Genomic DNA, 57671 nt, shown 5'->3' with positions numbered 1-57671 from the left:
AGTCCGATCCGGCGCGCCATCATGCTGGAGTTCGGCAACCGACCGGTGCGAAGCGCCACATCGGTTCGATCACGATAGAGATCGATAATCTCGTCGCCGAGTGACAGGTCCACCACTATATTGGGATAGGCGGCAAGAAATTCCGGCAGTATCGGTTCCAGTCCCAGCGTGCCCAGCGCGACCGATGTGTTGACGCGCACCGTGCCGCCCGTGCTGGCCGAGCCTTGCGACAGTTCGCGCTCGATCTCGTCGAAGTCGTGCAGCAGCCCCTGGCTGCGCTCATAATAGATGCGCCCCTCGGCGGTCAGCGACAGGCGGCGCGACGACCGTTCCAGAAGCCGCACGCCCAGCCGCGTCTCGATGCGGGAAATCAGCTTGCTGATCGTGGACGGGTTCATGCGCAGCAATCGTGCCGCCTCCGAGAAGCTGCCCGCCTCCACGACCCGCAGAAAAACCTGCATCTCACCGGCGCGATTATCCATTCATGACCTCATCTGTGAAATCGTTTCATAGATAATGTGGAACGCCAGCGCATTTTCAAGTGAGAATGTTGGGCCTATTTCTTGGGACATCACAGGTTTCTAATAGATTCTTGACTGGAAGCGTCTGCCTCCCAAGCTTCGTGCGCCTCCGCGCGAAACGCGTCCAGCCAGTCAACAGGAGTTACCATGAAGTTCGTCAACGCACATGGCGCGGGCATTCCCGCGCTTGGTTTCGGCGTTTTCCGCATGTCGGATGCCGAAGTGGAAGCCATCATTCCAGCCGCACTGGAAGCAGGTTTCCGCCATTTCGACACCGCCCAGATTTATCAGAACGAAGCCTCTCTTGGCCAAGCCTTGCAAAAGGCAGGCGCGCGTCGTGACGATCTGTTCCTGACCACCAAGGTCTGGGTCGATAATTATAGCGAAGAGAAATTCGCCTCTTCCGTAACCGAAAGCCTGGACAAGCTGCAAGTCGATCAGGTCGATCTGCTGCTTCTGCACTGGCCAGCCCATAAAGTATCGATTGCCGAACAGGTTGACCTGCTGAGTGCGGTTCAGGCTTCCGGCAAGACGCGCTTTATCGGCGTCAGCAACCAGAATATCGCGCAGATGAAAGAAGCGATTGAACGCGCCAAAGCGCCGATCGTGACCAACCAGATCGAGGTTCATCCTTATCTCGACCAGAACGCGATTGCCACAGCCGCCAAGGAAGCAGGCGTTGCCATCACCGCCTATTTCGGCATGGCCGATGGCGCGGTTCCGCATGATCCGGCTTTACAAGCCATTGGCGCGAAATACGGCAAGACCGCCGCACAGGTTGCGCTGCGCTGGCTCATCGAACGCGGTTTCATCACGCTTTCGAAGACCGCCAAACCGGAACGTGTCGCGGAAAACTTCGACCTCTTCGACTTTGAACTCAATTCTGAAGACATGGCAGCGATTGCAAAGCTCGCCCGTCCCGATGGACGTCTGGTCAGCCCTCCCGAGCTGGCGCCTGTCTGGGACAAGTAATACGGAGATTTCGCTATGAGTGCTTCAACCGCTCAGACAAGCGCAACCAGCGCGGCCGGTTTCAACTGGCCGCTGCTTGCGCTTGCAATCGGTGCCTTCGGCATCGGTACCACCGAATTCGCGCCGATGGGCCTGCTGCCTGTCATCGCCGATGGTGTGAACGTATCGATCCCGACCGCTGGTCTTCTGGTCAGCGCCTATGCCATTGGCGTGATGATCGGCGCGCCGATCATGACTTTGGCCTTTGGTCGCTTCGGCAAGCGCACCGCGCTGATGCTGCTGATGGCGATCTTCACCATCGGCAACATTCTCTCGGCAATGGCGCCCGATTACTGGACGCTTCTCGCCGCACGTCTGGTGACAAGTCTTAACCACGGCGCGTTCTTCGGTCTCGGCGCAGTTGTTGCGGCCAGCGTCGTGCCGCCGGAAAAGCGGGCCAGCGCCGTTGCGACCATGTTCATGGGTCTCACCATTGCCAATATCGGCGGCGTCCCGGCAGCCACCTGGATCGGACAGCAGATCGGCTGGCGCATGTCGTTTGCGGGAACTGCGGTTCTCGGCCTCGTCGCCATTGTCGCGCTCTGGCTTTCGCTGCCGCGCGGTGAAGCGGGCAAGATGCCCAATATCCGTCAGGAACTGGGCGTTCTGATGCGGCCAACCGTGTTGAAGTCGCTGGCGACAACCGTGATGGGCGCAGGCGCGATGTTCACGCTCTACACCTATGTTGCCGCCGTTCTGGCTGATCGCACCGGCGCTTCGGACGGTTTCGTGACGCTGGCGCTCGTCATCATCGGCGTGGGCTTTACCATCGGCAATGCGCTGGGTGGCCGTCTGGCCGACTGGTCGCTCAATGGCGCAACGCGGATCTTCCTCGCCATGCTCGCAGCCGTCAGCTTCGTGCTGCCGTTCGCGCTCAACAGCCATGTCGGCGCGCTCATCAGTCTGCTGGCCTGGGGTGCTGCGGCATTCGCCATCGTGCCGCCGGTTCAGATGCGCGTTATGCAGGCCGCAGCCGAAGCACCGGGGCTCGCTTCGTCGATCAATATCGGCGCATTCAACCTTGGCAATGCAGTGGGCGCTGCTCTGGGTGGCGCGGTGCTGAGCGCTGGCTACGGTTATGCCGCTATCCCGGTGGCCGGTGGCCTTCTGGCCGGGGCTGGCCTGCTCTTCACGTTGTCACGCCGCCCGAAAGTGGAGCTAGCGGCTTCGGCTTGCTGATAAAACCTGGCTCCGGCGCGCGTCTCGTTAATCGAGCGTGCGCCGGAAGCGCAACAGCGCCATCGTGGCAAAGAGAATAACGAACAGGATCAGCGCATTCACCTCGCCGGCAATATCGGCAAGGGTTGCGCCTTTCAGCATGACGGCGCGCACGATGCGCAGGAAATGCGTGAGCGGGAAAATCTCGCCCAGAGTCTGCGCCCAATCCGGCATACCTCGGAACGGGAACATGAAGCCCGACAGCATCAGCGATGGCAAGAAAAAGAAGAAGGTCAGCTGCATGGCCTGCATTTGCGTGCGCGAAGCGGTCGAAATCGTATAGCCGAGCAATACCAGCGACAAAACGAAGATCAGCACGCAAGCCAGAAGCAGCGCCAGCGATCCGACGAACGGCACGCCGAACAGAAGCTTTGCCGCAACCAGCACGACCACCACCTGCACCGCGCCGACAGCCAGAAACGGCAGCACCTTGCCCAGCATGATCTCGGCAGGCGTGGCGGGCATGGCAAGCAGGTTTTCCATGGTGCCGCGCTCGGTTTCACGGGTCAGCGCCATGGCCGTCATCATCACCATCGTCATTTGCAGGATGACCCCGAGCAGACCGGGCACGATATTATATTGCGACACGCCTTCCGGGTTGTAACGGCGATGCACGATCACCTGCAGCTGACTGCTGGCGGCATCCGTCGCTTCGGCCTGTTTGCCCTGCTCGCGCAGCAGCGCCTGACTGGCCACGGTGCCGAGCGTCGAAATCGCCCCGCTTGCCACCGATGGATCGGTAGCATCGGCTTCGATCAGGATTTGCGGCGCATCGCCAGCATCCACCCGCCGCGCGAAGTCGGAAGGAATGGTGACCACGAAAGAGACTGTGCCGTTGGCGAGCAGCGCTTCGGCTTCGGCAGCGTTTTGAACCACATGATCAAAGCGGTAATAACCGGTCGTTTCCAGCGCCGAAATCATCGCCCGGGTGTAATGATCCTGACTTGTCACGACGACCGCGCTTGGCAAGCTTTTCGGGTCGTTGTTGATGGCAAAGCCGAACAGCAGAAGCTGCATCAGCGGCACCACCAGCATCATGGCGAAGGTGATGCGGTCGCGCCGCATCTGGATGAATTCCTTCATCAACATCGCGCCAAGACGCTCGAATGAAAACCAGCTGCCGGTCATCCTTTGCTGCTCCCGGCCTTGCTACTCCCGTCGCTTCCCGCTTTCGACATATTGTCCTGCGCATTGGCCATGAACTGGATGAAAACATCCTCAAGGCTGGTTTCGCCCGCCTCGACCGCGATGTCCTTCCGGTGTCTGATCTTGTCGAGCGCCGTTTCAAGTTTGGCCCGGTCGGAGCCTACAACATGCAGCGTCGCGCCGAATGGCGCCACCTGCTCGACACCCGGCTCGTTCTCCAGTTCGCGCGCGACATCGCTGAGCCGTTGGCCGCTGACGATGAAAGTCGTCAGCCCCGCCTCGGCGATCACATCCTTGACCGTTCCCGTCGCCAGAAGCTTGCCATAGGAAATATAGCTGATGCGGTGGCAGCGTTCGGCCTCATCCATATAGTGGGTCGAAACCAGCACCGTCAGGCCGCCATCGGCAAGGCGGTGGATCTCGTCCCAGAAATCGCGCCGCGCCTTGGGATCGACACCGGCGGTCGGCTCGTCCAGCAGCAAGAGCTTCGGCTTGTGCATGATACAGGCGGCAAGCGCCAGCCGCTGTTTCCAGCCGCCGGAAAGCGTTCCGGCCAGCTGGCTGCCACGCGATGTCAGGCCAAGTTCTTCCAGCGTGCGCGCGACGTGCTCCCGCACCGGCTTCAGCCGATAAAGCCGCGCCACGAATTCCAGATTTTCGGCGATGGTCAGGTCTTCATAGAAGGAAAAGCGCTGCGTCATGTAACCGACCTCGCGCTTGATCTTCAGCCCTTCCGTGCGCAGGTCAAAACCGAGCACCTGCCCCTCACCTTCGTCGGGGGTCAGCAGGCCGCACATCATGCGGATGGTCGTGGTCTTGCCGGAACCGTTCGGCCCCAGAAAGCCGACAATCTCGCCCTCCGCCACCGACATGCTCACATGATCGACGACGGTTGCATCGCCGAACCGCTTCACCAGGCCTTTGACATCGATGGCGTTCGGCATGATCGCCTCCGTTTACCGGTTCGCCAGATCGACATCGACGATCTGGCCCGGCTGGAGCGGCGAAGCCTGATCGACCGGATGCGCCTCGACGAGATAGACAAGTTTCTGGCGCGTTTCGAGCGAATAGATCACCGGCGGCGTAAATTCAGGGTCCGGCGACACATAGCTCACCTTCGCCTTGAGGTCTGCCGCGCAGCCATCGCAACGGACCGACAGCAAGTCGCCCACCCGAACGGAGGAGAATTTTGCTTCCGGGATATAGACTTTCAGCTTCACAGCGCCGTCCGGCAACATGGTCAGCACCGGCGCGGTTGGCCCGGCAATATCGCCCGGATTGCGGATGACATCGGTGATCCGCCCGGCAGCGGGCGCGACGATGGTGCGCTTGGTCAGGTGCCAGCGCGCGGAATCGAGTTGCGCGGCAGCGCTCTTGACCGCGTTTTCAGCCGCCTTGATTTCTTCCGGGCGGGCGGGCAAGCGCCCTACGGCCAGATTGGCCATGCTCTGATTGATGGCCGCTTCGGCGACCTCCACACTGGTTTTGGCATCGTCCAGCTGGGCCTGCGTCATCACCCCGCGCTTGGTGAGGTCCTGCGTACGCAACAATGTGCGCCGCGCATCATCGGCCTGCGCATTGGCGGTGCGCACCGACGCTTCCAGAACCGCAATTTCATCCGGGCGTTTGCCCACCTGCAAATCCGCAAGCTTCGCCTCGGCCTGCGCCCGTGCGGCTGCGGCCTGCGCAACCGCAATCTTCGCATCCGTATCTTCGGTAAGCGCAATCGGCTTGTCCGGTTCCACGCGGTCACCGCGCTTCACCATGACGGATTGCACCTGCGCAACTTCGAGCGGTGCGAGCTGCACGAACTCGCCTTCGACATAGCCGACGGCCAGCGGCTGGCTGCTGCATGCCGCAAACAGATAGGACGCGAAAGGAACGATACAGAGAAGGCTCATTACACTTCGTCCTTAATGTGCTGCGCATCGCGGGCGGCAAGAATGGCGAACAGATTTTGCCGCGCAACGGCTGCAACCGCCCTGGCCTCATCGGGGCCGAAAGCCGCCCAGCCCATGCGCCGCTTCACCGCCTCTTGCCCGATCCGGAAATAGACGACCTGCCCTAACAGCGTAAAAATAGTGAGGCGCGTCTGCTCGCTTTCCGCCGCTTCGCCGGTCGCCGCCTCCCAGACGGCGCAAAGCCGTTTGTGGGTCGGCTCGAAAACGCCGGAATAGATGCGGTCGAGCGCTGCGGTCGGATGCGCCAGCTCCCGCAACAGAAACTGAACGATTTCGCCGGACGCCGGTTGCGCCACGATGAACTGCACCATCCGTTCCAGCGCGACGCCCAGCTGCTGACGCGCGGCCTCCTTCGTCACCGCGGGCTCGCCGATTGCCCCGTAATGACCGAGCGCCTGACCGGCGACGCCCTGTATCGTCTCGACGATATAGTCGGCGGCGGCAAGCCGCAGACCTTCCTTGCCGCCGAAATGATAGGCGATGGACCCGATATTCGCCTTGGCAAAGCCCGCAATTTCGCGCGTCGAGGTGGCGTCGAAGCCTTTCGACCCGAACAGCTGCAATGCCGCATGGATCAACGCCATGCGCGTCTGATCGCTGGGAAGCGATGTTTCGCCTTGGCCAGTGGAGCTGGCCGGACTAGTGCGACGGGGCGGCTTCATAAGATGATTTAATCAATCGATTGATTAAATGTCAAGTTGTCGAAAACTGCGGCATGCATCGCGCAGTTTTTGGTCGGATTGAGTGCGGTTTTACGAAGGCCCTTACCCGTCACTGCGCGCTGGCAATGACTTTCTCCAGTCGCATCTGAACGATCTTCGGTTTTTTGGCGGCGACGATCTGATCGAGATTGGCTGGATTGTCGCCAACAGCGATCAGGGCAACCATGCCCATCGCAAAATGCGGCGTGCATTTGACGAGATAGGCACCGGGCTCCGTGACGGTCAGCACATAGGTCTCGTTCATCTTGCTTTTGAACGGGGCCACGCCTGCCGGAAGCATGTCCTTGACCGACTCGACATAGTGCCCCTTGTCCACCGAAATAAAGGTTACCGTGTCGCCCGGCTTTGCCTTGATAAAGGCCGGTTCGAACACCATGACGCCTTCAGCGCCCTTGTTCAGCATGTGAACTTCAATATTTTCAGCAAAAGCAGGCGCAGAAAGAAGGCCCAAGACACCGGCGGCAAGTCCCAACGCGGTCATACGCATTTTCATGTCGATCTCCATCACAAGCACCGCCGCTGCCCGAGCAGACAGGCCGAAAGCGCCCAAACATGCGGGCAAAGCAGCCCGCAATCGGAAATCTAGTCCCGCTGTATCAGGTTTTCCTTGATTGCAATCAAGGAAACTTAAAACGACGCGCCGACGGGCATGACCATCTCATTGAGTATCTGGACAGGATGCCGGATGGCGCGGCTGTCAATCGCCTTCACCTGCGAGCGGCAGGAATAGCCGGTCGCCATGACGATATCCCCCTCGCCGGACGATGCGAGGATGCCGTTCCAGCTTGCAGCGTACAGCTTTTCCGAAATCGGGCGATTGCGGACCTCATGGCCGAACGTGCCCGCCATGCCGCAACAGCCTGTTTCCGGCACATCCAGCTCCACGCCGATCTGCTGGAACACGGATTTCCACTGCTTCATCGAGGATGGAACATTGCTGCGCTCGGTGCAATGCCCGAGGAGACGCAGCCGCTTTTCACCCGCCATGGTGTCAGCGCTACGCAGACGGTCGCGATGGGCGTGCAGCCATTCCTGCATCAGATTGACCTGCGCCTTGATCCGCGCCGCCTCGACCCCCTTATATTCGCTGCGATAGGTCAGCGTCATGGAAGGGTCGAGACCGACCAGCGCAATGCCCATCTCGGCCAGTTCGTTGAGATAGCGGATGGATTTCGACGCGGTTTTCTCGAAAGCGCCGAGATAGCCGTGAACGTGCAGGGCCTTGCCGTTCTGGTTGGGTGCGGCGAGATAGGGCGTGAAGCCCATCTTGCGCGCCAATTGCAGCGCGGCCAGCCCGACAGCCGGGTCGAAATGGGCCGTGAAGGCATCCAGCACGAACACCACCGCCTGTTGCCGCTGCGCCTCCGTTAGTTTGCGCATCCGCTCCGGTGTTGCCACCGCCACGCCCATGCGTCGCGCTTCACGCGCCAGTGACAAAGCAGGCATTTCCGGCAGCGCCGTCAGCCCGGCCCGACGCATCAGCGCCTGCCCCAGAGATGACCCCACCCATGCATTATAGGCGGGCTTCAGCCGCGCAAACAAAGGCAACGTGTTCTCGATGCTCGCCACCATCATATCCTTGATCGGGCGGGCATAGCGTCCATAGTAGATTTCGAGAAATTTAGCCCGGAACGCCGGAACGCTGACCTTGACCGGACATTGCCCGGCACAGGCCTTGCAGGCGAGGCAGCTATCCATCGCCTCGCGCACTTCATGCGAGAAATCGTTGCGATTGGCGGGGTTGATCGAGTTCCACAGCCTTGCGGGCAGCGTGCGGATTGCACTGGCACTGCGGGCTTTTCCTGCTTCCTTGCGCGGGTCTTTCCCGCTCTCGGCCATCAGGCGCAGCCATTCGCGCATCAGCGAGGCACGGCCCTTCGGCGAATAGCGACGGTCGCGCGTCGCCTTGTAGGACGGGCACATCAGGCTCGCATCGTCGAAATCGAAACAGGCGCCATTGCCGTTGCAATAGGCGGCGTTGTCGAAAGCTTCACGGATTTCCAGACCGATGATCCGGTCGAACTGGCCGCGCAGCGGCACCTCGTCGATCTTCAGCAGTGCCTGCGAGGCGGGCGCTGCGATCTTGCCGGGATTGAGCCGATTGCGCGGGTCGAACAGGCCCTTGATTTCCTGCAGGCTTGGATAAAGCGCGCCGAAAAATTCCGGCACATATTCCGACCGCACGCCCTTGCCGTGTTCGCCCCACAGCACACCGCCATATTTGCGCGTCAGCGCAACCACGCCATCGCTGATCTTGCGCACCAGTGGCTCGTGATCAGTCCGCGTCAGATCGAGCGCCGGGCGCACATGCAACACGCCCGCATCGACATGGCCGAACATGCCATAGCTTAAACCCTCGCCGTCGAGCAGCGCCCGAAACTCGCGAATATAGGCGGCAAGATTCTCCGGCGGCACTGCCGTATCCTCAACAAACGGCACCGGACGCACCGGCCCATCGACATTGCCGAGCAGACCGACCGAGCGCTTGCGCATGGTCCAGATCGCCTCGATATCCTTTGGATCACGCGCAATGGTGTAAGGCTTGCCGCCATCGGACTGATCGGCATCAAGCGCAGCAATCACTTCGCGGAACTTGCTCTCCAGCTCTACCGCGCTGTCGGCCACCAGTTCCACAATGTTGATGCCATTGGTTGGGCTGCCGCCATCATCCGGGAAAAAGCGCGCAATGCCCGGCCAGACAATGTCCTTCTTGGCAAGACCCAGCACCTTTTCGTCGATGGTTTCGACGGAAGCGACCTTCAGCGCCACTAGCGCGCGGGCATGTTCCAGCGCGGTGTTGAAACTGTCATAGCGGATATTGACCAAGAGTGCATGGGCCGGGATCGGCAGAAGATTGACCTCGACCTCCGCGATCATCGCCAGCGTGCCTTCCGATCCGCACAGAATGGCGTTGAGATCGAAACGCCCATCCTCGCGCCACAGATGCTTCAGATCATAACCCGTCATATAACGGTTGAGGTTCGGGAAAATCTCGTCGATCAGCGCCCGTTTTTCGGTCGCGATGCGCGCAACAGCGCGATAAATTTCACCGATACGACCGGGCTTCTGCTGCGCTTGCGCCAGCGCCGGGCCGTCGAGCGGGCGTGACCACAGTTCCTCGCCATTGGTCAGGACGACATTGAGCCCCAGAATGTGATTGCTGGTCTTGCCATAAAGACACGACCCCTGCCCGCAGGCATCCGTGCTGACCATGCCGCCGATGGTGGCACGGTTGGAGGTGGAAAGCTCCGGCGCGAAGAACAGGCCATGCGGTTTCAGCGCCTTGTTGAGCTGGTCTTTCACCACGCCCGACTGGACGCGGGCCACGCGCCGTTCCGTGTCGATGTCCAGAATGCGGTTCATGTGGCGCGAGCAATCGACCACAATACCGGAGGTGAGCGACTGGCCATTGGTGCCGGTGCCGCCGCCGCGTGGCGAAATCACCACGTCGCGAAATGCCGGTTGTTCCAGAACCGATGTAAGGATTTTCAGATCGTCCGTGCCCTTGGGAAACACGATGCCGGTCGGCTCTACCTGATAGATCGAATTATCGGTGGAATAGACGGTACGCGAGCTGTCGCCGACTTCCACGTCACCTTGAAAGCCCGCCCGGGCCAAGTGCTGCGAGAGTTCGAGTGTGAGGCCGTTGAGGGGCTGTTTCCTGATCAGAGACGGTATCATGCGGGACTCAAAAAATCTGCATCGCCATGGGCGGCACGCCGCATGCCGGAGTGGTCCCACTACGCTATATGAAAAGCAATGTCGAGGCTCTCCGATGCCGCGATTGCCGCAGGCTTCGTCTAACACTATAGTTGCAAATTCGTCAGGCCGTGGCGAAAGGAGTGATTTTCGAGTACCGGAGCGGAGCGTACTTTTGGGTACGTGAGCACCGGCGCACAGGAAATTGCTCGTTGCAGACCGGCATGGCGAAGAATGCAGCTGTAGTGTTAAACGCGCTCAAGCTTTACGTGAGGCAGCGGCGGCAACTCGACTTCAATCGGATCGTCAGCGCGCACATGCCCACCAGCGAGAACGATGGTCATGACACCAGTTTTGCGGATCACTTCGCCATCCGGCATCTTGTCGAGCACTGCCGAGAGAAGGCCTTTCTGGAAGTTTTCAATCTGCGGGCATGGATTGCGCAAGCCTGTCACCTGCAACACCACATCCTTGCCGATTTTAAGCAAAGCGTCTCTCGGCAAACCCAGCAAATCGACACCCCGCGTGGTGACGTTCTCGCCAAGATCAGCAGGCGCGATCTGAAAACCTTTTTCCGACAGTTCGTCGAAAAGTTCGGCCTGAATGAGATGCACCTGTCGCAGATTGGGCTGGGTCGGATCCACCTTCACGCGTGAACGGTGTTTCACCGTTGTGCCCTGATGCGCATCGCCCTCGACACCAAGCCCGGTCAGGATATTGATTTCCGGTACGGGCTGCTTGGAAAAACGATGTTCCCCATCGCGTGCAACGGCCACGACAAATCCACCACGCATGATCCTCATCCCATCTGTTGCTCTGGCCATTTGTGTAGCGACCAAATTACTGTTGCAGAGCAGGTTTCTCGCAAAGGAAAAAACACTCCCGGCCTGCTATCATAGGTTATAAGACATTTATGTGAATGCAGGCAGGACGAGGCGCAGATTGCAACAGAAAAACGCGCATAGCGAGTTTCGCTGGGGGATATGGGGAACTGGCGCCATTGCCAGCGCCTTCGCAGCCGATATCGCTGCCGTTGAAGGCATGCGCGTTTCCGCCGTCTGTTCGCGTACGCTGGAAGCGGCGGAAGCTTTCGGCAACCGTATCGGCGCCGCCAAGACCTTCAACACGGTCGGCACATTCCTTGCAGACCCGGATATCGATGCGGTCTATATCGCAACGCCCAGCGCCATGCATGTCGCGCAGACCTTGCAGGTCATTGCCGCAGGCAAGCCCTGCCTGACCGAGAAACCGCTGGCGCTTGATGCCGCTGGCGCGGGGCGTCTTTCGGCAGCCAGCGAAATCAGCGGGACTTTCGTGATGGAGGCGATGTGGTCAAGGTTTCTTCCCGCCATACAGGCAGCGAAACGCCACATCGAGACGGGCACCATCGGCAAGGTCACGCGCATCGACGCGGACCTCTCCTATCTGCGCGCCTATGACCGGCAGAGCCGCTTCTTCGATCCGGAACTGGGCGGCGGGGCAGCCTTCGACCTCGGCGTCTATCCGGTCTCGCTGGCGCTGTTCTTCATAGGACCGCCGGAGCGCTCGCAGGGCCGCTGCAAACGCGCCGATAACGGCGTCGATCTGCGCACGGAGATCGAACTGTTCTGGCCCGGCGCGGAAGCCCGGCTCTCCTGCGGCTTCGACCGGGATGGCGACAATCGTATGCTGATCACGGGAACCAAGGGCGCGCTGTTGTTGCACGGACCTTTCCTGAAGGCCCAGCGCCTGACTGTCTATTCCGCTGGTGCATCGAAATCACCCTTTGGACCAGGCAAAGGCTCCGGCCTGTTTGGCAAGATCATCAACCGCCTGCCCCTGCCGGGTCGCAAAATCGAAAACCACACCTTTTCCGGCAACGGGCTTCAGTTTCAGGCGCTGGCCGTGCGCGATGCCGTGCGCAATGGCGCGATTTCAAGTCCGGTCATGCCTCTGACGGACAGCACAGCCGTGGCGGACATCCTGCATCGGATCGTATCGAGCGATTAGAAACTGCTCTTCATCTGATACGGCACCGCGCTGTCGCCAGCATTGTTGAGCGCCAGCGCGATTTCGGTAATGTGCAGCGCCACATCACCGGAAAAGAACGCCGTCGCGCCCGTTTCGATGGCGCGCGCCTGATCGGCGATACCGCGTGCAAAATCGATCTGCGACGGGTAAGCAGGCAAAGCGGATTTACCGTCCTTTGGATAGGATAGCTTCTTTCCGGCAACCGGCTTCCACGACAGGAACTTGCCGATCCGCACTTCAAGGATGATGAAAAGCCGCGCCCAGAACCGCGTCTTTTCATCCGCCTTTTCAAGCCGCACGGCAGAGCGGTTGTCCCACAGATCGTCCACGCTGATCGAGCCCTTGTCACCCACCACCGTCAGGCTGCGGTCGCGCGGCATGGCGAGACCCGATGTCAGCCGCGCCACAAGGCCCGACTTGAAACGCAGGCAACCGACCGAAAAATCGGGAGCCATGTGGAGATGTTCCGTGCCCGGCCCCTTGTCGGGAAAGGTGATCGCAGAAAACGCCGTGACGCTTTCCACCGGGCCGAACAGCGAAACCAGCCATGACAGCGCATAGCCTGCATGTTCGAGCGTGCAGCCGATTTCAAATTCGTGCAGGCCGGGCCAGGCCGCGCCGGAGGCCGAGCGCCATGTGGACCATCTGTCGCGAAAAACCGGGCCGTCTTCCATCTGCGCATAGACGAGACGCGGCGTGCCGATAGTGCCGATAGTCGAGGAAACCAGCCGCTGCGCATCGCTGAGACCATTGGCGGGTGCAGCGGCCAGCGTCAGGCCGCGGCTCGCGGCAAAATCGACCAGCGCGCGCGCCTCATCGAAACTCATGGCGAGCGGCTTTTCGGAATAGACATGCTTGCCTGCGGCGAGTGCCGCCCGCGAAATCTCATAATGGCTTTCCGGCGTCGTCAGATTGACCACGATCTGCACGTCCGGGTCTGCCAGCACGGCATCGAAACTGTCATAGACCTGCACGCCATAATGCGCCGCAAATGCCTTGAGCCGCTCCGGCGACCGATCATAGACGCCGCGCAGCACCAGTTCGGGATAATTGCGTAGGGTGGTCATGTAGTAATCGGCGACGAAACCCGTGCCGACAATTGCAATATTCATGAATGATCTCCGGTAGAAGCGGCCAGCCTTTTCGGTATGCTGATTCTGGATGTCAGTCGCAGCCCGAAAATCCCCAACAAAGTGGTGAGCCAGACCGGGTCCACGCGTCGGAAGAAGAAGCTTTCCATCATCGCGTTCAACGTGCAGAAGAACACGATCATCAGGAAGTAATCGGCCAGAAGCAGGTTTTCGCGCTGCGGCCTGCACCGCATATAATTGACCAGCGGCATCACGATGATCACCGCCACGCCGCAGATCAACCCCGGAATGCCCATGGCGATGACCAGATCGAGATAGCCATTATGGGCATGGACCATGTTGCGCACATCCCAGCCGAGATAATAAGGATTGGCCGCCTCCAGCGCGATGGGCGATTTCCAGAAGCTTTCATAGCCATAGCCGGTCCACAATCGGCCCGGCAGATTTTCGATTGCAAATTGCCAGATCGACACGCGCCCGGTGAAAGTCGCGTCAATGCCGAGGCTCTCGACAAATTGGCGGACCGGATCGAACAGCACCGTCCCGAAAGTAAGGAACGCGAACAGGAACTGAATGGAAAAAATCGCCGCAACGGTCAGAAATCGCAGGCCGAATGCACCCGGCACCATTACCAGCAACATGGCCATCGGCACCAGCGCCATGGTGGTTTTCGAGCCGGTCTGCGCGACGAAGAACAAGGCCGACAGGCCAATCAGCACGCCGCTGACGCGCCAGCCCCGCCGCCAGAGATAAAGCCCTGAAAAGGCGAAAGCCGCCATGACGGGACCGGCCACATTCTTGTGGCTGAAGACACCGCGCCAGAGATAGGAGTTCTGCGGTTCGATCGGGTCTGCACCATGGGTTGCCCCCGCAGGCAACAGCACCACCCCAGCATAGGAAATAACCAGCACGACAGATGCTACCGTCATCAAAAGTCGTGCATAGCCATCGCCGTCCTGCGGCAACGCGAGAACCGCGACGACACAGCAAACGCCGATCATCGTGAAAATAGCGCCGCGCATGACTACAGCCGGATAGATGCTCTGCATGAGCGACGCGAATAGCAGGAGAAACATCAGCGACCAGCCGAAGCCGACAATCCGCGCCACCTTTCGCGGGTCGGCCAGCGTGGCAAGCGCCAGCATGGCCATGACACCCAGAAGGCTGAAACCGAGCTGGTTGATGATATCGCCGCCGCCACCGCCATCGGTTTCCGGCTCGGGCATGAATGGGCGAAACGAAATCATCAAAATGCACATGATGATCATGGCGGCAGCGAGCGCCACCTTCCGCATTTGCGCACGGTGCGCCCCCGCAACCCCGGCTGCGACAGCACTGGGTGCGCCGCTGTCAGTTTTTGTCCGGGTTGCGATACTGCTCATGCTCATATCCAAAATGCGCCATGACCCGGCCCAATCCGACATGGATATAATAGGCGCCGACGGAAACCCAACGCGCCTGAACCGCCTTGTAGACCGCCTTGAACGGCGAAAAGCCCAGCAGAAACGCGCTCTTGAGAAAGACCCGCGCCGCGCTGAACGGTTCGTCCTTGCGCTTGCGCCGCTCCATCATGGTGGAAATCATGCCATTGCGCAAACCGCGCGCCCGAATCCAGTCGGCTTCCAGCCGCCGCGCCGGGACGGTTTCACGCACCGGGGCTTCCGCGCACCAGCCTGTCTTGAAACCCTTGGCGACGGAACGGCTGATGAAATCCGAATCGCCGCCGCCGGTGAAGTTGAACATCGGATCGAGAAACGGAAAACCCGCCGCTTCCAGCACAGGCCGCGCCACAGCCAGATTGCCGGATGAATAGAGCGTCGGCACCGGTCCGCTCTGCTGATAGGTCGGCAGGAAAACCGGATGCCGCGCCCACGCCTCCGAGCCCGGGCGGTCGAAAACCGGCACCTGCGGGCCACCGACCAGATCGACGCAATAGCGTTCCGCCGCAGCGATCATATTTTCCAGCCATGACGGGTCGGCCAGTTCGTCGTCATCGATCACCAGCACATGCTTCATGGCGGGGAAATAGCCAAGCGCTGTCAGCCAGGCCGCATTATAGGCGTTGCAATTGCCGCGCTGCATTTCCACGATCACCAGACCGCGATAAGTGCCCGCCGCAAAAAGCGGTGCCGCGACCGCCGCGCCCGCGCGTTCCTCCGCCTCGTTTTCCACCACGATGATCGCGAATTGCCGTCCGGTCACCTGCCCCTTCACGCTTTCCAGCGTGCGCAGGAGATGTTCGGGGCGGCGAAATGTCGGCAGCGTCACGACCACCTCGACATTTGCAAAATCCAAATGGGGTGTTTCAGCAATGACTTGAATATGATCGGGAAGCTTCGGCGTTCTGTTGTCCATTATATTTTCAACCGCCGCCCTATTTCCCAATGCAAAACCAATTGGCACTCTTGCCGGAAATGCCCTATTTTTGACACGTAAACTTCTCTATGCCACATCAATTCTTCAATCGGTGCGGTTGTACTGAAAAACAGCGCTCCATCCGATTCAACAAATTGTTTTCAAGCCCTTATTACCAGCCGAGCGTTTAAGGATCATTTACACCGCGCGGCTATGAATCGGGGAATAAGAAATACGGCATATCCGCAGGAGTCGAATTGCAACCGTTGCGTCTTGTCTTCGTGACATCCCTCGTACCCCACGAAGATGCTTCGACTGGATATGAAGTCGCCAATGCCGCTGTCATCGACGGGCTGCGCCGGGCGGGTGCACAGGTCACGGTCATCGGCTTCACATGGCCCGGGCGCAAGGCTGCAACCGACCGTGATGTCGTCGTGCTGGGCGAAGTGGAAGTGCGCACCGAAGGCGCAAGTGCGGCGCAGAAAATCGGCTGGGTGGTCAAATCCTTCCTGACCGGGCTGACGGTTTCCTCCGCCAAGCTGCGCGTCATTTCCCCGATGAAATTTCATGACGCCATCGTAGCTTGCGGCGATTTCGACGCCTATGTGCTGAATGGTGTTGCCCTGCCGGGCGCGTTCGAAACGGTATTTCGCGACAAGCCATCGCTTTTTGTCGCCCATAATGTGGAACACCGCTCAGCGCGCGAAAACGCCGAAGACGCCAAGGGCATCATCCAGAAACTTCTGTTCGCCCGCGAAGCCCGCATTCTCAAGCGGCTGGAAAAGCGGCTCTGCGACAATGCAGATTTCGTCTTCACCTTTGCCGAGGATGATGCGCCAGCGTTGGGCCTGTCGCAGACAAAAGCCGCGACCTTCCCGCTGGTCATGCCAGCCGGGCGCGTATCGGCCAAACGCGATATCGCCTATGACCTCGCCTTGATCGGCACCTGGACATGGCACCCGAACCGGATTGGCCTTGAATGGTTCCTCAAAGAAGTGAGGCCTTTGCTGCCCGCAAATATATCCATCGCGATCGCCGGCAGCACGCCAGCTGATCTGATTGCCGCATGGCCGGGCGTGAATTTCGTCGGCAAAGTACCGGACGCTACCGCCTTCGTTGAAAGCTGCGCCGTCGTGCCACTGATCAGCCGCGCAGGCACGGGCGTTCAGCTCAAGACCATCGAAACCTTCGAGCTTGGCATGCCAAGCGTCGCCACCGCGCATTCTGTGCGCGGCATCGCCCGCATTCCTGAAAACTGCACCCTTGCCGACACGCCAGCGGCATTTGCAGCGGCGATCCAGACGCGCATTGCCAAAGCCCGCGCAGGTGACCGTCAGATGCTCGACGGCAAGGCGTTTACCCGCTCGCAGATCGACGGCATGGATCAGGCGCTTTCACGCGGGCTGGATGCGCTCCGTCTCGCGTCAAAGCGTGCGGACGGAGCGCAATGATGCCGGAACCAAGCCCCGTTCACGCCCGCAATATTCTCGGCATCAAGGTCACCGGTTTCAACTGGGACCAAGCGCTCGACTTTTTCGACAAGGCGCTCGAAGACGGACAATTCCTGCGCGTGGCATGGCTCAATGCCCATTGCGCCAATGTTGCCCATGCGGATGCGACCTATAGGCAGGCCTTGCAGAGTTTTCTCGTGCTGCCGGATGGGGTCGGCGTCGATATTGCAAGCAAGATCGCCTATGGGCAGAAATTTCCCGCCAATCTCAACGGAACGGATTTCGTGCCGCGCCTTCTCGGCCATATCAAGCGGCCCCTGCGCATCGGGCTGATCGGCGGGCGGCCCGGCATCCCCGAACAGGCTGCCGAAGCTTTTCGCGCCCGCGCGCCGCAGCACGACTATCGGGTCTTTGCGGACGGGTTTTTCGGAAGCCACCAGATGACCGCCATCCTCGACCGGCTGGCGGAATATCGCCCGGACATCGTGCTGGTCGCTATGGGGGTGCCCTTGCAGGAATTGTTCATCCGAACCCATATCACGGCAGCGCATTGCACCATGGCCTGCGCGGTTGGCGCCTTGTTCGATTTTCAGGCAGGCGCCACCGAACGCGCGCCGCAATGGGTGCGCGACATGCGCCTCGAATGGGCCTACCGGCTGATGCGTGAGCCGGGCCGGCTGGCCGGGCGCTATCTCGTCGGCAATCCGCTTTTCCTGTGGCGGGTCGTGCAGCATGCAGTTTCGGGATATTTCAGACAGGACAAGCGATGAAAACGGCACTGGTAACGGCAAGCTACCACAAGGATTTCGAGCGTTGCAAATTGCTGTGCGAGACCGTGGACCGTCATGTCAGCGGCTTCACCAATCACTATATCCTTGTCGAACCGCGCGATGTCCCGCTTTTCCGGCAGCTGGCCGGGCCGCGCCGCATCATTATCGACGAGCGCGAGTTACTGCCGTCCTGGCTGCGCGTGTTTCCCGATCCGACATCGTTCGGCAAGCGCCGCATCTGGCTGTCGCCCAAAACAAAACCGCTGCGCGGCTGGCATGTGCAGCAATTGCGCCGCATCGCGGTGGCGCAATTGCTGGAGGAAGACAGCTTTCTCTACATGGATTCCGATACGGTTTTCCTGCATCCATTCGATTGCAACAGCCTGTGGCATGGCGAGCGGCTGCGCCTCTTCGTGCGCCCCAATGCGCTGGCCGATCCGAAATGGACGGAGCATCCGTTCTGGTCGGCCAATGCGGCAAAAATTCTCGGCATTCCCGAGACGAAAACCTCGCTCAATGATTATGTCGGCCAGCTGATCGCATGGCGGCGCGACACGATGCTTTCCATGTGCGAGCGCATCGAACAGCAGACCGGACGCCACTGGGTGGCGGGCATCGGGATGAACCGCCGTTTCTCGGAATGTTTCATCTATGGCCGCTATGTGGAAGATGTGCTGAACGGTTCCGGTCACTTTACCGACACGCATGATCTGTGCCGGGTGATGTGGTTCGAGCCGCCGCCGACCGAAGCGGAATTCCGCGCCTTCATCACCGAAATGGAACCCTATCAGGTTGCCATTTGCATGCAGTCGTTTCTGGGGCTTTCAGCCGACGATATTCGCCGCATCACCAGCGGCTGACCTTAAATTCGTTTGGCTGGGAGCTTCAGGCTCGTATAGGTGAAGACCAGCGACAGGATATAAAGCGCGCCGAAGACAAGATTGAGGCCCGCAATCCAGTCATTGCCGCCAGCGGCATGCCTGAGCAGAAGCCAGACAAACAAAGCCTTGGCAGCCGTCATGATAACGAGGCTGAGCGTCCGCAGGCCCGACTGGCCGCGCGCATAGAGAAGCTCGGTCTGGTATTCGATCAGATTGCGGAACCCCGGCACCAGCAGAACCAGCGGCAGCAGGCTGACAATGGCCGCGACATTGGCGCCGAGCGCATTGGGAAACACCCAGAGGAAGATCGCAAGTACCGCAAGCCCGCCCGTTGAGACGGCAAACACCGACGCTTCCAGCCCGGCGCGCAGACGCAGGCTCGACAGCATGTCGGGCTTGCGCATCAGCTTTTGCACCAGCATCATGTTGAAGGAGCGTACCGGCAGCGCCGTCAGATCGACCAGCCGCATGACAATGGCATAAAGCCCGGCTATTTGCGGCCCGCCAACACTCAGCACCAGCAACTTGTCCAGCTCGCTTTGCACATAGAAAAGCAGTTCCGCCCCGGCGACCGCAACCGAATCCGCGATGCGGCGCATATAGAGTTTTGGCCGGAAACGAATTTTCCGTCGCGGATAGAAGCAGATCGACACGGCAAGCGCCGCGGCATTGGCCGCAAGATACCACCATGCCCAGTGGGCGACGTCATGCACCGTCGCCATCCAGGTGAACAGCACCGCCGCAACCGCGCGCGTGACCGTGCCGAAAATGACGAGGCTTGCCGAAATGCCGAAACGGTTGAGGCCGTTATTGACGATGATGATGACTTCCGCCGACCGCCAGAACAGGGCTTCCGCCGCGATGATAATGGCGAAAGGCAAAAACGTGATATCCCGGCTGAAGAAGACCAGATAGACGAGCCAGGAGCAGAGCGCGAAAAGCGGCAGCGATCCCACCACCGCCATGAGATAACCCGCGCTATAGGTACCGAGAAGATGCGGCTTGACGGTGGCGATGCGATAAAGCGGCGAGGTAAAGCCTAACGACACAATGCGGGACAGCATGACGCCCGTGCCCGATGCGGTTGCGAAAATGCCGAAATCGCCGGTTGGCAGGGTATTGGCAAGCGCGATGAAATAGACCAGCGAAACCACGAGCCGCCCGACCGAACCAGAGACGAGCGACAGATAATCCCTGAACAGGCCGGACTTGAGACCAGATTTCAGGCGATCCATTTTTTGAAATGCTTTCGCTATCACCAACGAACCTTTGTCTTCGTCGCATCGCTCATGATCTCGCATGTTTCACGGGCCGAAGCGAAAAGCCAGCGCAAAACCCGGCATACGATATTGAATGGTTAACCGGTTGCATTTTCCATCGGGAGAATTGCAATAACATTAACCAATTTTTTCCCGTAGGCACTTACAGTCTCAACCCAAACGGGTTTTCAGAGTTCGGATATTTCAGGCAATGAGCAGCGATGATAAGCGTCATAAAGAGGGGAGCGGGAAACCCCTTCTCTCATTCTCCGACGCGCCAGCTGCCGTAAGCCGGACATCGAACGCTCCGACGCCACCCCAGGCACCTCCCCAAACACCCCCGTGGACTCCCCCCGCTTCGAAAGAGGAGCGCGAGGATTTCACTCGTACGCACGATCTCAACCCGGAGCGGCTGACCGAGGAAGAACTCGAAGCCTTGCAGGAACGGCTTGCGGCCATCGAGACCGAGCTTGACCGCAAGCTGGTCGAGCGCCAGCGGCGCAAGCGGGTCGCGCGCGAAAGCGAGCCGCCGCTTGCTGATGAAACAAACCATCACGAACCGGGGGCCGCGACCCCACCCGCCACCACGCAACCCGCCCCACAGGCCGGAAACGGTGATTCCGGCGATGGCTGGCGTCCGCTGATCGACCCTTATGCGGCAATCGACGTCATCAAGGGATCGCGCAAGCTACTGCTTGTCACCACCGTTCTCGGCGGCATTGCCGGTGTGCTGATCGCACTTTCCATGCCGACCATGTATGTGGCGACGACCGATGTTCTGGTCGATCCACGCAACATCAAAACGGTGGGCACCGAACTGACCCCCGGCCAGCTGCCCACCGACGCCTCGCTGGCGGTGGCGGAAAGCCAGGCGCGTATCATCGGTTCCAGCAGCGTGCTTTTGAAGGTGATCGACCAGACCAAGCTTACTGAAGACCCGGAATTTAACGGGACGCTGGTGCCAACCGGTGTGGCCGGTTTCTTCGCGCAGATCCGCGACATGCTGTCCACTAAGAAGACAAGCGACGGTCAGGCGCTGGAAACGCGGGTTCTCTACAATCTCTACAAGGCGATGACCATCGCTCGCGATGCCAAGACCTTCATCTATTCGATTTCGGTCAAAACCCGCGATGCGCAAAAATCGGCCTCACTGGCCAATACGATCAGCACGGTGTTTCAGAACGAGCTTGCCTCGATGCAATCCGACGCAACGCGCCGCACATCGGAAGAATTATCCACCCGGCTGGCCAGCCTGCGCGCAAGCGTCGAGCAGGCGGAAACGGCAGCAGCCGATTTCCGCGCCGCGCATGATCTCGTGGATGTTGACGGCAAACTGATCAGCGATAGCGATTTGAGCTACCTCAACCAGCAGCTTTCCAACCAGCGCGCCGAAACGATGCGGTTGCAGGCCCGCACGCAGGTGATGAACAGCGCCACATCGGACAATGTGGTGGCCGGTACATTGCCGGAAGAGTTGCGTTCCAACACACTGACCACTTTGCGCGCGCAATATGCGCAGGCAAGACAGGCGGCCAACGGCATGTCCTCGCAATTGGGGCCCCGCCATCCGCAATTGATACAGGCGCAATCGCAGGCAGGCGCAATCCTCGGCGATATCGACGCCGAACTGCGCCGCGTGCGTTCCTCGCTTCAGGTCGAGGTGCAACGTTCGGTTCAGCAGGAGAAGGAATTGTCGGCTCGTCTGGCGCAATTGAAAGCCCAACAGGCCAACAATAATGGCGATCTGGTCAAGCTGCGCGAACTGGAGCGGGAAGCGGCAGCGCGCCGCTCCGTCTATGAAGCCTTCCTCCTGCGCTCGCGCGAAACCGGCGAACAGGAAGGCCTCAACACGGTCAATATCCGTGTGCTTTCGGAAGCGCGTCCGCCGCTCGATCCTTCGGGAAAATCGCGCAAGCTGGTGGTGATTGCAGGATTGATCGCCGGTCTTCTGGCGGGGTTTGCCATCACAGCCGTCCGCAATTTCGGACGGCTGCTGCGGCTTTCAAGATAGTCTCAGGCGGCGCGCGGCACCTTGCGGCCACTTGCCCGCAGAACGCCGTGGGCACCGTCGAGGTGGCCGGGCTTCAGTTCAAGCGCCAGAAAACGACGCTTTTCATAAGGGCCGGGCATGGCCAGTTCGCCGGTCTTTTCTGCCGTGAAGCCGAAACGCTCGTAATATTCCGGATCCCCCACCAGCAGGATCGCGCCATGGCCAAGCGTGCTTGCTTCGGCAATCGCATGACGCATCAGGGCCGAACCCAGGCCGCAACCGGCAGCCAACGGATCCACAGCCAGCGGCCCAAGCAGCAGCGCGGCAACCGGAAAGCCGAAGGCGTCGATGCCAGCCTGCACATTCCACAGGCGAACGGTGCCAGCGAGAGCGCCATCGGCGCTCTCGGCAGCAAAGGCCAGCCCTGCGGCGGGAAGACGACCGCGACGCAGCTTTTCCGAAGACTTTCTGCGGCGACCTTCGCCCATGGCACGGTCGAGCAGCGCCTCGCGCGCCAGCACATGCTCTACCGTCTCGCCCGCTATCGCAAAAGCAGGCGCAGCAACGGGGGCAAAGCCCGGCACGAAGCCAGCGGCATCATTGTCCTGAAAATCGTGAATTGCATTCATCACATCTATCCCCGCAAAGCGGCAGCAGCACACCCTGTCTAGTGCCTTGCGGCACCAGACAGATTGAGAGGATCCTCAGGGTTAAACCTGAAAGATCAGATGACGTAGGATCGGAGCGGTTCGAAGCCGTTGAACGCCACCGCCGAATAGGTGGTGGTGTAAGCACCCGTGCCTTCGATGAGGATTTCGTCACCGATGGTCAGCGAGACCGGCAGCGGATACGGCGTCTTTTCGTAAAGAACATCCGCACTGTCGCAGGTCGGGCCAGCCAGTACGCAAGGCTCGGTTTCGCTACCGTCATGCGGGGTCACGATCTGATAGCGGATCGCCTCGTCCATGGTTTCGGCGAGACCGCCAAACTTGCCAATGTCGAGATAGACCCAGCGCACATTGTCGTTGTCCGCCTTGCGGGAGACCAGAACCACTTCGGTCTTGATCACGCCTGCATTGCCGACCATGCCGCGGCCCGGTTCGATGATGGTTTCCGGGATGCGGTTGCCGAAATGCTTGGACAGCGCGTCGAAGATCGCCATGCCGTAAGCCTGAGCGGTCGGCACGTCCTTGAGGTAACGGGTCGGGAAACCGCCGCCCATATTGACCATGCGCAACACGATGCCTTCATCGGCAAGGGTGCGGAACACCGATGCCGCATCGCCAAGCGCGCGGTCCCAGGCGGAAAGGTCCGTCTGCTGCGAGCCGACATGGAACGACACGCCATAAGCGTCGAGACCGAACACCTTGGCATGACGCAGCACGTCCACGGCCATTGCAGGCACGCAGCCGAACTTCCGCGACAGCGGCCATTCGGCGCCTTCACCGTCGGTCAGAACGCGGCAGAACACGCGGCTGCCGGGAGCGGCGCGCGCAACCTTCTCGACTTCCTCCACGCAATCGACCGCGTAGAGACGGATGCCCAGCTCGAAAGCGCGCGCAATATCGCGCTCCTTCTTGATGGTGTTGCCGTAGGAAATACGGTTCGGTGTTGCGCCGGCTTCCAGCGCCATTTCAATCTCGGCAACCGATGCGGTATCGAAGCAGGAACCGAGCGAAGCGAGCAGGCGCAGGATTTCCGGCGCAGGATTGGCCTTCACCGCATAGAAAATGCGGGAATAGGGCAATGCCTTCTCAAAGCTCTGATAGTTCTCGCGGACAACATCGGTGTCGACGACGAGGCAGGGACCGTCCGGGCGACGGGTGTTGAGGAAATCAATAATGCGCTGTGTAGCCATGGTCGTTCTCCTGCGGCGACCCTAACCGGGCCGTTTTTGGTGCGCAATCGCGAAAAGTTGCTGCCTTTTCTGACAAATGCGCATAAAAACAAATACTTAGAGCATCGCCCCACCCCCAAGGGGCAGGAAATTCTCTAAGAGACAAAGGTGCATGAGACCCTCGCCGCGAAGTCAGCCTTTGGAGGCGCTGATATCACACGAAAGAGCATGCGGCGTTGGAACAACGCTAGATCCGCGTTATTCCGCTTTGTCTGCCTTGGATTGGAATTGGAGAACCGCATCCGCACTACCGGCAATGAAGGTGTGCCTCTTCAGTAATTTCGGCTTTTGGACAGCCGAAAGACACCAGAAAGGCCCGCACCGTCGTTGCTTCAAGATGTCCTCGATCTGGCGGTTGGCCAACAGATCGACTGGAGCGGTTAGGTCCAGGTACCGTACCGAATTCCTCACCATTCGAGGATCGGCGGACACCCACAGGCACGTGCGACTTTGGGCAAGGGCGATATAAGCGCAAAGCCGTGACCATTCAATGACAAATCTTTGTCGAAATGAATTTATTTTTCGACCGTTTTGGAGGCAAAGCGCGCTTGCCATTGTTCAGCAAGAGTGAAACATTCCATCGGAAATCTTCACTTTCTATTCAAAATACAGGCAGATTCCTGCCCCTAATGGTGAACAATGACCACCTTCGATCCTTTCAATGCGATCATCGCGAAGCCCGAAAATCCCCTTCCCCACGCGGAAAATGGACCGCTTTTCGGCGAGCGGCTGGCGGTCAAGGACATATATGATCTGGCTGGAATGGTCACCGGATGCGGCAATCCGCAGATTCTGGTCGAATCACCCCCCGCTCAAAAATCCGCTCCCGTGGTCGAAAAGCTGCTTGGCGCTGGTGCCGAAGTCATCGGCAAGGCCCAGACGGACGAGCTTGCCTTTTCGCTGATGGGGCAGAATTCGCATTATCCCCATCCCATCAATCCTGCCGCGCCGGACCGCGTGACGGGCGGGTCGTCGTCGGGCTCCGCGGCGGCAGTCGCAGGCGGGATCGCCGATATTGCGCTCGGCTCCGATACGGGCGGGTCGATCCGCGCGCCTGCCAGTTTCTGTGGCCTTGTTGGCCTGCGCACCACCCACGGCCGCATCCCGCTTGAAGGCATCATGCCGCTCGCACCGTCACTCGATACGATCGGCTGGTTTGCACGCGACGTCTCGCTTTATGAAAAGGTGGGCGCGGTCCTGCTGGGTGGAGACGAACAGTCGTTTCAGCTGACCCAGCTTCTCTATATGCCGGTTCTGGAGCAGCTTCTGCTCGGACAGGCGGAAACCGACGCCTATCGCGCCATGTTCGGGGCAATTCGCCCGCATTTTTCGGGCCTGAAGGCGGCGAGTCAGCCAACCCTGTCCATCGACGAACTTTATCTCGCCTTCCGGCAGATACAGGGCGCCGAAGCTTGGGCAAGCCACGGCGCATGGATATCCTCCGGCGAACGCCAGCTCGGCCCGGGTGTCGTTGATCGCTTTACCTATGGATCGCAGATGACGCCCGAGATCGTGGCCCAACAGCGGACGAGGCGCGCGCGTTTCACGCAGGAGCTTGAGGCGATCATCGGCGATCATGCCGTGCTTGCTTTGCCCACGGTCCCCGGAGCGGCACCGCTCGCAAACGAACCTTTCGAGGCCTTGCAGGCCTATCGTGAACAGGCATTGCGCTTGCTTTGTCTTTCGGTGCTTTCGGGTCTGCCGCAAATCACATTACCACTTGGGCCGCTGGGCGAAGTGCACGGCGCGCCCTTCGGCATATCTCTCATCGGGCCACGTGGCAGCGACCGGGCGCTGATCGCGCTTGGCAAAACCATTCTTGAAACGCGGGGCTAAAACAGATGGACACGCTGACACGTATGCGCGCCTTTATCGACGTGGTGGAGGCGGAAGGGTTTTCTGCCGCAGCGCGAAAAATCGGGCGCTCCAAAGCCCTTTTGTCCAAATATGTGCGCGAGCTGGAAGACGAGCTGGGTGCGCGCCTTCTCAACCGCACCACGCGCCAGTTTTCGCTGACCGAGGCGGGGCACACCTATTACCACCGGGCCGTGGAAATCATCCGCGAAATCGACGCGCTTCAGGATGCCGTCAGTGAAACCAGTTCCGATGCGCGCGGGCGCATAAAACTGTCCGCGCCACGCACCTTTGCCGATGCGGTGATCGGCCAGTCGCTGATCGATTTCTGCCTTGCGCATCCTGAAATCGTGCTCGACGTGCGGCTGGACGACCGCTTTGTCGATCTGGTCGAGGAAGGTTTCGACCTCGCGATCCGCATCACGCGCTTGCAGGATTCTTCCCTCATCGCGAAGAGGCTTTCGCCCTTCCATTCCATCCTGTGCGGTGCACCGGCGCTGATCGCCCGCGTCGGCAAGCCCGAACGACCGGAAGACCTGACCGACAGGCCCTGCATCATCGACACCAATGCCCGCTCACGCAACAACTGGCACTTTCGCAACACGGATGGCTCGATGATGACCGTGCCGGTCAATGGCCCCATCGAGGTCAACAGCCCGGTCGCCACCAAAAACGCCGCTCTGGCGGGTCTCGGCTTCTGTTCGCTGCCCGCCTTCATCGCCGAAGAAGAAATCGAGCGCGGCAGGCTGGTCGCCTGTCTCGACGAATTTATCGTGCGGGACGGCGGCATCTATGCGGTCTATCCGCATCGGCGCTATCTGCCGGCGAAAATCCGCGCGCTTGTGGATTTTCTCACACAATGGTTCAAGGAACGGGAGCAAGGCGGAGCCGCGAAAAGCCCGACTTCATAAAACTATCGGCGTTTTGGGCTATGTGTCCCACTTTCGCCGTCTTCGGCTTCGAGCATTAGGTAGTACTTACGGAAAGACTATATGCAGGTTTCGTCATCGCGGTTCAAAGCCCGGTTCGCCCGGACCACCACAGCGGCCCTTCTGGCTGCTGGCCTCGTGCCGACGGCGGCGCTTGCCCACCCGCATGTCTTTGCCGAAGCGCGTCTGGAACTCACCATTGCGCCGGACGGCACGGTTCAGCAGCTCGCCCATGTCTGGCGCTTCGACGATGTGTTTTCGTCAACCGTGCTGATGGAATTCGACAAGAATGGCGATCTCAAGCTCGACCATAAAGAGCTGATCGATCTCGGCCATGTCATCAATGAATCCATTGCAGAGTTCAAATATTTCCAGACCGTTCAGGAGGATGCCAAGGATGTCGCGATGGTGAGACCCAACGATCTTGCCGCGACCTTTACCGACAACCGCCTGCTGATCGTCTTCACCAGCAAGCCCGCCAAGCCGCTCAAGCTGCAGCCCGGCCACAAGGTGAGTTTCGGCGTCTATGACCCGACATTCTATACCGCGATTGACTATGTGGACGACAAGGAACTTGTGGTGAAGGGTTTGCCGCAGGGCTGCAAATCGACCGTCGTGCGCCCCGATCCCGATCAGGCCATCGCGCAAAATCAGGCAACGCTGACCGAGGCCTTCTTCAACGATCCGGCGGGCACCGACATGTCGAAGATTTTCGCCACCCGCCTTGAAATCGACTGCGCCGCGAAAGGATAGACGAGCCGATGAAGAAAACGGCAACGCTCATACTCACCTTTGGTCTGACGATCCTCGCCGCGCAGGCGCTTGCGCAATCGTCGCTTGGCATCGGTGCGAATGAAGTGGCCATGACGCCGACCGGACCGTTCGCGCATATCATTCTCTGGATGAACGAGCAGCAGCGCGCATTCTATCTGGCCATGACCACCGCGCTGAAAGCCATGCGCGAAGACCCGTGGCAGGCGTCCATCCTCATCGCTCTTTCCTTCATCTATGGCATATTTCATGCCGCCGGTCCCGGCCACGGCAAGGCGGTGATCTCCTCCTATATGATCGCCAATGAAACAGCGCTGCGGCGCGGCATTTTCCTGTCTTTCATCTCGTCGCTGTTGCAGGCCATTATGGCGATTGTCGTTGTTGGCCTCGCATGGCTCGTGCTGCGCGGCACCGGCATTTCTATGAACCAGACGGCGCGCTATATGGAGATTGCCAGCTTCGCGCTGGTCCTGTTCTTCGGCCTGTGGCTTCTGGCCCGCAAGCTGCCGCTTCTGTTCCGCAAACCCAAAAACGCAGCACCGCTTTTTGCGAGTGCACCGCAACCGGCCATGGCAAGCGGCCCGGCATGGCAGGGCAGCATTTCGCAGGCCACGCGCGCGGCAGCAGGCGGCAGCACGGTCAAGCTCAACTACAAGCCAGCCGCAGCGGCGGCGACTGCGACGGACCACGCCTTCATCGGGGATAGCGATGTCTGCGCCGCCTGTGGCAATGCCCATATCGCCGATCCCTCGACACTTGGCGACAACTTCAACTGGACAACGGCCTGGTCGGCGATTTTTTCGGTCGGTCTTCGCCCCTGTTCCGGGGCCCTGATCGTGCTGACCTTCGCGCTGCTCAACGGCCTGATGCTGGGCGGATTACTCTCCGTTTTCGCCATGGCCTTCGGCACGTTTCTCACCGTGGCTTTTCTCGCCACACTGGCGGTCACAGCCAAGAATGTCGCCCTGCGTTTTGCGGGCAGCAACGCCATGTCCGGGCGATTGAAGGCAGCAATCGAGGTCTGCGCCGCCCTTTTCATCGCGCTTACCGGCGCGTTGCTGCTGAGCGCCGCATTGGCCGGCTAAATGCGGTTCGCTTGCTGCGGCTGAATCGACCTGTCGCGTCGGCGAAATTAAATCCGATAAGGGTGGTTTTGCACGTATTCCCCCAGAAAAGGCGGCTATAAATATCGGAAAATTATACCGTATTGCCGATTTTTATAAAATAATATTCTAATATTAATATCGGATCGGCTCTCCCGGAAACCATTCAAATGAACCGTTTCGATGGCTAGTCATTTCAAGAGGATGTTCCTCAACATTAATTCATTTCAACGTGTATGCCCTCATTTTTCATAATCCCCCTGTCAATCAAAACAGAAGGGATTCTTGGTTATGAAAACGAACGGGCAGCGCATTTTCTCTGCAGTCATCGCTCTGGGAATGCTCGGCGCAACAACGGGCGTTTCCTTCGCCCAATCGGCGGCAAGCGAGGCAACGGCACCGGCTGGGACCTACAAGCTTGATCCGACACATGCAGCCTTGCTGTGGTCCCTGAAGCATAACCAGATTTCCAACTATACCGCCCGCTTCAACAAGTTTGAGGCTACGCTGAAGCTCGACCCGGCCAAAATCGAAAATTCCTCGATCGAAGTGACCATCGATCCCACTTCCGTCGCCACTGCCTATCCGGCGGACTACAAGGCCACGCATGCCTCTTCCGGTTATGCAACCTGGGACGAAGATGTCAGCCGCTCGCCCAACTTCCTGAACAGTGACGCCCACCCGACAATCACCTTCAAGTCCACCAAGGTCACGTCGACCGGCGCAACAACGGCTGATGTCACAGGCGACCTGACGTTTCTGGGTGTGACCAAACCCGTCACACTGAAGGCGACGCTCCAAGGCGCAATCGACAGCCATCCCTATGAAGGCGTGCCTGCGGTCGGATTTGCCGCTGAAGGCACTTTCAACCGCACCGAATTCGGTCAGCCGCTTGGCCCGGTCGGCCCGGAAATCACCATTCGTTTCGATGGGGAGTTCATTCAGGAAGCGAGCTGACGCGCGCTTGACTGAAACCCACCGGCTGCGCCTCCTCCCAAGCCGGGCCGGTGGGCTTGCGACATTTCAATCACGAAGTTTTTTTGCCCGGTGTCGCAATGGCGACATCTGGGCACCGACCCGTCAGGATGACCATGAACACTCATCCCCGCTCAACGTCCTCCCGCTACAGCGCGATTGCCATTCTGTTGCATTGGGCGATTGCCATTCTCGTCATATCCATGATCCCGATGGGCTGGTGGATGGTGAGGGCCATCAACAAACCGGACACGCAGCAGCTCGCCTATCAGCTGTTCCAGCTGCATAAATCCATCGGCTTCGCCATTCTGGCCCTGACCCTGCTTCGCGTGATCTGGCGCCTGACCCACCCGGTTCCGGCACTGCCATCGGACATGAAGGACTGGGAACGCGTGCTGGCGCGCGCAACCCACATTGCCTTTTATGCCCTGCTGCTGGCCATTCCACTGACCGGCTGGGCCTATGTCTCGACCGGCTGGGCGATCAGCACGGATCGCCCGCTGATGGTATCGACCTCGTGGTTCGGTCTGTTCGACGTTCCACCAATTCCAGCCATGGACGGCATGCGCAATGTTGCCTTCGGTGCCATGGGCGCCCATGCTTATATGGCCTATGGGGGTGCCGCTCTCATTGTCCTGCATGTTGCCGCCGCGCTGAAACACCAGCTGATTGACCGCGACGGCGTGCTGGCCCAGATGCTGCCTTTCCTGCGCGCGAAAGATCATGGGGACACGGCGCTTCCCGGAAGGGCGATGTTGCCACGCGGCCTCGGGATCGCCTTCATCGTCATGATCGGGCTTGCGGGTTTTACCATGCATCTGCCCACCACCCCTCCGCCAGCACAGCTGACCGTCGCAGAAGCGACGCCGGTGGCGGCCTCCCCAGCCGCAGAAGCCACAACGGCAGACGCCAATGCCACCAGCTGGGCTATTGATCCGGCTGTATCGGCCATCCGCTTCACCGGCACCCATGCAGGCAAGGACTTCGCCGGGCATTTCAGCGAGTGGACCGGCAATATTCGCTTCGATCCCGACAATCTTGCCGGATCGAAAGCCGTGATCACAGTCAATACCGGCTCGGCCACAACCGGCGATGCCACGCAGGAAAGTTCGCTCAAGAATGGGGAATGGTTCAATCCCCGGCGCTTTCCAGAAGCGCATTTCGAAACCAAGAGCTTCCGCTCGCTCGGCGGCGAGCGCTATGAAGCCGACGCTATCCTGACGATCAAGAACAAGGCCGTGCCGGTCGTTCTGCCCTTTACCTACAAACCGGAAGGTAACATCGCCACCGTGGACGGCAATATCGAGCTTGATCGCGCAGCGCTTAATCTCGGGATGTTTTCCGATCCGGCTGCGGAATGGGTGTCCAAGACGATTGCCGTCACGATCAATGTCACGGCAGCAAAAAGCTGATGCCGAAAACAAAAATCCCGGCACTTGTGCCGGGATTTTCTGTCTGTCTATGCAAATTGCCTATTCTGGCCGAAACTGGTCCGGAGCCGCATCCTCAAACGCCGGTAGCGCCGCGCAAGCCTTTGCCACTGCCGCAATTCGCGGAAGGTTCTCCCATTCGACGCCCCAACGGCTTGCATTGTAAAGCTGGGGAACCAGCACACAATCGGCCATGCCCGGCGTGTCGCCATAGCAGAAGCGACCTTCAAAACCCCGATGGTCGAGCAGCTTTTCGAAAGCAGCCAGACCACGAGCAATATTATCCTTGTTCCACGCTGCGCGGGCTTCCTTGCCCGCGAGCGCTTCGACCTGCGCCAAGACCCGAAGGTTGGAAACCGGATGGATTTCGCAGGCGATTGCGTCAGCCAATGCGCGGACATGCGCCCTGCCCGCTGCATCGCGCGGCAGCAGGGCCGGGTCTGGCCGCGTCTCGTCCAGATATTCGATGATCGCCAGCGACTGCACCAGCACCAACCCGTCAATTTTCAAAACGGGCACAAGACCCTGCGGATGCAGCGCCAGATGCTCGGGCGAAAACTGCGCACCCGCAGTGAGGTCTACCGGCACCCGATCATAGGCAATCCCCTTCAAGGCCAGCGCGAGACGAACGCGATAGGCCGAAGACGAGCGCCAGTAATCATATAAAGTCACCGTCATGGCTGTGCCGGAAGAATCTGGCCGACGCAGGGTCCAAAACCGATGCGATAACCATCGCCTCTCGCTTCCGCAAACAAGGCAATCTCGTCGCCGTCCTCGATGAAGGTGCGGCTTTCGCCATTCACCGTAACCGGTTTCTTGCCGTTCTGCGTCATTTCCAGAAGCGCGCCGGTCTGTTCAAGGCTCGGCCCGGAAATCGTGCCGGAACCAAGCAGATCGCCAACCCGCATCGGGCAGCCGGTTTCGGTATGGTGCGCCAGTTGCTGCGCGCTCGAATAATACATGACATTGTAATTTGTCTCTGCCATGCGTTGGCCGTTCATGGTCCAGCCGATGGCGAGATCGTACAATCCCGGCCGGTCTTCCTGCAGATAAGGCAGAAGCGGATTGACGCGCTCCGGGCCTGCGCTGCGGAACGGCTCAAGTGCGGCCTGCGTCACAACCCATGCACCAATGGTCGTCCCCAGAGCCTTTGACTGGAAAGGCCCCAGCGGCTGATATTCCCAAGCCTGGATATCGCGGGCGGACCAGTCATTGAGCAGCACATAGCCGAAGATCATGTCCTCCGCCTGCTCGACGCTAACGCGTTCGCCCATCGTGCTGTCGATGCCGACGATAGCGCCCAACTCCAGTTCCAGATCGAGCTTTTTACAGCGGTCCCATACCGGCCCCTGTTCGCCTTTGGTCTGTCCCATGGGGCGGCGGATCGGCGTGCCCGTCACCACCACAGAGGAGGCGCGGCCATTATACCCGATCGGCATATGGGTCCATTGCGGCGGCAAAGCGTTTTCCGGCCCGCGAAACAGCACGCCCACGTTGAAGGCATGATTTTTCGATGCGTAGAAATCGGTAAATTCCGTCACGCGGATCGGCAGATGTAACCGCGCATCGGCCATTGGCATCAAGGGCAGGCTGGTGTCGCCGCCTTCACGCAAAAGCTCCGTCAGCGCTACCCGCACCTCGTCCCATCTGGCGCGGCCCAACGCCATGAAGCCATTGAGCTGCGGCTGGGCGAAAGTGCCATCGGCATCGATGAGGCCCGCCGCTTCGCATTTATCGAGATCGAGTATCATATCGCCAATGGCAACGCCGCAACGCGGTGCATCACCGTCGACCGAAAACACACCATAGGGCAGATTGTTCAGGGGAAAGGGGCAATCTGCATGATTGGCGCTCTCCACCCAGGACCGGATCAAAGCCAATGTCCATCTCCTCATTTCAAAATCATCGTCTTCGAGTGCCCGGAATTGGAAACCGAAGCACCCGATGCATCGCGCATCACTTCACGCCGGGCGTGCCGTCGAACTTCTTTTCGAGATGGTCCCAGACCTCGATATATTCTTCCTGCATGGGGGCCTCGTGCGCGGCGAATTCCGTCAGATGCTGCGGGAAGCGGGTCTCGAACATGAAGCTCATCGTATTGTCGAGCTTTTCCGGGCGCAGTTCCGCATTCGACGCGCCTTCAAATGCGTCGCGGTCCGGCCCGTGCGGCAACATGCAATTGTGCAGGCTGATGCCGCCCGGCGCGAAGCCCTGCGGCTTGGCATCGTAGACGCCATAAATATTGCCCATAAGCTCGGACATGATGTTCTTGTGATACCATGGCGGGCGGAATGAATGTTCCGCCACCAGCCAGCGTTCGCGAAACAGCACGAAGTCGATATTGGCCGTGCCTTCCTGACCCGACGGTGCTGTCAGTACTGTGAAGATCGACGGATCGGGATGGTCGAACAGAATCGCCCCGACCGGAGAATAGGTGCGCAGGTCATATTTATAGGCGCAGTAATTGCCATGCCACGCCACGATATCGAGCGGCGAATGGTCGATCCATGTCTCGTGGAACTGGCCGCACCATTTGATGACAACACGCGAGCGCGCCTGTTTGTCCTCATAGGCTGCAACCGGCGATTTGAAATCGCGCGGGTTGGCAAGGCAGTTGGCGCCGATAGGACCACGACCCGGCATATCGAATTTCTGACCGTAATTCTCGCAGACGAAACCGCGGCATGGTCCCTCAAGCACCTCGACGCGATAGACAAGACCGCGCGGGATAATGGCGATTTCCTTGGGCTCAAGATCGATGATGCCAAGCTCCGTGCAGAAACGCAGACGTCCTTCCTGCGGTACGATCAGCAATTCACTGTCGGCGGAGTAAAAATATTCGTCCTCCATCGAGCGGGTGATCAGATAGACATGGCTTGCCATGCCGATCTGGATGTTCACATCGCCCGCCGTGGTCATGGTGCGCATACCGGTGATCCACGTCAGGTCTTCGTCCGGCCCCGGCAACGGGATGGGGTCCCAGCGATACTGGCCAAGACTGGTGATATTGCGCCGCTGCGGATCGCCGACCGGCAGATTGGGCGCAGTTTTCCAGTACGGCACGTCGATCAGCTTGAAACGGCCCGTATGATGAACGGACGGGCGAATGCGATAGCACCAGGTCCGCTCGTTCTGACCGCGGGGCGCGGTGAAAGCGGTGCCGGACAGCTGCTCGGCATAAAGCCCGTAATTGCATTTCTGCGGTGAATTCTGGCCTTGCGGCAATGCGCCCGGCAGCGCTTCGGTTTCAAAGTCGTTGCCGAAACCGGGCATATAGCCCTCTACGGTTCCGGTCGTTACCGATGCGCGGACCATGCCCTGCGGGATCGCTTGAATGGTCATGATTATTCCTCCCGGCAAATTCGTTGCACTAACAACGATAATAACGTTGCGAATGCAACGAAGTCAACGCTTCTTGTGCAGAGCTTGTTTTTCCGTTGTATTTGCAATGAAACTCTGCTCCTTTCCTGCAAAAAGGAGACGTGCATGGCGTTCGAACTCGACAGTTTCCTGCCCTATCAGCTGAGTGTCGTGGCCCAGCGGATCAGCGAGCGGTTTTCAAGACGCTACGCCGCCGAGGCAGGGCTGACCATTCCCGAATGGCGCGTGCTGGCGCATCTCTATCGTAGCGGCGAAGTCAGCATTCGCGACATCAACACCCGCGTCAATCTCGACAAGTCGATTGTCAGCCGGGCTGCAACGCGTTTGGAAAGTGCTGGCCTGCTGCACAAGTCGGATAACAATATCGACCGCAGATTGATTGTACTCGCCCTCACCCCCAAGGGGGAAGCGCTGATGCATCGCCTTGGCAAGATCGCCGACGAATTTCAGGCGGAGATCCTGAAAGAGCTGGGCCCGGACGCCGGGCATTTTCTCGACGGGCTTGCGCGCCTCTCCGGCGCGCACCCCGCGCGATAGGGTTCGTCTTATTCTGCCGCAGTCACCTGCCTTACGGCGTTGTGCAGCGCGGCAATGCCGGTTTCCAGCGCCTGCCTGTCCGGCTCGGACATGGCGCCCAATATGGCATTGGCCCTGGCATCGACCTCGCCAAAGACTTGTTGAAACAGGGCCTGTCCCACATTCGTGATGGCATAGTGCCGCAAACGCCGGTCTTCTTCGGATACGGCGCGGACAATCAGACCTTTTGCCTCAAGCCGACTGGCGGCGCGGCTGACCTGCACCTTGTCGAGCGATGTGCGCTGGGCTAGCTGCACCGAATCGATGGACCCTGCCTCCGCAAGCAGAAACAAGAAACGCCATTCTTCTCGCATCAGCCCATATTTATGGCCATAGACTGCAACGAGTTGCCGGGAAAATGCTTCCGCGACAATCGCAAGCCGATAGGGAAAGAACGTTTCCATACGCATTACATACCCCCTCACAAAGTCTTTGCATTTCAAACAGTTTCACGGAATGGACGAACAATTTCAAAGGCTTTTTCACAAACACGGCCCATCCGAAGATCGTAAAGATTGCGGTTCACGGAAGACCTCAAACATCGTCTGCTCCCCGGGCGGTTCACACCACTATTAAGCGTTGCCCGTCGCTCCTGCGGTCTGCATACCTCCTAAAAATGCCACTCCAGTTCATTGCATATGTAACGTTGCTATTGCAATGAACTTGACATCGTTGCAAATGATACGATTATAGGGAGCCGGTATCGAGGAACCGGCTTTTAAGATTCTGTGCAGCGGAGGAGCACCCATGAGCACATCAGCACCGGCGGGGACAGTGGACGCCGCGCAGACGCAAAAATCGTCGATACGACTTCTTTTCGCGGCCAGCACCGGCACGATCATCGAGTGGTATGATTTCGCGGTTTTCGCCTTTTGCGCCGCGCTTGTTTTCAACACCGCATTTTTTCCGGCTGTCGATCCGATCACCGGATTGATCGCAGCCCTGTCCACCCAGGCCGTGGGCTTCATTGCCCGCCCGGCGGGTGGCTGGTTCTTCGGCGTTCTGGGTGACAGGATCGGCCGCAAACAGGCGCTCGTCATCAGCCTATTCCTGATGGGCGGCGCGACGGTCGCCATGGGCCTGCTCCCAACCTACCAGCAGATCGGTGTGTTCGCACCGCTCCTGCTTCTTCTCATGCGCCTGCTGCAAGGCTTTGCCATTGGTGGTGAATCCACTGGCGCACTGGTGCTGATTGCGGAAAGCCTTCCAGCCAAACAACGTGGGCTTTGGACCGGCTTTCCGATGATCGGCGGACCGGCTGGCAATGTGATCGCCACAGCCGTTATCGGTGCCGTCATCGGTCATTTCGGATCGGAAGCCTTTGTCGAATGGGCATGGCGTATCCCGTTCATTGCTTCCATCCTGCTGATCGGTCTTGGCCTTTGGGTCCGTCGCAAGGTCGAAGAATCGCCCGCCTTCGTCCAACTTCAGGAACAGAAAACTGAACCGGTCAAAGCCCCGCTGCGCGAAGCAATTTCGACCCAGGGCGGAAACATGCTGCGCGTCCTGTTCGTCAAGGCTGGCGAAAGCGCACTGTTCTACCTATTCTCCACATTCTTCATCGTATTGGCCACTGTGTTTCTCAAGGTGCCACGTGAGGCAGCGCTGGGCGCATTGTTCGTCGGCTCGATTGCCGAAGTCGCGGTCATCCTCGCCGCTGGCGCGACCGCTGACCGGATCGGACGCCGGGCAGTCACGCTGGTAGGGCTCGTCGGCGGTATCGGCGCTGGCTTCTGGCTTTTCAGCTTGCCTCCGGGCGCAGACACTGCGACGCTTACATGGGCAACGGTGCTGACCCTCTCTTTCCACGGCATTATCGTGGGCGGCATGTCGGCCTATTTCACCGAACTCTTCCCTGCACGTGTTCGCTATACAGCTATGTCGACATCCTATTCGGTCGCCACAGTCCTCGGCGGAGCGCTCGCCCCCATCATCGGCACATGGTTGCTCGAAATATTCGGTACACCCTTCGCAGTTGCGGTCTATGCAACACTGATGGCCATTCCCGCAATCTATGTGATGATCACCACACCTGAAACCAAAGGCCGGGATCTTGTGAACTGAAACTGTTCCCGTTTCTAACGAAAAGCCGCATCTTGATGCGGCTTTTTGTTTTCGGTGCACTTTATAGGTCGAAATATCGTAGCTTTAGCGAGGTAAAACCGAACTTCCCATCAGATCAGCATCGATGGCGTGTGCGGCCTGACGGCCTTCGCGGATCGCCCAGACGACCAGCGACTGGCCGCGGCGAACGTCGCCTGCCGCATAGAGCTTGTCGACATTGGTGCGATAGTCGTGCTCATTGGCCTTGACCGACTTGGAGCCGCGACGATCGGTTGCGACATCAAGCTTATCGCCCAGTTCCTTGATCACGCTGTCCTCACCCGGACCGGCAAAGCCGATGGCAATGAATGCAAGATCGGCCTTGATGAAGAATTCCGAACCGGCAATCGGTTTGCGCTTTTCGTCCACCTGGCAGCACTTCACATGGGTCAGGCGGCCTTCTTCGCCGATGAATTCCAGCGTTGCGACCTGAAATTCGCGCGAAGCACCCTCAGCCTGACTGGAAGAGGTGCGCATCTTGGTCGCCCAATAAGGCCAGACGCTGAGCTTGTCTTCCTTTTCCGGCGGCTGCGGGCGGATGTCGAGCTGGGTCACATTGACCGCACCCTGACGGAAGGCCGTGCCGACGCAGTCCGATGCGGTATCGCCACCGCCGACCACGACGACGTGCTTGCCGCCAGCGAGGATCGGAGCCGAAGCCCAGGCGACGGATTCAATGTTTTCGCGACCGACGCGGCGGTTCTGCTGCACCAGATAAGGCATGGCGTCGAAAACGCCTTCCAGATCGGCACCGGGAATGCCTGCGGGGCGCGGGGTTTCGGAGCCGCCGCTGTAAAGCACGGCATCATAGGTATCGAGAAGACCGCGCAGCGGCTTGTCGACGCCGATATTCACGCCGCACAGGAAGCGGACGCCCTCACCTTCCATCTGCGCCACGCGGCGGTCGATGTGGTGCTTTTCCATCTTGAAATCCGGAATGCCGTAACGCAGCAGACCGCCGGGGCGGCTTTCGCGCTCATAGACATCGACCATGTGACCGGCACGCGCCAGCTGCTGTGCAGCGGCAAGCCCAGCCGGGCCGGAACCGATGATGGCAACCGACTTGCCGGTCTTGTTGGCGGCAGGCTGCGGCACGATATAGCCAAGCTCATAGGCCTTGTCGCCCAGCGCCTGCTCGACCGTCTTGATCGCAACCGGCGTGTCTTCGAGGTTCAGCGTGCAGGCTTCCTCGCAAGGTGCGGGGCAGACGCGACCGGTGAATTCCGGGAAATTATTGGTCAGATGCAGGTTGCGGATCGCCTGATCCCAGTTGTTGTTATAGACGAGATCGTTCCAGTCCGGGATCTGGTTGTGCACCGGGCAGCCCGTCGGCCCATGGCAGAACGGAATGCCACAATCCATGCAGCGCGCAGCCTGCTTCTGCACTTCACCATCCGTCATCGGAATGGTGAACTCGCGGAAGTGGCGGATACGATCCGACGCTGGCTGGTACTTTGCCACCTGACGGTCGATCTCTAGAAAACCAGTTACCTTACCCATTCTTCTACTCCCCTCGGCCTGAGACCAGCGCATGGTCTGCTTTGCCGGAAGTTGCCCTGTCCGCCGCGTCATCTTTAACGCGCAGGCATGTCAGAGCGTTGTTATCTCTTCATATGGCGAAGGGCGCCCGACCCGAAGGTCGGGCTCCGCTTGTCAGGATCACTCAGCCGCGACACCGATCTGCGCACGCTCCATCTCTTCCAGAGCGCGACGATATTCCACCGGCATGACCTTCACGAATTTGGGACGATAGTTCTCCCAATTGTCGAGAATGTCCTTCGCCCGCGTCGAGCCTGTGTAATGCAGATGGTTGGCGATCAGCTGCACCAGACGTTCCTCATCATGATGGGTCATATTGGCCGAAACGTCCACACGGCCCTTATGCATGAGGTCACCGCCATGGTGATGCAGCTTTTCGAGGATGTCGTCTTCTTCCGGCACCGGTTCCAGCTCGACCATCGCCATATTGCAGCGCTGGGCGAAATCACCTTCCTCGTCGAGCACATAGGCGACACCGCCCGACATGCCCGCCGCGAAATTGCGACCCGTCTGACCGATAACCACGACGACGCCGCCGGTCATGTATTCGCAGCCGTGGTCGCCCACGCCTTCGACAACCGTGACCGCGCCGGAGTTGCGGACGGCGAAACGCTCGCCTGCAACGCCGCGGAAATAGCACTCGCCTTCAAGCGCACCGTAAAGCACCGTATTGCCGACGATGATGGAATCTTCGGCGACGATACGCGTATCTTCCGGCGGACGGATGACGATGCGGCCACCCGAAAGGCCCTTGCCGACATAATCGTTGCCATCGCCGATCAGCTCGAACGAGATGCCGCGCGCCAGGAACGCACCAAAGGACTGGCCAGCCGTACCGCGAAGCGTGACGGCGATGGTGTCGTCCGGCAGACCCTTGTGGCGGAACCGCTTGGCAACTTCGCCCGACAGCATGGCACCGGCAGAACGGTCAACGTTCTTGATGCCAATGTCGATCTTGACGGGCTTGCGTTCTTCGAGCGCAGGCAGGGCCTGCTCGATCAGCTTACGGTCGAGAACGTCTTCAATCGGATGATGCTGACGCTCGGTCCAGTAGATCTCGTGCTTTTCAGCCTCAGGCTTGTAGAAGATACGGCTGAAATCGAGACCCTTGGCCTTCCAATGGTCGATCATCACCTGCTTTTCCAGAAGCTCGGTCTCGCCGATGATCTGTTCCAGCTTGGTGAAGCCCATCGAGGCCAGCAGCGCACGCACTTCTTCCGCCAGATAGAAGAAGAAGTTGATGACATGTTCCGGCGTGCCCTTGAAGCGCTTGCGCAGAACCGGGTCCTGCGTCGCCACGCCGACGGGACAAGTGTTCAGATGGCACTTACGCATCATGATGCAGCCAGCAGCAATCAGCGGAGCTGTCGAGAAACCGAACTCGTCGGCACCGAGCAGCGCGCCAATGACCACGTCGCGACCGGTCCGCAAACCACCATCGACCTGCAAGGCCACGCGGGAGCGAAGCCCGTTCAGCACCAGCGTCTGGTGGGTTTCGGCAAGGCCGATTTCCCACGGGCTACCGGCATGCTTCAGCGAGGTGAGAGGCGAAGCGCCCGTGCCACCATCATAACCCGATACGGTGATGTGGTCGGCGCGCGCCTTGGCAACACCGGCGGCAACCGTGCCGACGCCCACTTCCGACACCAGCTTGACCGAAATATCGGCAGCCGGATTGACGTTCTTCAGGTCGTAGATCAGCTGCGCCAGATCTTCGATCGAGTAGATGTCATGGTGGGGCGGCGGCGAAATGAGGCCAACGCCAGGCGTCGAGTGACGGGTCTTGGCGATGGTCGCATCGACCTTGTGACCCGGCAGCTGACCGCCTTCGCCCGGCTTTGCACCCTGCGCAACCTTGATCTGGATCAGATCGGAGTTGACCAGATATTCCGTCGTCACACCGAAACGGCCCGACGCCACCTGCTTGATCGCAGAGCGTTCCGGGTTCGGCTTGCCGTCCGGCAGCGGATAGAAACGATCTGGCTCTTCGCCACCTTCACCCGTGTTCGACTTGCCGCCAATGGCGTTCATCGCGCGCGCCAGCGTGGTATGCGCCTCTCTGGAGATCGAGCCGAAGGACATGGCGCCCGTCGAGAAGCGCTTGACGATATCGACCGCCGGTTCAACTTCATCAATGGAAACCGGCTTGAGGCCGCGTTCCTCGGCGAAGCGAATATCGAACAGGCCGCGAATGGTCTTGGCCTGCGCCGACTTGGAGTCGAGCATGCTGGTATATTCGGTGAAGGTGTCCGGGTTCGAAGTGCGCACTGCATGTTGCAGCTTGGCAACCGCATCCGGCGACCACAAATGCGCCTCGCCGCGCATACGGTAGGCATATTCGCCGCCGACTTCGAGCGAGGTCAACAGAACCGGGTCGTTACCGAAGGCATCGGTGTGACGGCGCACGGTCTCTTCCGCGATTTCGTCCAGACCAACACCTTCGATGCTGGTGGCCGTGCCGAAAAAGAACTTGTCGACGAAGCTCGACTGCAAGCCGACCGCATCGAAAATCTGCGCGCCACAATAGGACTGGTAAGTCGAGATGCCCATCTTGGACATGACCTTGAGAATGCCCTTGCCGATCGACTTGATGTAGCGCTTGACCACTTCATATTCATCGACTTCCGGCGGGAATTCGCGACGGCGATGCATGTCGAGCAGCGTGTCGAAAGCGAGATACGGGTTGATCGCTTCCGCACCATAACCGGCAAGGCAGGCGAAGTGATGCACTTCGCGCGGTTCGCCCGATTCAACCACGAGGCCGACCGAGGTACGCAGACCCTTGCGGATCAGATGATGATGCACGGCAGCCGTCGCCAGCAGAGCCGGGATCGGAATGCGGTCCGGACCGACCTGACGGTCGGACAGGATGACGATGTTGTAGCCGCCATGAACAGCCGCTTCGGCGCGGTCGCACAGACGCTCGATGGCGCCATGCATACCGGCTGCACCCTCACCCGTATTATAGGTGATGTCGAGCGTCTTGGTGTCGAAACGATCTTCCGTATGACCGATGGAGCGGATCTTTTCCAGATCGCCATTGGTCAGGATCGGCTGGCGCACTTCCAGACGCTTGCGACGCGAATTGCCGATCAGGTCGAAAATGTTCGGGCGCGGACCGATGAAGGAGACGAGGCTCATCACCAGTTCTTCACGGATAGGATCAATCGGCGGGTTGGTGACCTGCGCGAAGTTCTGCTTGAAATAGGTGAACAGCAACTTCGACTTGTCGGACATGGCCGAAATCGGCGTATCCGTGCCCATCGAGCCGATAGCTTCCTGACCGGTGGTCGCCATCGGCGACATCAGGATTTTGGTGTCTTCCTGGCTGTAGCCGAAGGCCTGCTGGCGGTCGAGCAGGCTCACATCCTTGCGCAACGCACGCGGTTCGACCGGGTTGAGGTCTTCCAGAATGAGCTGGGTGTTGCCAAGCCACTGCTTGTAGGGATGCTTCTGCGCGATCTGCGACTTGATTTCATCGTCGGAAACGATGCGGCCCTCTTCCATATCGATGAGCAGCATACGACCCGGCTGAAGACGCCACTTCTTGACGACCTTCTTTTCGTCCACCGGCAGAACGCCAGCTTCCGAAGCCAGAATGACGAAATCGTCGTCGGTCACGATGTAACGGGCCGGACGCAGGCCGTTACGGTCCAGCGTCGCGCCGATCTGGCGACCGTCGGTGAAGGCCACGGCGGCAGGACCGTCCCATGGCTCCATCAGGGCAGCGTGATATTCGTAGAAGGCGCGGCGGTCATCCGACATCAGCTTGTTGCCGGACCATGCTTCCGGGATCAGCATCATCATCGCATGGGCGAGGCTGTAGCCGCCCTGATGCAGAAATTCGAGCGCATTGTCGAAGCAGGCCGTATCCGACTGGCCTTCGTAGGAAATCGGCCAGAGCTTGGAAATGTCGTTGCCGAACAGTTCGCTATCGACCGAAGCCTGACGCGCCGCCATCCAGTTCACATTGCCGCGCAGCGTGTTGATTTCACCGTTATGCGCAACCATGCGGTAAGGGTGAGCCAGACGCCAGGAGGGGAAGGTGTTGGTCGAGAAACGCTGATGAACCAGCGCCACCGCGCTTTCGAAGCGGGGATCGCGCAGATCGTTATAATAGGCGCCGACCTGATAAGCCAGGAACATGCCCTTATAGACGACCGTGCGCGCCGACATGGACACGACATAAAAGCCGTTATCGTCGCCGTCATTTTCCTGATAGATGCGGTTGGAAATGACCTTGCGCAGCACGAACAGGCGACGTTCGAACTCGTCGTCGGTTTCGAGCATCGGGTTGCGCCCGATGAAAACCTGAACATGGAATGGTTCGGTCGCGGCAATATCCGGCGCCTTCGACAGCGACGAATTATCGACCGGCACTTCACGGAATCCGATGAACTGCTGGCCTTCGGCAGCGATCACTTCCTTGACGATTTCTTCCGCATGGGCGCGCAGCTGGGCGTCGCGCGGCATGAATAGGTAACCCACGCCATAATGGCCCGGCTGCGGCAGGTCGATGCCCTGCCGCGCCATTTCCTCGCGGAAAAAGCGATCTGGAATCTGTACGAGAATGCCAGCGCCGTCGCCCATCAGCGGATCAGCGCCCACGGCGCCGCGATGAGTGAGGTTTTCCAGCATCTTGAGGCCGTTTTCCACGACCTCATGCGACTTCTTGCCCTTCATATGGGCAATGAAGCCAACGCCGCACGCATCATGTTCGTTGCGCGGATCGTAGAGACCTTGAGCTGGCGGGACACCCGCCGCCTTAGTTTTTCGCGTCGTTCGGGTGGAAGCCGTCGTCGCAGCTTTGACGTTTTCGTTCTGCACGTTGTGAGAAACCACATTCGTTACAGATGGCGTCAAATGCGTCATCGTCATTCCCTCCGTTTGGCCCTCTTCATGAGGCGCGCGATCAGTATATACCGAGATGGTGACAACCATCTCGCTGGTGTATTCATTCTATGGAAAGCCTTATCGACAAGGCGTTGGACGAGGTTCCGGGCAAATGGCAGAGCCAAGCGGGCAAAGCCGATGCGAGGAACGATGTTTAGCGCCTTATTCTCATCAGGCTCGGACAGACGACACCCAGCCCGCCAGATAAAGGCGCACTCGAATCTCCCCTGTCACAGTCGGAGCGCCGGTGACCGTCAGGCCATTGGCCTGCCAGCACAGCGCTTTTATTTCTGAAACCGGCGGCGCGGGGTTCAACCCATGTTTTCCGTCTGCCTCAGCTTCTAATTGGACAGCATTGCTGTCCTAATTACGTATGACAGAATTCAAATTGCCTCACAAGATGGAAACGCAATTTTTCTCAGCAACTTCCGTAATAAAATGTCGCATGCCCATATCTTTGAGACTTTTAATTGCGCATACGGCTTATTGCGTCAGTTTGGCGCGGCTTAAGGTGAACGCACAAAGCATGGAAAAGTGACAGGCCGCGTCCGTTTTTTCATCATTTTCAGTATTATCGCCTTTCTCAAGTCCCGTTATAGACAGTCGGCAGCAGCTGTCGCTGACACACTGGAATCGTTGCGAGTGGAGACAACCGTGCATTTTGCTTCAGACAACTGGGCGGGCGCCCATCCGAAAATCGCCGAAAGCCTTTCGCTGCATGCAGCCGGTTTTGCCGCCGCCTATGGCGCGAGCGAACTCGACAAGCGCGTTGAACAACGTTTCAACGAGGTGTTCGAGCGCGAAGTGGCCGTCTTTTTCGTCGGAACCGGAACGGCCGCCAACTCGCTGGCGCTGGCCAGCGTCAACCGTCCGGGCGGCGTTTCGCTGGTGCACCGCGAAGCGCATGTCATCGAGGATGAATGCGGCGCGCCTGAATATTTCACCGGCGGCGCGCGGCTGCATCCGATCGATGGCGCATTGGGCCGTATCGACCCCGAGCTTCTCAAGCGCGAACTGAAGCGCTTCAACCCGGCTTTCGTCCATGCCGGACAGCCGATGGCCGTCAGCATCACGCAGGCTACGGAAGTCGGCACGCTCTATCAACCGCAACAAATCGCCACCATTTCCAAAATCTGCCGCGATGCCGGTCTGCCGCTGCATATGGATGGCGCCCGCTTCGCCAATGCGCTGGTTACACTGGGCCTGACCCCGGCTGAAATGACCTGGAAACAGGGCGTCGATATCGTCTCCTTCGGCGGCACCAAGAATGGCTGCTGGTGCGCGGAAGCGCTGGTCTTTATGGACCCGGCACGCGCCAAGGACCTACCGTTCATTCGCAAGCGCGCGGCGCAGCTCTTCTCCAAAACGCGTTTCGTCGCGGCCCAGTTCGACGCCTATCTGCAGGACGACCTCTGGCTGGAACTGGCGCGTCATTCGAACGCGCTGGCGGCCCGACTCGCCGGACACATCAACGCCTCAAGCCAGATGCGCCTTGCCTGGAAGCCCGAAGCCAATGAAGTCTTCGCCATCATGAAACAGTCGGTTTACGACCGCCTGCGTAATGCCGGAGCGATCTTCTACGACTGGAACCCGCCGCATTCGGAAGAAAACCGCATCAGCGAGGGCGAGATTTTCGCCCGCTTCGTGACCAGCTTCGCCAATACGGAAGAAGATGTGGATCGGTTCGGCGACATGATCGCTTAAACAAAAAAGGCGGCGCTTTGCAGCGCCGCCTTTCTCATATCTATAGGCTTATCCGCGATTAGTGCGCGGTTTTCGCTTCGATCTGCTGAGCGCTGTCGGAACCAGCCTTGGCGACTTCGATCTTGCGCGGTTTCATCTGTTCAGGAATCTCGCGCTTGAGGTCGATGTGCAGAAGGCCATTCTTGAGGCTTGCACCAGCGACTTCGACAAAATCGGCAAGCTGGAAGCGGCGCTCGAAAGCACGCGAAGCAATACCGCGATAAAGCACTTCACCGATATCGGACGCCTTTTCGTCAGCCTTCTGGCCCTTCACGGTCAGCTGGTTGCGATGGGCTTCGATTTCGAGTTCGCTTTCGGAAAAGCCCGCGACGGCCATGGTGATACGATAGGTGTTCTCACCGGTGCGCTCGATATTATACGGCGGATAGGACTGGCTACCTTCCGGCGAAGCGAGCGAATCGAGCATGGTGAAAAGCCGGTCGAAACCAACCGTGGAACGATAAAGCGGGGAAAAATCTACGTGACGCATGTGTTAGCCCTCCTTTAGAGCGACATGATGCATGGTTCGGTATGATCCTTGTCTAAAAACCGCTTTGCGGTGTCCGGGATCATACATGGCGGCGAAACTCCCTTATTGGCGAATTCCTTGATGCCGGCGGCCCCTTTGTGGCGACCGCAAAACTCATTTGGGAATGGCTGTTTTGCTTTTCAAGGCCGTTTTCAAACAAGAACCGTTCCGGCATTGCCTACACGGCATGTCACTTCGCGTAACAACTCCTGATCCGTAGCGGGCTACTTTTTTGGGGGCAACGCACGACGTGAACCCAAAATGAACATCATCTTCCACGAGCGTTCATTTGCTTGGGGCTAATGTCCCGTCATGCCTGTCACTCGACAGGTTCTATTAAGGATCACGGTTATGAAAAAAGCTGTTCTCGCTTTTGCCGCACTTGCCACCGTCGCTACTGGCTTTGCGACCCCTTCCCTTGCAGACAGCTCGGGCTTGCGCGTCCAGGTTCAGTATTACGACAATGATGGTTATCGCCCCCGCCCGCCGCGCCCGGATGCACCGCCTCCCGGCTACGGACGCCCGGACCGCCGCCCCGACTGGGGTGATCGCGACACGATGCGCCCGCGTGAAGTGACCCGTATGCTGGAACGCCGCGGCTATGCGGTCGGTGACATGCGCAGGGATCGCGACACCTATTTTGTCCGCGCCACACGCCCGAACGGTCGTCGTGTGATCGTCATGGTCGACGCCTTCTCTGGACGTATCGTCGGCGAACGCCGTCCCGACCGTTACTAACCATCTCAAAATACGGAACGTCTGGCGGCAACGTCCCTTGCCGCTGACGATCCTTTGGCCGGAAGTTCGCAAGCGAACTTCCGGTTACTTTTTGTCATCATTTCGCGCATAATAACGGAAACGATCAGGGCATTATCATTCGGGAAAGGCTGCGCAACGGATGTCGGAACTGCTGTTCGAAACCGATGCGAATCCAATTCCGCATGGAATACGGTCGGGCTTTTTCACAAGCCATTCCGACTATCCCGACAGGACATTGCGTTATAGCATCCTGAAGCCGGAAACTGGCCCTGTGCGCGGCACGGTGATTGTGCTCCAAGGCCGAAACGAATTCATCGAAAAATATTTCGAGACTATGACCGAGCTTGCGGCGCGCGGCTTTGTCGCCGCCACCTTCGACTGGCGCGGACAGGGCGGCTCGCATCGGCTGCTGCCGGACAGGCTTCGCGGTTATGTTCGCAGTTTCGACGATTATCAGGAAGATCTCGATCATTTTCTGATCGACATCGTTTTGCCCGACTGCCCGCCGCCCTTCTATATTCTCGGCCATTCTTCCGGCGCCATGGTGGCCCTGGCCTCGATGGGCAGCCTGTCGTCCCGCATTACGCGCATGGTGCTGTGCGCGCCCTTCATGGGCCTTGCTGCGCAGAAACTGAGCGATGATGTTGTGCGCCGCATGGCCGCCACGCTGCGGCGCATCGGGCTCGGCACGCTCTATGCGTCCGGCAAAAAAAGGCTGACAGCACGGCCATTTGCGGGAAACCCGCTGACCAGCGACCCCGCGCGCTTTATGCGCAACACGGAAATCACGCGCCTCTTTCCCGATCTGGCGCTGGGCGGCCCGACAGTGCGCTGGGTTTGGGGGGCGCTCGAAACGGCACGCCGCATCAATCAGCCGGACTTCTATGAGGAAAGCCCCAGCGTGCCGGTGCTGATCATTGCCGCAGGCGATGACCGCGTCGTCTCGACGCCGGTGCTGGAGCGCTTTGCTGCGCGCACGCGCAATGTCTCACTGATCACCATCGATGGCGGGCGTCACGAACTGTTGCAGGAAGCCGATTTCTATCGCGAACAGCTCTGGGCCGCGTTCGACGCCTTCATTCCCGGTTCGTCGGATGTAGAAACCATGCCGGAAACCATCGAGCCTGAATTTTCCGGCATCTGACAAGACGGTTTGGGGAATTAGCCCAACGCGCCGATTCCCCGCACCAGAATTTAGCCGTTCAGCAGTTCAAGCGCGGCCCTGTGCAGTTCCGGCGTGGCGGCTGCGACGATATCGCCAGCCTCTTCCGCCGGGCCGCCATCGCGGCGCGTAACCACGCCGCCCGCCTGTTCGATTATCGGGATCAGCGCCACGATATCGTAAGGCTGCAAGCCGGACTCGACAACGATATCGACATAGCCGCCCGCAAGCATGGCAAAGGCGTAGCAATCGACACCATAGCGCGACAGGCGCACAGCGCTTTCAAGCCGGTCGAACCCCTTGCGGTTTTCGCCTTTGAACAGGGCAGGCGTTGTGGTGAACAGCGTCGCATCCGCCAGTGTCGCGCCCTTGCGCACGGAAAGACGGCGCGGCGCGTCGCCATCGCCTTCACGCAGCAGATAGGCGCCCTCGCCGTCGCTATAAAAAAGCTCGCCCGTGAAAGGCTGCGACATCATCCCGGCGCGCGCATCGCCATCCACCGTCAGCCCGACCAGCGTACCCCAGACCGGCAAACCCGATATGAAGGCGCGCGTGCCATCGATAGGGTCGATGACCCAGACGTGGCTGCGGTCAGTATTTTCGGGGCCATATTCCTCGCCCAGAATGCCGTGCTCCGGATAACGGTGGCCGATGACGGCACGAATCGCCCTCTCCGCAGCACGGTCCGCTTCGGTAACAGGGTCGAAACCGACGCTGTATTTGTTGTCCACCGCGTTCAACTGACGAAAGCGCGGTAAAGTTTCAGCCGCCGCTGCCGCTGCCACTTCGGAAAAAAATGCCTTGTCGATGAGCAACCCCATCCTCCTGTTTCCATGACATGGCTGCAACTTGTGCATCCATGCTAATTTTGCTCAATTATTGAGCAAGAAAAAATTCGCCCAAAAAAGATGCGCATTTTCTTGACGCAACCAGCTTTAGCGCGTAGCTTAAAGACTAGACAGGTCTTCCTGTCGATGCCTTTCGGGGCATTTCCTCCCTAGTCTTTGGCCGCGTTCGTATTGCTCGAGCGCGGCTCTTTTTATCGGCATGAGACCCGGACTGGTTGCGGCCTTACCTATTCGGCAGCCAGCGGCGGCGCGATGAACAAATCATCCGGAAGCGATGTAAGATAGCTCAGAAACTGATGCAGATCGCCACATAACGTTTCGAAGCCCGCAAGTTTGTGCAGCGACTGCTCGTTCACATAGAGACTGCGATTGATCTCAATCTGCAAGGCATGGCACGCAACGGCTGGCCGACCATAATGCTCGGTGATGAAACCGCCCGCATAGGGTTTGTTATGCGCAACCGAATAGCCCAGTTCACGCAGCAGCTCGATGGCCGCCTGCGTGAGGCGCTCGCTGCAGGAGCGTCCGAATCGGTCGCCAATGATGAAATCCGGGCGGGAGCCCACCTCCCCCGGACGCACACCCCCCGGCATGGAATGACAATCGATCAGAACCGCATAGCCGAACCGCTCGCGGGTCGACTGCAACAGACCTTCCAACGTGCGGTGATAGGGCTTGTAGAGGCTTTCGATGCGGTAAAAGGCTTCGGCAAGGGGGATTCTCCCCGGATAGATCAATTGCCCCTCGCCCACCAGACGCGGCACCGTGCCCAGACCACCGGCGACACGCGCCGACTGGCTGTTGATGAAGGGCGGCAAGGTTTCGGTGAACATGCGCGGATCAAGCTCATAGGCTTCGCGATTCACATCGAGAAATGCGCGCGGGAAATGGGCTTTCAGCAGCGGTGCGCCGAGCCGCACGGCAGACGCGAACAGCTCATCCACATAACAATCTTCCGAATGGCGGATGCTGAGACTGTCGAGGCGGGATAATTCCAGAAAGGATTGCGGATAATAACGACCGCTATGCGGCGAGTTGAATACGAACGGAATTCGCTGCTCTGCCGGAGCATTCACCTCGAAAGGCGGTATCAGGCTGAAATCACGCTCCAAACTCATATTTTGATCCGTCTATGCATGTCTTGTTTGCGGCGGCTGGACACAGCGCACCGGCAGGCTCGACAAATTACGTCAACCGCTTCGCCGGTGCAAATACCAACAGGGAACGCCGAATTCGATCACGAACTGAAAACTGCGGCAATCCCGTCACAAATGACAGGTTGTTGCCAAATGCATGCCATAACAATTAACATTCGCGCGAGCATTCATTTCATATTTACCAAAGAAGCGTTTTCTAGAGTGGAAAATTGAATCGTTCACGCTGTCCAAGCACTGGAGCGAACGATGGGAAATTCGGACGGACCAATGAAAAGAATTCTTCTTGCTGAAGACGACAACGATATGCGGCGCTTTCTCGTGAAGGCACTGGAAAAGGCCGGCTATCACGTGACTCACTTCGATAATGGCGCCAGCGCCTATGAACGACTGCAGGAAGAGCCGTTCTCACTGCTGCTGACCGACATCGTGATGCCGGAAATGGATGGGATTGAACTGGCGCGCCGTGCGACGGAAATCGATCCAGACCTGAAAATAATGTTCATTACGGGATTCGCAGCCGTCGCCCTGAATCCTGATTCTGACGCCCCGCGCGACGCGAAAGTGCTTTCCAAGCCGTTCCATCTGCGTGACCTGGTGAACGAAATCGAAAAAATGTTGATCGCCGCCTGAGGCGATCACTGGCCAAGGCGCGGTTTTCCGGGCTTTTGAAAAGTCTTCAACAAAAAGACGAAAAAACTTCATAAAAGGGCATTGACGGGCGCAACGCGATATGGTGTATGCGCCACATCGAATGGGCGTATAGCTCAGCGGGAGAGCACTACATTGACATTGTAGGGGTCACAGGTTCAATCCCTGTTACGCCCACCATTCGATCCAGAAAGCCTTGTGTTTTCAATCACTTTCTTCCCCATTACAAATAGTATGTCTGCCGCGCTTGTGTGAATCTTGAATGCAAGTGACCGGCTTCGAATATGTGTTTATCCTGCCCGCACCCTTCGAGCGCGAGCAGGACTTGCCGTTAAAGATTATATTGTTGGCGCGCGATATCCCCGAGACCGGCTTGATCAAGGTTCGTCAAAGGCGCTAAAAAAGTCACCTGAATTACGCCCGGATCGCGTCCGATTTCGATAGCGCCGTTGATCGTAGCCCGGTTGCGCACTTCCGAAACGGTCATATCCAGCAGCTTTGCCGCTCTTTCCAGGCCATTGACAATAGCCGCGTTCATATTGGCCGCCGTGCCAATGACGGAAATCGGCGCCACTTCCTCAACGACTTTGACGCCCCACTGTTGAGCCAATTTTGCACCGCGTTTCTTTTCTTCCTCCGTGAAGGGCCTTGCCAATGGCGGCAGATCCTCAAGCAGCGGAAACAGCACGGGACCGTCATTATTGTAGCTCTTCAGCACCTCGACCTGCAGGGTGACGCTTCCGGCCACATCCATTGTGTGCCCTGCGATTTCGCCATCCCCCTGGGCAGCGTGCATGTCACCCATATAGACGCCAGCGCCTGGAACCTTGACGGGGCAAACCAGAACGGCACCGGCGCGCACCGCATCGATGTCCATGTGCCCATCGGTCTTGTGCTTCTGCAATTCCTCCTGGCTCAAGGCATAAGGGTGCGGCGCACCGACAAGGAACGCGCCGAAGTCGCCAGCGTTATGGGAATCCGGCATAGCCTTCGAAGGGGTTGTGCCCAGCTGCCCAAGAAATGGGCGCATGCGCACAATGGCGCCGACGAGATCAGCCGGAGCGTAGTTCAACACGGAGTGCTGCACCGATTGATCAGGTAGCGACGCATAGTGATTGGCATTCTTGGCGATGCGTTCCGCAGCGTCCTTGTTGACCGTCAGGCCAACATCCTGCGCTTCGTCGAACACCACCGTGTAACCATGCACAATCTCGAATGGCTTGATCGCCGTTCCGCATTTGTTGCAGCGCACGGAATCCTGTCCCACGCCTTCAATATGCGTTTCGGGCCAAACTTCTTCACAGACAGGGCAGCGCGCCGCAACAAACGGATCGCCGAGACAATATTTGTTCGAAACGGCGTCGTGACCGGACGCTGTTGCCAATGAGGTTACGGAAATATCGCGAATGCGGATGACAACACCGTCGCCAACCTCTGCGCCCTCAATATAGACTGGCTTGGTCACTTCGTGTCCACCGCGGAGACGCGGCGTAATCATCGGCCCCCAGCAACCTGGCGCGGTATTGGCGATGATCGTGCCGCCATTCTGCAATGGACCCAACATCGGTTCGGACGGGTCCAGAACACTATTGGTAAAACCGTCTACGACGACGCTCCGCTTCGCAATATTGGATGGTGAATCTGCCATGGTCGCTCTCCCGCTGGTTTGTATCGAAGCCAGATCATAGCTCCGATAGCCTTGACCACAAGGAAAGAACGCCGAGACCTTGCCGGACCGTGCATGAAATGCCCCCTCTCCGGCTGCTCGCGACCGTAACGGGCGTGGCGCAATTAGCGCTCACCTCCCGTTTCAGCCATCAGCGTCTTCTCTGGACAAGCGGCCTGCTGAAGCCGCTATTTGGGCGAGGTAATGACCTTTGCGAATCCTCCAAGGGCACGATCATTCAACTCCAAAATTTCGATCGCTAACCACCGATAAATTATCCGCAGCATGGCCGTTCATGAAGTAGGTTGTAGCAGCTTTGATTCTGCTATTAACATTCAACTTTACAAGAATAGATTCTATATGTGACTTTACCGTTCCGGGACTAATATTCAAAATCTTGGCAATTTGCTTATTCGTGCAACCGTCCAATACGAGCCTAAGTATCTCTTCTTTCCGATTGCTCAACAAGCCGGAGTTCCTACGCCGGTTCCCCATGGAATTTATCTCATTCGAGTAACACGTGAACCCGGAATTAATAACGGATATTACATCATGCAAACCGTCGATTGAGGTACTCCTCTTGATAACTGATTTTATATTGTAACTATCAAATCCACCGCGGCGAAAGCTACTGTCATCGCCAACCATCAATATTATTGGAACGAGTGGCAGTTTTTCTTTAATCTTTTCAAGTGACCCCGTCAGGATTGATGGGGAACAGTCACCGGCAATTAACACCGCTGACAATATCAAGTTTTCGATGTCTTCAGACCAATCTGAAATCGAATTACACCCGTAAATACAATAATTTTTGTCGATGTTCTTTAAGCCATGCATTGTCCCTCGTAAATATATATCATGGCTGTCTATAATTAGTAAATTCATTTTATTATCCACTTAAAATAGACGAATCAATTAATAAAGTATATATATGAAGTAATTTATATTAAATATCATTAAGTCCAAATTATTTCTAAAAATTACGCCCCATAGATTAAACATTGTTTATTCCCCATAGTTTAAATTATATAAAAATATCTCGATTAATTTCTTCCCTATTTTTAAGAGCCTGAATCAAGAAGCGGCATGTGTGTGCGAAAATGGTGATTTTCGAGTACCGGAGCGGAGCGTATTCAAGGTACGTGAGCACCGGAACGCAGAAAATTGCCATTTGCAGCCACACAGGGCGACTTTTGGAACAGGCTCTAAGGTGCTCTCAAGAACAGATCGCGCTCAGCGGCCCGTCTGCGCGTTAAACCGGGCAACGCCATTCCACCCGCCTTGTTCCATCGCAAAAATTGTTCTGCAGCTTCTGTATATTGACCGTGGTTCAGGAGGCGAAGCAGCGTCGAGCCTTTCAGATTGGCCAGCCCTAGATTGAATGCGAATGATACGAGAGCATCGAATTGATTCTGGTTCATACTGACGGCGACATACTGGATGACGCCCCCTTCGAATTTCCTCAAATCACTTTGAAGTAAATCCTCTGCCTCCAATTCCGTTAAAGGCCGGTCAAATCGCTCTGAAGGCAGTATTAAATGGCCATAGCCGATAGTCCATTTTCCTACAGCATCTTTGTATTTCTCGAGCCTCAAACCTTCAAACTCTTTAATCAAATTTAGACCAGATTGACCTATTCTTCGTTGTTGCTCCATAACAATAACCTCACGATTGACGAACGGGCTGTATGTGACGTGTGTACTCGTCGATCAAACGCATCACGCTTTCCGGCGGCTCAAACGATGCAAACTCCATCTCGATATCTACATGGCTGGGGCAGCGCCCATTTTTGTCATGCGCAGTTGGAGAGAGGCTTACAATAAAGCGGTTCGTCGTTTCTTCCCCGGAAAGAGCAGAGGCGTCCATTGGCTCGATGGCTTCTGTACAGACGGTCAAGAATACTTTCATCTTTTCCAGAAGAAGCCCGCGAGGCGTAGACATCGCCACTAGAGGGATTTTGATTTGATGGTCGTCATCCAGCTCGATATCAACGACTTTAGGCTTAAGGCGCCCATCGCCAATGTCGTCAAAGAAAGGCTCCATAGCCTGTAAGTATTGACGCGCGACCAATCGGTTTGCTGCCATGGCTGCGTGCTGCATACCGAGTGCAATTTCATCTATTGATAATACCGGTCGATTACTTTGAAAAAAATTAGATCCATGATCTTTTGAAGAAGTATCAGATTCTTCAATTCCGTTCTTTTTATATAACCAATCTTTTATAGACATAATACTACCTTTTGGGTGAGAAGATCGCCCAGCGATCTTCTCACCTCGATTCAATTTTATTAATTAATAATATTTAATATTAATATTTGTAATTAATTAATTTATTATTGGCTTAATTTGTGTCGCCTCCATTATTATTTTCGCTAGGAGTGAGCATCAGGTTCTTTGGATCCGTCTTAGGGAAATCCACGGCTTTGACATCCTTGTGCATCACAGGCTTGGTGGCAGCGTCTGTCAGGAAGTCAATGACTCGCAGCAGCGCTTCCGGCGCAGGCTGACGCTTTACCTGGGTATGAATGCTATACTTCGCCCGGGTGTCCGTTGATCGCGTTTGTTCGGACTTATGCGATACGCGACCTGCTAGTTTAACGCTGAAAGGCCCCCAGCCGATGCTGCCTTCGGCCGTTGCATCAGCCTTAGTCGTGCTCTGGGATTTTTCTGCCTGCGTAACTTCCAGCTCAAAATCAATAGTACCCTCTTCAATGCAAATATTGGGGTGAGCAATAGTTGCAAGCAAAGGAATACGCATAGTCTTCTTGAGCGTAGATGGAGTTCCATCTTGCTCGTTGATTACGGTCTCGTCGTAATCGAACTGAACGGCAATAGCGACGCCGTCCTTAATACATACCTTTAACAGAAATTCTGCATAGCTGTGGCTCGCCTGTAGCTGAGCCTTAATCATGGCCTGCAGCGGCCCGCCGATCATATCTTCGACGGGCAGAGCGTGAATGACAGAACCAATAAAATTCGTATCCATTTTTCAAATCCTTAATTAAATATATTGATGTGGACCACATGAGACACAGTAATGGAATTGATGAAGCGCCGAAATCCGCTGCATAGCCGTGAGCGGCGTGGCCTAGTTTCACTGCCATCAGACATATGTGGAACAGCATAGTATGTAGTTGTGGGGGTCGCGTCAGATCGGTGACTGCGCCCCATGTCTGAACCAGACCGTGTGTCGAGACCGCACTATTCCTTTGGCGCGCGTTGCTTGTCGCTTGATGTATCCGACAAGCGAAGCTTCGGCGGTTCTCCATCCGCGAGACAGTTGATCACAACGTCAACGATCCCGGAGGCAACAAAATCCGCCCGAATTCTATTTTGGAGTTCTGCGCCTTCCTTGCGGTCTCTCGTCTGCCCAAGGGACCATATGGCAACACCGATCAACGCATCTGGATTAAGACGCTTCAGACGGCGGATAGAGAACCTTCCGCGTGTCGCGTACTCCACATTGAGATAGCAGACCACGATAGCGGACGCCTCGGCGACAGCCTCTTTTTTCAACTGGCTTGGCAACAAGCCCGCATGGCCGATAACAGTGGCGCGCGCACCCTGTACGGACAGCACCTGAGCCACCATTTCGGCGGTAATGTCATCCAGCGCATCATGGCCGCCGATACAGACGACAGTTCTCCCCTCACCGGGCGGAAGTTCGACCTTGGCCTTTTCCTTGGTGGCCGCATCGACCGTCACATCTTCATCGTTGTCCAGTTCTTCATTTGCAATCATGCGAAGATTGGCAACAAGCATATCTGCGCTGCTGGTGACGTCCTTCAGCTGCTTTTCATTCAGCGCCCCGCGCGCCCTGTCCTGTTCCGCAAGGAGGAGCGCCGGGATGGCAACAGCGCCATAATATTCAACCAGAAACTTCTCTTCGAGGATTTCTTCCGCATTATCCGTTGCTTCGATCGGGTCTCCCGCAAGCAGGCGTTGATAGAGCCTCTCTTCCGGGTCTAGGACCGGCTCGTCGCCGAACAATATCTCGAAGAACTCAAACTGCGGCACATGCCGCCCCAGCACTACGAGACAAACCGTCAGCGGGGTTGAGAGTACCAGCCCAACAGGTCCCCAGAGCCATGCCCAGAAGATCGCGGATACAATGATTGCAAGGGGGGACAGTCCTGTTCGCGAGCCGTATAGCCACGGCTCGATGACGTTATTGCTGATGAGTTCCACAATGATGAAGAGCGCGATGGTGCAGATGAGCAATGTCCAGCCGGGCGAAACCGCAAATGCCAGAAATATCGGCATGACCGCAGCAATCACCGGCCCGATATAGGGCACAAATCTCAGCACTATAGCGAGCATGCCCCACAACAGCGCATTGGGTATGCCAAGCAGCCACAGGCCGATGCCCAATGGCACGCCATAGGCAATATTGACCATGAGTTGGGTCAGCAGATATTGACCGACGCGACTACCAGCTTCCTGAAGGGCTTCGGTGGTTCGATGCAAATCGCCATAACCGACAAGCCGGATAAACCTGTCGCGCAGTTCTTCCCTTTCAAGCAGCATGAAAACCACGACCACGATGACAAGGCCGGTTGTCGCCAGCGGGCTGATCAGCGGCCCCAGAACGTTTTCCAGCGTTTCGATGGGGCTGCGGCGCGAGAAGACTTCAACCAGCACCGGTTTTCTCTCCGGCTCCGGATTGATCCCGGGAACATCCGGCTTTTCTTCCGGACTGTTGATCTCGGCCCCTACCCGTTCGGCGAAGCGGTTCAAGCGGTCGATGATCCCGCCTTCCGTGCCTGCCTTCTTCAAATTCCGTATTTTCTCAATGATGTTGTACTGGTAGGTCGCGATGTTCTGCCCAACCTCCGTCACCTGAAAGGCCAGGATCGCGCTGAAAATCGCGATGATCAGGAAACCCCCGACAACACTGGTGATGATCGCCACCAGCCTCGGCAGCCGCAGCCGGCGGAGGAAGGCCACAATCGGCGCCAGCATGAAGGTGAGCAAAATCGCTATGGCCAGCGGCAGGAAAACATCTTTGGCGAAATAGAATATGGCAATGACCCCGGCCATCGCGGCCAAAGTCGGCAACCTGGTGTTGGCTGAGTTCAACGGCAGATTTCGATTAGGAACCCCACCATAACGGTCCATAGTGCATCCGGCTAATAATTGGTCACCTTATTAATGGAGATGACCAGTTTTTGTTCCGTGAATTGAACCCACAAGACGCGAGATAAGATAAAAGCGGCCCTGCAGCCGCCTTTTGTCAGAACTTCGCACCGACCCGCAGTGCGAATGCGTGGTCTCGCGCGCCAGAGCCGCCGAAGCCGGTCTGATATTCTACGCCGGTGGTCCATGCATTTTCGAAACTGAAATCAAGCGACAGACCGACATTTCCGCTATCGCTGCTCTCGCCTTCGATGTCGAGCGCATAAGGAAGCCCACCGAGTGCGCTGTAGCCCATTGCGGTCCGGCTCGCCCCTTGAAAATCATGCGCGTATTCTGCCCGCACACCCGGCGTCAAACGGCCCCATGTGTAGTCGATGGCGTAATTGGCGCGCAGACCAACCACACCCGTGACGGTGTCCACGGTTTGATCGCCATAGGTCAGCCGATAGATGCTGTCTCCGCTTTCGGCATAGCCATCGAGCCAGGA

The 57671-nt window shown here is 58.2% G+C and carries 49 protein-coding genes, 1 tRNA gene and 1 pseudogene (1 of these 51 running past the window's edge); 20 read left to right on the top strand and 31 right to left on the bottom strand.

Annotated features, from left to right (window positions below):
* Positions 1-482: the 5' portion of a LysR family transcriptional regulator gene (locus D8666_RS20755; protein ID WP_109367731.1), read on the bottom strand. 421 nt of this gene lie to the left of the window's left edge; the window shows 482 of its 903 coding nt (coding positions 1-482); it begins with the start codon at positions 480-482; its stop codon lies off the left edge, out of view.
* Positions 483-668: 186 nt separating this feature from the next.
* Here D8666_RS20755 and D8666_RS20750 point away from each other — a divergent pair, with 186 nt between their 5' ends.
* The gene (locus tag D8666_RS20750; protein WP_121539246.1) at positions 669-1493 is read left to right on the top strand and encodes an aldo/keto reductase; all 825 of its coding nucleotides are present in this window, start codon (positions 669-671) and stop codon (positions 1491-1493) included.
* Between the two features lie 15 nt (positions 1494-1508).
* On the top strand, positions 1509-2711 hold the full coding sequence (locus D8666_RS20745; RefSeq protein ID WP_121539245.1) for an MFS transporter: 1203 nt from the start codon (positions 1509-1511) through the stop codon (positions 2709-2711).
* Positions 2712-2738: 27 nt separating this feature from the next.
* Here the strand turns inward: D8666_RS20745 and D8666_RS20740 are convergent, their stop codons facing one another.
* The 7 genes from D8666_RS20740 to D8666_RS20710 all read right to left on the bottom strand — a co-directional run bounded on the left by D8666_RS20740 (position 2739) and on the right by D8666_RS20710 (position 11072).
* Positions 2739-3878, bottom strand: coding sequence for an ABC transporter permease (locus D8666_RS20740; protein ID WP_121539244.1), 1140 nt, complete (start codon positions 3876-3878; stop codon positions 2739-2741).
* Complete coding sequence (locus tag D8666_RS20735) at positions 3875-4840, bottom strand: ABC transporter ATP-binding protein (RefSeq protein ID WP_121539243.1); 966 nt, start codon at positions 4838-4840, stop codon at positions 3875-3877. The genes D8666_RS20740 and D8666_RS20735 overlap by 4 nt, the downstream gene beginning before the upstream one ends.
* A gap of 12 nt (positions 4841-4852) precedes the next feature.
* Positions 4853-5797 carry an HlyD family secretion protein gene (locus D8666_RS20730; protein ID WP_121539242.1) on the bottom strand — a complete coding sequence of 315 codons (945 nt, stop codon included), beginning with the start codon at positions 5795-5797 and terminating at the stop codon, positions 4853-4855.
* Positions 5797-6519: a DUF1956 domain-containing protein gene (locus D8666_RS20725; RefSeq protein WP_121539241.1), complete on the bottom strand. Its 723-nt coding sequence runs from the start codon at positions 6517-6519 to the stop codon at positions 5797-5799. Before D8666_RS20725 ends, D8666_RS20730 begins: the two co-directional genes overlap by 1 nt.
* A gap of 109 nt (positions 6520-6628) precedes the next feature.
* Positions 6629-7066 carry a pseudoazurin gene (locus D8666_RS20720; protein WP_121539252.1) on the bottom strand — a complete coding sequence of 146 codons (438 nt, stop codon included), beginning with the start codon at positions 7064-7066 and terminating at the stop codon, positions 6629-6631.
* Positions 7067-7206: 140 nt separating this feature from the next.
* Entirely contained in the window at positions 7207-10260 is a 3054-nt protein-coding gene (ydiJ, locus tag D8666_RS20715) for a D-2-hydroxyglutarate dehydrogenase YdiJ (protein WP_121539240.1), read from the bottom strand.
* Positions 10261-10526: 266 nt separating this feature from the next.
* The gene (locus tag D8666_RS20710; protein ID WP_109367739.1) at positions 10527-11072 is read right to left on the bottom strand and encodes an MOSC domain-containing protein; all 546 of its coding nucleotides are present in this window, start codon (positions 11070-11072) and stop codon (positions 10527-10529) included.
* A 148-nt stretch (positions 11073-11220) separates the two neighbouring features.
* Between D8666_RS20710 and D8666_RS20705 the strand changes: the two genes are divergently transcribed.
* On the top strand, positions 11221-12267 hold the full coding sequence (locus tag D8666_RS20705) for a Gfo/Idh/MocA family protein (RefSeq protein ID WP_121539239.1): 1047 nt from the start codon (positions 11221-11223) through the stop codon (positions 12265-12267).
* On the opposite strand, the gene D8666_RS20700 is transcribed toward D8666_RS20705, so the two are convergent.
* The 3 genes from D8666_RS20700 to D8666_RS20690 are packed head-to-tail and all read right to left on the bottom strand — an operon-like array spanning position 12264 to position 15734.
* A complete protein-coding gene (locus D8666_RS20700) occupies positions 12264-13400 on the bottom strand; it encodes a Gfo/Idh/MocA family protein (protein ID WP_121539238.1) in 1137 nt (378 codons plus the stop codon). The genes D8666_RS20705 and D8666_RS20700 overlap by 4 nt on opposite strands.
* Complete coding sequence (locus tag D8666_RS20695; RefSeq protein ID WP_109367742.1) at positions 13397-14761, bottom strand: O-antigen ligase family protein; 1365 nt, start codon at positions 14759-14761, stop codon at positions 13397-13399. Before D8666_RS20695 ends, D8666_RS20700 begins: the two co-directional genes overlap by 4 nt.
* The gene (locus D8666_RS20690; protein WP_109367743.1) at positions 14730-15734 is read right to left on the bottom strand and encodes a glycosyltransferase family 2 protein; all 1005 of its coding nucleotides are present in this window, start codon (positions 15732-15734) and stop codon (positions 14730-14732) included. Before D8666_RS20690 ends, D8666_RS20695 begins: the two co-directional genes overlap by 32 nt.
* Positions 15735-15991: 257 nt before the next feature.
* Here D8666_RS20690 and D8666_RS20685 point away from each other — a divergent pair, with 257 nt between their 5' ends.
* The 3 genes from D8666_RS20685 to D8666_RS20675 are packed head-to-tail and all read left to right on the top strand — an operon-like array spanning position 15992 to position 18815.
* Positions 15992-17185 carry a glycosyltransferase family 4 protein gene (locus D8666_RS20685; RefSeq protein ID WP_121539237.1) on the top strand — a complete coding sequence of 398 codons (1194 nt, stop codon included), beginning with the start codon at positions 15992-15994 and terminating at the stop codon, positions 17183-17185.
* Positions 17185-17955 (top strand): WecB/TagA/CpsF family glycosyltransferase, encoded by a 771-nt coding sequence (locus D8666_RS20680; RefSeq protein ID WP_109367745.1) that lies wholly within the window; start codon positions 17185-17187, stop codon positions 17953-17955. The genes D8666_RS20685 and D8666_RS20680 overlap by 1 nt, the downstream gene beginning before the upstream one ends.
* The gene (locus D8666_RS20675) at positions 17952-18815 is read left to right on the top strand and encodes a DUF6492 family protein (protein ID WP_109367746.1); all 864 of its coding nucleotides are present in this window, start codon (positions 17952-17954) and stop codon (positions 18813-18815) included. The genes D8666_RS20680 and D8666_RS20675 overlap by 4 nt, the downstream gene beginning before the upstream one ends.
* Before the next feature lie 2 nt (positions 18816-18817).
* Here the strand turns inward: D8666_RS20675 and D8666_RS20670 are convergent, their stop codons facing one another.
* Positions 18818-20095, bottom strand: coding sequence for a lipopolysaccharide biosynthesis protein (locus D8666_RS20670; RefSeq protein WP_109368026.1), 1278 nt, complete (start codon positions 20093-20095; stop codon positions 18818-18820).
* 211 nt (positions 20096-20306) lie between these two features.
* Between D8666_RS20670 and D8666_RS20665 the strand changes: the two genes are divergently transcribed.
* Positions 20307-22106: a GumC family protein gene (locus D8666_RS20665; RefSeq protein WP_109367747.1), complete on the top strand. Its 1800-nt coding sequence runs from the start codon at positions 20307-20309 to the stop codon at positions 22104-22106.
* A 2-nt stretch (positions 22107-22108) separates the two neighbouring features.
* Here D8666_RS20665 and D8666_RS20660 read toward each other — a convergent pair whose 3' ends face one another.
* The gene (locus D8666_RS20660; protein ID WP_109367748.1) at positions 22109-22714 is read right to left on the bottom strand and encodes a GNAT family N-acetyltransferase; all 606 of its coding nucleotides are present in this window, start codon (positions 22712-22714) and stop codon (positions 22109-22111) included.
* Positions 22715-22809: 95 nt separating this feature from the next.
* On the bottom strand, positions 22810-23943 hold the full coding sequence (gene odc2 / locus D8666_RS20655; RefSeq protein WP_109367749.1) for an ornithine/lysine decarboxylase: 1134 nt from the start codon (positions 23941-23943) through the stop codon (positions 22810-22812).
* Positions 23944-24621: 678 nt separating this feature from the next.
* Here odc2 and D8666_RS20645 point away from each other — a divergent pair.
* The 6 genes from D8666_RS20645 to D8666_RS20620 all read left to right on the top strand — a co-directional run bounded on the left by D8666_RS20645 (position 24622) and on the right by D8666_RS20620 (position 31026).
* Positions 24622-25818, top strand: a complete 1197-nt coding sequence (locus D8666_RS20645) for an amidase (RefSeq protein ID WP_121539236.1) — start codon at positions 24622-24624, stop codon at positions 25816-25818.
* A 5-nt stretch (positions 25819-25823) separates the two neighbouring features.
* Complete coding sequence (locus D8666_RS20640; RefSeq protein ID WP_109367752.1) at positions 25824-26747, top strand: LysR family transcriptional regulator; 924 nt, start codon at positions 25824-25826, stop codon at positions 26745-26747.
* An 81-nt stretch (positions 26748-26828) separates the two neighbouring features.
* Entirely contained in the window at positions 26829-27518 is a 690-nt protein-coding gene (locus tag D8666_RS20635; RefSeq protein ID WP_121539235.1) for a DUF1007 family protein, read from the top strand.
* Positions 27519-27526: 8 nt separating this feature from the next.
* Complete coding sequence (locus D8666_RS20630) at positions 27527-28621, top strand: nickel/cobalt transporter (RefSeq protein ID WP_109367754.1); 1095 nt, start codon at positions 27527-27529, stop codon at positions 28619-28621.
* Between the two features lie 309 nt (positions 28622-28930).
* Positions 28931-29596 (top strand): YceI family protein, encoded by a 666-nt coding sequence (locus D8666_RS20625; RefSeq protein ID WP_109367755.1) that lies wholly within the window; start codon positions 28931-28933, stop codon positions 29594-29596.
* Positions 29597-29730: 134 nt separating this feature from the next.
* Positions 29731-31026 carry a cytochrome b/b6 domain-containing protein gene (locus tag D8666_RS20620; RefSeq protein WP_235859031.1) on the top strand — a complete coding sequence of 432 codons (1296 nt, stop codon included), beginning with the start codon at positions 29731-29733 and terminating at the stop codon, positions 31024-31026.
* 60 nt (positions 31027-31086) lie between these two features.
* On the opposite strand, the gene maiA is transcribed toward D8666_RS20620, so the two are convergent.
* From maiA to hmgA, 3 genes are all read right to left on the bottom strand, one after another.
* Positions 31087-31722 carry a maleylacetoacetate isomerase gene (gene maiA, locus D8666_RS20615; protein ID WP_109367757.1) on the bottom strand — a complete coding sequence of 212 codons (636 nt, stop codon included), beginning with the start codon at positions 31720-31722 and terminating at the stop codon, positions 31087-31089.
* Entirely contained in the window at positions 31719-32939 is a 1221-nt protein-coding gene (gene fahA, locus D8666_RS20610; RefSeq protein ID WP_109367758.1) for a fumarylacetoacetase, read from the bottom strand. The genes maiA and fahA overlap by 4 nt, the downstream gene beginning before the upstream one ends.
* 61 nt (positions 32940-33000) lie before the next feature.
* A complete protein-coding gene (gene hmgA / locus D8666_RS20605; protein ID WP_109367759.1) occupies positions 33001-34386 on the bottom strand; it encodes a homogentisate 1,2-dioxygenase in 1386 nt (461 codons plus the stop codon).
* A gap of 144 nt (positions 34387-34530) precedes the next feature.
* On the opposite strand from hmgA, the gene D8666_RS20600 reads away from it, so the two are divergent.
* On the top strand, positions 34531-34962 hold the full coding sequence (locus D8666_RS20600; RefSeq protein ID WP_109367760.1) for a MarR family winged helix-turn-helix transcriptional regulator: 432 nt from the start codon (positions 34531-34533) through the stop codon (positions 34960-34962).
* A gap of 8 nt (positions 34963-34970) precedes the next feature.
* Here D8666_RS20600 and D8666_RS20595 read toward each other — a convergent pair whose 3' ends face one another.
* Positions 34971-35411 (bottom strand): MarR family winged helix-turn-helix transcriptional regulator, encoded by a 441-nt coding sequence (locus D8666_RS20595; protein WP_121539234.1) that lies wholly within the window; start codon positions 35409-35411, stop codon positions 34971-34973.
* A gap of 337 nt (positions 35412-35748) precedes the next feature.
* Here D8666_RS20595 and D8666_RS20590 point away from each other — a divergent pair, with 337 nt between their 5' ends.
* On the top strand, positions 35749-37065 hold the full coding sequence (locus D8666_RS20590) for an MFS transporter (protein WP_121539233.1): 1317 nt from the start codon (positions 35749-35751) through the stop codon (positions 37063-37065).
* A gap of 84 nt (positions 37066-37149) precedes the next feature.
* On the opposite strand, the gene D8666_RS20585 is transcribed toward D8666_RS20590, so the two are convergent.
* Both D8666_RS20585 and gltB read right to left on the bottom strand, forming a co-directional pair.
* Positions 37150-38604: a glutamate synthase subunit beta gene (locus D8666_RS20585; protein WP_121539232.1), complete on the bottom strand. Its 1455-nt coding sequence runs from the start codon at positions 38602-38604 to the stop codon at positions 37150-37152.
* Between the two features lie 159 nt (positions 38605-38763).
* The gene (gene gltB / locus D8666_RS20580; RefSeq protein ID WP_121539251.1) at positions 38764-43515 is read right to left on the bottom strand and encodes a glutamate synthase large subunit; all 4752 of its coding nucleotides are present in this window, start codon (positions 43513-43515) and stop codon (positions 38764-38766) included.
* A 675-nt stretch (positions 43516-44190) separates the two neighbouring features.
* Here gltB and D8666_RS20575 point away from each other — a divergent pair.
* Positions 44191-45240, top strand: coding sequence for a threonine aldolase family protein (locus tag D8666_RS20575; protein WP_109368028.1), 1050 nt, complete (start codon positions 44191-44193; stop codon positions 45238-45240).
* A gap of 58 nt (positions 45241-45298) precedes the next feature.
* Here the strand turns inward: D8666_RS20575 and D8666_RS20570 are convergent, their stop codons facing one another.
* Positions 45299-45769 (bottom strand): Hsp20 family protein, encoded by a 471-nt coding sequence (locus tag D8666_RS20570; RefSeq protein ID WP_109367764.1) that lies wholly within the window; start codon positions 45767-45769, stop codon positions 45299-45301.
* Positions 45770-46159: 390 nt separating this feature from the next.
* Here D8666_RS20570 and D8666_RS20565 point away from each other — a divergent pair, with 390 nt between their 5' ends.
* Positions 46160-46546 carry a PepSY domain-containing protein gene (locus tag D8666_RS20565; RefSeq protein ID WP_109367765.1) on the top strand — a complete coding sequence of 129 codons (387 nt, stop codon included), beginning with the start codon at positions 46160-46162 and terminating at the stop codon, positions 46544-46546.
* A 160-nt stretch (positions 46547-46706) separates the two neighbouring features.
* Positions 46707-47711: an alpha/beta fold hydrolase gene (locus tag D8666_RS20560; RefSeq protein WP_109367766.1), complete on the top strand. Its 1005-nt coding sequence runs from the start codon at positions 46707-46709 to the stop codon at positions 47709-47711.
* 50 nt (positions 47712-47761) lie between these two features.
* Here the strand turns inward: D8666_RS20560 and hisN are convergent, their stop codons facing one another.
* Positions 47762-48544 carry a histidinol-phosphatase gene (gene hisN / locus D8666_RS20555; RefSeq protein WP_109368029.1) on the bottom strand — a complete coding sequence of 261 codons (783 nt, stop codon included), beginning with the start codon at positions 48542-48544 and terminating at the stop codon, positions 47762-47764.
* 260 nt (positions 48545-48804) lie between these two features.
* Positions 48805-49695, bottom strand: coding sequence for an N-formylglutamate amidohydrolase (locus D8666_RS20550; protein ID WP_109367767.1), 891 nt, complete (start codon positions 49693-49695; stop codon positions 48805-48807).
* 306 nt (positions 49696-50001) lie between these two features.
* Between D8666_RS20550 and cpdR the strand changes: the two genes are divergently transcribed.
* Both cpdR and D8666_RS20540 read left to right on the top strand, forming a co-directional pair.
* Entirely contained in the window at positions 50002-50364 is a 363-nt protein-coding gene (cpdR, locus tag D8666_RS20545; protein WP_002966536.1) for a cell cycle two-component system response regulator CpdR, read from the top strand.
* Between the two features lie 123 nt (positions 50365-50487).
* A tRNA-Val gene (locus tag D8666_RS20540) sits at positions 50488-50562 on the top strand.
* 151 nt (positions 50563-50713) lie between these two features.
* Here the strand turns inward: D8666_RS20540 and D8666_RS20535 are convergent.
* From D8666_RS20535 to D8666_RS20500, 8 genes and pseudogenes are all read right to left on the bottom strand, one after another.
* Complete coding sequence (locus tag D8666_RS20535; protein ID WP_109367768.1) at positions 50714-52030, bottom strand: acetamidase/formamidase family protein; 1317 nt, start codon at positions 52028-52030, stop codon at positions 50714-50716.
* Between the two features lie 252 nt (positions 52031-52282).
* Positions 52283-52933: a response regulator transcription factor gene (locus D8666_RS20530; protein ID WP_109367769.1), complete on the bottom strand. Its 651-nt coding sequence runs from the start codon at positions 52931-52933 to the stop codon at positions 52283-52285.
* 175 nt (positions 52934-53108) lie between these two features.
* Positions 53109-53219, bottom strand: a pseudogene (locus D8666_RS20525) (flagellar basal body P-ring protein FlgI); the annotation flags it as partial.
* A 34-nt stretch (positions 53220-53253) separates the two neighbouring features.
* Entirely contained in the window at positions 53254-53703 is a 450-nt protein-coding gene (locus D8666_RS20520) for a lysozyme (RefSeq protein WP_109367770.1), read from the bottom strand.
* Positions 53704-53713: 10 nt separating this feature from the next.
* Positions 53714-54277, bottom strand: a complete 564-nt coding sequence (locus D8666_RS20515; protein WP_121539231.1) for a DUF2589 domain-containing protein — start codon at positions 54275-54277, stop codon at positions 53714-53716.
* 112 nt (positions 54278-54389) lie between these two features.
* Positions 54390-55034 carry a DUF2589 domain-containing protein gene (locus D8666_RS20510; RefSeq protein WP_109367772.1) on the bottom strand — a complete coding sequence of 215 codons (645 nt, stop codon included), beginning with the start codon at positions 55032-55034 and terminating at the stop codon, positions 54390-54392.
* A gap of 215 nt (positions 55035-55249) precedes the next feature.
* Positions 55250-57166 (bottom strand): AI-2E family transporter, encoded by a 1917-nt coding sequence (locus D8666_RS20505; RefSeq protein ID WP_109367773.1) that lies wholly within the window; start codon positions 57164-57166, stop codon positions 55250-55252.
* A 115-nt stretch (positions 57167-57281) separates the two neighbouring features.
* Positions 57282-57671: autotransporter domain-containing protein (locus tag D8666_RS20500; RefSeq protein WP_147438019.1), on the bottom strand; the 390-nt coding region annotated here is incomplete at its 5' end.

This window comes from Ochrobactrum soli (assembly GCF_003664555.1).
In the GTDB taxonomy this organism is placed as follows: domain Bacteria; phylum Pseudomonadota; class Alphaproteobacteria; order Rhizobiales; family Rhizobiaceae; genus Brucella; species Brucella teleogrylli.
Note: the sequence above shows the minus strand (reverse complement) of the source record. Positions and strands in the feature narration are given on the sequence as shown.

Bases quoted from the DNA above. Each gene is read 5' to 3' on its own strand.
- D8666_RS20750 (WP_121539246.1), top strand. From the start codon at position 669: ATGAAGTTCGTCAACGCACATGGCGCGGGCATTCCCGCGCTTGGTTTC.
- D8666_RS20745 (WP_121539245.1), top strand. From the start codon at position 1,509: ATGAGTGCTTCAACCGCTCAGACAAGCGCAACCAGCGCGGCCGGTTTC.
- D8666_RS20740 (WP_121539244.1), bottom strand. From the start codon at position 3,878: ATGACCGGCAGCTGGTTTTCATTCGAGCGTCTTGGCGCGATGTTGATG.
- D8666_RS20735 (WP_121539243.1), bottom strand. From the start codon at position 4,840: ATGCCGAACGCCATCGATGTCAAAGGCCTGGTGAAGCGGTTCGGCGAT.
- D8666_RS20730 (WP_121539242.1), bottom strand. From the start codon at position 5,797: ATGAGCCTTCTCTGTATCGTTCCTTTCGCGTCCTATCTGTTTGCGGCA.
- D8666_RS20725 (WP_121539241.1), bottom strand. From the start codon at position 6,519: ATGAAGCCGCCCCGTCGCACTAGTCCGGCCAGCTCCACTGGCCAAGGC.
- D8666_RS20720 (WP_121539252.1), bottom strand. From the start codon at position 7,066: ATGCGTATGACCGCGTTGGGACTTGCCGCCGGTGTCTTGGGCCTTCTT.
- ydiJ (WP_121539240.1), bottom strand. From the start codon at position 10,260: ATGATACCGTCTCTGATCAGGAAACAGCCCCTCAACGGCCTCACACTC.
- D8666_RS20710 (WP_109367739.1), bottom strand. From the start codon at position 11,072: ATGCGTGGTGGATTTGTCGTGGCCGTTGCACGCGATGGGGAACATCGT.
- D8666_RS20700 (WP_121539238.1), bottom strand. From the start codon at position 13,400: ATGAATATTGCAATTGTCGGCACGGGTTTCGTCGCCGATTACTACATG.
- D8666_RS20695 (WP_109367742.1), bottom strand. From the start codon at position 14,761: ATGAGCAGTATCGCAACCCGGACAAAAACTGACAGCGGCGCACCCAGT.
- D8666_RS20690 (WP_109367743.1), bottom strand. From the start codon at position 15,734: ATGGACAACAGAACGCCGAAGCTTCCCGATCATATTCAAGTCATTGCT.
- D8666_RS20680 (WP_109367745.1), top strand. From the start codon at position 17,185: ATGCCGGAACCAAGCCCCGTTCACGCCCGCAATATTCTCGGCATCAAG.
- D8666_RS20675 (WP_109367746.1), top strand. From the start codon at position 17,952: ATGAAAACGGCACTGGTAACGGCAAGCTACCACAAGGATTTCGAGCGT.
- D8666_RS20665 (WP_109367747.1), top strand. From the start codon at position 20,307: ATGAGCAGCGATGATAAGCGTCATAAAGAGGGGAGCGGGAAACCCCTT.
- D8666_RS20660 (WP_109367748.1), bottom strand. From the start codon at position 22,714: ATGAATGCAATTCACGATTTTCAGGACAATGATGCCGCTGGCTTCGTG.
- odc2 (WP_109367749.1), bottom strand. From the start codon at position 23,943: ATGGCTACACAGCGCATTATTGATTTCCTCAACACCCGTCGCCCGGAC.
- D8666_RS20645 (WP_121539236.1), top strand. From the start codon at position 24,622: ATGACCACCTTCGATCCTTTCAATGCGATCATCGCGAAGCCCGAAAAT.
- D8666_RS20640 (WP_109367752.1), top strand. From the start codon at position 25,824: ATGGACACGCTGACACGTATGCGCGCCTTTATCGACGTGGTGGAGGCG.
- D8666_RS20635 (WP_121539235.1), top strand. From the start codon at position 26,829: ATGCAGGTTTCGTCATCGCGGTTCAAAGCCCGGTTCGCCCGGACCACC.
- D8666_RS20630 (WP_109367754.1), top strand. From the start codon at position 27,527: ATGAAGAAAACGGCAACGCTCATACTCACCTTTGGTCTGACGATCCTC.
- D8666_RS20625 (WP_109367755.1), top strand. From the start codon at position 28,931: ATGAAAACGAACGGGCAGCGCATTTTCTCTGCAGTCATCGCTCTGGGA.
- D8666_RS20620 (WP_235859031.1), top strand. From the start codon at position 29,731: ATGAACACTCATCCCCGCTCAACGTCCTCCCGCTACAGCGCGATTGCC.
- maiA (WP_109367757.1), bottom strand. From the start codon at position 31,722: ATGACGGTGACTTTATATGATTACTGGCGCTCGTCTTCGGCCTATCGC.
- fahA (WP_109367758.1), bottom strand. From the start codon at position 32,939: ATGAGGAGATGGACATTGGCTTTGATCCGGTCCTGGGTGGAGAGCGCC.
- hmgA (WP_109367759.1), bottom strand. From the start codon at position 34,386: ATGACCATTCAAGCGATCCCGCAGGGCATGGTCCGCGCATCGGTAACG.
- D8666_RS20600 (WP_109367760.1), top strand. From the start codon at position 34,531: ATGGCGTTCGAACTCGACAGTTTCCTGCCCTATCAGCTGAGTGTCGTG.
- D8666_RS20595 (WP_121539234.1), bottom strand. From the start codon at position 35,411: ATGCGTATGGAAACGTTCTTTCCCTATCGGCTTGCGATTGTCGCGGAA.
- D8666_RS20590 (WP_121539233.1), top strand. From the start codon at position 35,749: ATGAGCACATCAGCACCGGCGGGGACAGTGGACGCCGCGCAGACGCAA.
- D8666_RS20585 (WP_121539232.1), bottom strand. From the start codon at position 38,604: ATGGGTAAGGTAACTGGTTTTCTAGAGATCGACCGTCAGGTGGCAAAG.
- gltB (WP_121539251.1), bottom strand. From the start codon at position 43,515: ATGACGCATTTGACGCCATCTGTAACGAATGTGGTTTCTCACAACGTG.
- D8666_RS20570 (WP_109367764.1), bottom strand. From the start codon at position 45,769: ATGCGTCACGTAGATTTTTCCCCGCTTTATCGTTCCACGGTTGGTTTC.
- D8666_RS20565 (WP_109367765.1), top strand. From the start codon at position 46,160: ATGAAAAAAGCTGTTCTCGCTTTTGCCGCACTTGCCACCGTCGCTACT.
- D8666_RS20560 (WP_109367766.1), top strand. From the start codon at position 46,707: ATGTCGGAACTGCTGTTCGAAACCGATGCGAATCCAATTCCGCATGGA.
- D8666_RS20550 (WP_109367767.1), bottom strand. From the start codon at position 49,695: ATGAGTTTGGAGCGTGATTTCAGCCTGATACCGCCTTTCGAGGTGAAT.
- cpdR (WP_002966536.1), top strand. From the start codon at position 50,002: ATGAAAAGAATTCTTCTTGCTGAAGACGACAACGATATGCGGCGCTTT.
- D8666_RS20535 (WP_109367768.1), bottom strand. From the start codon at position 52,030: ATGGCAGATTCACCATCCAATATTGCGAAGCGGAGCGTCGTCGTAGAC.
- D8666_RS20530 (WP_109367769.1), bottom strand. From the start codon at position 52,933: ATGAATTTACTAATTATAGACAGCCATGATATATATTTACGAGGGACA.
- D8666_RS20520 (WP_109367770.1), bottom strand. From the start codon at position 53,703: ATGGAGCAACAACGAAGAATAGGTCAATCTGGTCTAAATTTGATTAAA.
- D8666_RS20515 (WP_121539231.1), bottom strand. From the start codon at position 54,277: ATGTCTATAAAAGATTGGTTATATAAAAAGAACGGAATTGAAGAATCT.
- D8666_RS20510 (WP_109367772.1), bottom strand. From the start codon at position 55,034: ATGGATACGAATTTTATTGGTTCTGTCATTCACGCTCTGCCCGTCGAA.
- D8666_RS20505 (WP_109367773.1), bottom strand. From the start codon at position 57,166: ATGGACCGTTATGGTGGGGTTCCTAATCGAAATCTGCCGTTGAACTCA.